The sequence below is a fragment of the Planotetraspora phitsanulokensis genome (genome assembly GCF_016863295.1).
GTDB lineage: Bacteria > Actinomycetota > Actinomycetes > Streptosporangiales > Streptosporangiaceae > Planotetraspora > Planotetraspora phitsanulokensis.
Map to the genome: position 1 here is coordinate 56,432 of NZ_BOOP01000009.1, position 55,760 is coordinate 112,191.

The 55,760-nt window shown below is 71.0% G+C and carries 56 protein-coding genes (2 of these 56 running past the window's edge); 36 read left to right on the forward strand and 20 right to left on the reverse strand.

Annotated elements, in window-relative coordinates:
• Both Pph01_RS12170 and Pph01_RS12175 read right to left on the reverse strand, forming a co-directional pair.
• Positions 1 to 313: the start of an FAD-binding protein gene (locus Pph01_RS12170; protein WP_204073157.1), read on the reverse strand. It extends 1,337 nt beyond the left edge of the window; the window shows 313 of its 1,650 coding nt (coding positions 1-313); it begins with the start codon at positions 311 to 313; its stop codon lies beyond the left edge, outside the window.
• The gene (locus Pph01_RS12175; protein ID WP_204073158.1) at positions 310 to 1,179 is read right to left on the reverse strand and encodes an alpha/beta fold hydrolase; all 870 of its coding nucleotides are present in this window, start codon (positions 1,177 to 1,179) and stop codon (positions 310 to 312) included. Before Pph01_RS12175 ends, Pph01_RS12170 begins: the two co-directional genes overlap by 4 nt.
• Before the next feature lie 212 nt (positions 1,180 to 1,391).
• Here Pph01_RS12175 and Pph01_RS12180 point away from each other — a divergent pair, with 212 nt between their 5' ends.
• Complete coding sequence (locus tag Pph01_RS12180; RefSeq protein ID WP_204073159.1) at positions 1,392 to 1,967, forward strand: flavin reductase family protein; 576 nt, start codon at positions 1,392 to 1,394, stop codon at positions 1,965 to 1,967.
• A gap of 10 nt (positions 1,968 to 1,977) precedes the next feature.
• Here the strand turns inward: Pph01_RS12180 and Pph01_RS12185 are convergent, their stop codons facing one another.
• Together Pph01_RS12185 and Pph01_RS12190 are read right to left on the reverse strand one after the other, a co-directional pair.
• Positions 1,978 to 2,865 (reverse strand): IclR family transcriptional regulator, encoded by an 888-nt coding sequence (locus Pph01_RS12185; RefSeq protein ID WP_204073160.1) that lies wholly within the window; start codon positions 2,863 to 2,865, stop codon positions 1,978 to 1,980.
• Positions 2,866 to 2,938: 73 nt separating this feature from the next.
• Complete coding sequence (locus Pph01_RS12190) at positions 2,939 to 4,102, reverse strand: acyl-CoA dehydrogenase family protein (RefSeq protein ID WP_204073161.1); 1,164 nt, start codon at positions 4,100 to 4,102, stop codon at positions 2,939 to 2,941.
• A gap of 50 nt (positions 4,103 to 4,152) precedes the next feature.
• Between Pph01_RS12190 and Pph01_RS12195 the strand changes: the two genes are divergently transcribed.
• On the forward strand, positions 4,153 to 5,226 hold the full coding sequence (locus Pph01_RS12195) for an acyl-CoA dehydrogenase family protein (protein WP_204073162.1): 1,074 nt from the start codon (positions 4,153 to 4,155) through the stop codon (positions 5,224 to 5,226).
• 161 nt (positions 5,227 to 5,387) lie between these two features.
• Positions 5,388 to 5,615: a hypothetical protein gene (locus tag Pph01_RS12200; protein ID WP_204073163.1), complete on the forward strand. Its 228-nt coding sequence runs from the start codon at positions 5,388 to 5,390 to the stop codon at positions 5,613 to 5,615.
• Positions 5,616 to 5,910: 295 nt separating this feature from the next.
• On the opposite strand, the gene Pph01_RS12205 is transcribed toward Pph01_RS12200, so the two are convergent.
• Positions 5,911 to 6,888, reverse strand: a complete 978-nt coding sequence (locus Pph01_RS12205) for a hypothetical protein (RefSeq protein WP_204073164.1) — start codon at positions 6,886 to 6,888, stop codon at positions 5,911 to 5,913.
• A 40-nt stretch (positions 6,889 to 6,928) separates the two neighbouring features.
• Here Pph01_RS12205 and Pph01_RS12210 point away from each other — a divergent pair, with 40 nt between their 5' ends.
• A complete protein-coding gene (locus tag Pph01_RS12210; RefSeq protein WP_204073165.1) occupies positions 6,929 to 7,087 on the forward strand; it encodes a hypothetical protein in 159 nt (52 codons plus the stop codon).
• 296 nt (positions 7,088 to 7,383) lie between these two features.
• Here Pph01_RS12210 and Pph01_RS12215 read toward each other — a convergent pair whose 3' ends face one another.
• Entirely contained in the window at positions 7,384 to 9,504 is a 2,121-nt protein-coding gene (locus Pph01_RS12215; RefSeq protein WP_204073166.1) for an HNH endonuclease signature motif containing protein, read from the reverse strand.
• Between the two features lie 721 nt (positions 9,505 to 10,225).
• On the opposite strand from Pph01_RS12215, the gene Pph01_RS12220 reads away from it, so the two are divergent.
• Positions 10,226 to 11,029, forward strand: coding sequence for a sugar phosphate isomerase/epimerase family protein (locus Pph01_RS12220; RefSeq protein ID WP_204073167.1), 804 nt, complete (start codon positions 10,226 to 10,228; stop codon positions 11,027 to 11,029).
• Positions 11,026 to 12,129 (forward strand): Gfo/Idh/MocA family protein, encoded by a 1,104-nt coding sequence (locus Pph01_RS12225; RefSeq protein WP_204073168.1) that lies wholly within the window; start codon positions 11,026 to 11,028, stop codon positions 12,127 to 12,129. The genes Pph01_RS12220 and Pph01_RS12225 overlap by 4 nt, the downstream gene beginning before the upstream one ends.
• A gap of 20 nt (positions 12,130 to 12,149) precedes the next feature.
• On the opposite strand, the gene Pph01_RS12230 is transcribed toward Pph01_RS12225, so the two are convergent.
• Entirely contained in the window at positions 12,150 to 13,268 is a 1,119-nt protein-coding gene (locus tag Pph01_RS12230) for an ROK family transcriptional regulator (protein WP_204073169.1), read from the reverse strand.
• 128 nt (positions 13,269 to 13,396) lie between these two features.
• Here Pph01_RS12230 and Pph01_RS12235 point away from each other — a divergent pair, with 128 nt between their 5' ends.
• The 6 genes from Pph01_RS12235 to Pph01_RS12260 are packed head-to-tail and all read left to right on the forward strand — an operon-like array spanning position 13,397 to position 18,215.
• Positions 13,397 to 14,125: an amino acid ABC transporter ATP-binding protein gene (locus Pph01_RS12235; RefSeq protein ID WP_204073170.1), complete on the forward strand. Its 729-nt coding sequence runs from the start codon at positions 13,397 to 13,399 to the stop codon at positions 14,123 to 14,125.
• Between the two features lie 21 nt (positions 14,126 to 14,146).
• Positions 14,147 to 15,067, forward strand: a complete 921-nt coding sequence (locus Pph01_RS12240) for a glutamate ABC transporter substrate-binding protein (protein WP_204073171.1) — start codon at positions 14,147 to 14,149, stop codon at positions 15,065 to 15,067.
• Positions 15,067 to 15,711 (forward strand): amino acid ABC transporter permease, encoded by a 645-nt coding sequence (locus Pph01_RS12245; protein ID WP_204073172.1) that lies wholly within the window; start codon positions 15,067 to 15,069, stop codon positions 15,709 to 15,711. Before Pph01_RS12240 ends, Pph01_RS12245 begins: the two co-directional genes overlap by 1 nt.
• The gene (locus tag Pph01_RS12250) at positions 15,708 to 16,517 is read left to right on the forward strand and encodes an amino acid ABC transporter permease (protein ID WP_204073173.1); all 810 of its coding nucleotides are present in this window, start codon (positions 15,708 to 15,710) and stop codon (positions 16,515 to 16,517) included. Before Pph01_RS12245 ends, Pph01_RS12250 begins: the two co-directional genes overlap by 4 nt.
• On the forward strand, positions 16,510 to 17,472 hold the full coding sequence (locus Pph01_RS12255) for an asparaginase (protein ID WP_204073174.1): 963 nt from the start codon (positions 16,510 to 16,512) through the stop codon (positions 17,470 to 17,472). The genes Pph01_RS12250 and Pph01_RS12255 overlap by 8 nt, the downstream gene beginning before the upstream one ends.
• Positions 17,469 to 18,215 (forward strand): copper homeostasis protein CutC, encoded by a 747-nt coding sequence (locus Pph01_RS12260; protein WP_204073175.1) that lies wholly within the window; start codon positions 17,469 to 17,471, stop codon positions 18,213 to 18,215. The genes Pph01_RS12255 and Pph01_RS12260 overlap by 4 nt, the downstream gene beginning before the upstream one ends.
• 14 nt (positions 18,216 to 18,229) lie before the next feature.
• Here the strand turns inward: Pph01_RS12260 and Pph01_RS12265 are convergent, their stop codons facing one another.
• The gene (locus Pph01_RS12265; protein ID WP_204073176.1) at positions 18,230 to 18,724 is read right to left on the reverse strand and encodes a hypothetical protein; all 495 of its coding nucleotides are present in this window, start codon (positions 18,722 to 18,724) and stop codon (positions 18,230 to 18,232) included.
• Positions 18,725 to 18,864: 140 nt separating this feature from the next.
• On the opposite strand from Pph01_RS12265, the gene Pph01_RS12270 reads away from it, so the two are divergent.
• Positions 18,865 to 19,215 (forward strand): YciI family protein, encoded by a 351-nt coding sequence (locus Pph01_RS12270; protein ID WP_204073177.1) that lies wholly within the window; start codon positions 18,865 to 18,867, stop codon positions 19,213 to 19,215.
• Positions 19,216 to 19,274: 59 nt separating this feature from the next.
• Here Pph01_RS12270 and Pph01_RS12275 read toward each other — a convergent pair whose 3' ends face one another.
• Positions 19,275 to 19,841, reverse strand: coding sequence for a TetR/AcrR family transcriptional regulator (locus tag Pph01_RS12275; RefSeq protein ID WP_204073178.1), 567 nt, complete (start codon positions 19,839 to 19,841; stop codon positions 19,275 to 19,277).
• A gap of 83 nt (positions 19,842 to 19,924) precedes the next feature.
• Between Pph01_RS12275 and Pph01_RS12280 the strand changes: the two genes are divergently transcribed.
• From Pph01_RS12280 to Pph01_RS12290, 3 genes are all read left to right on the forward strand, one after another.
• Entirely contained in the window at positions 19,925 to 20,701 is a 777-nt protein-coding gene (locus Pph01_RS12280; protein ID WP_239116635.1) for an alpha/beta fold hydrolase, read from the forward strand.
• Positions 20,702 to 20,761: 60 nt separating this feature from the next.
• Positions 20,762 to 21,634, forward strand: coding sequence for a D-alanyl-D-alanine carboxypeptidase family protein (locus Pph01_RS12285; protein ID WP_239116636.1), 873 nt, complete (start codon positions 20,762 to 20,764; stop codon positions 21,632 to 21,634).
• 96 nt (positions 21,635 to 21,730) lie between these two features.
• Entirely contained in the window at positions 21,731 to 23,122 is a 1,392-nt protein-coding gene (locus Pph01_RS12290; RefSeq protein WP_204073180.1) for a pyridoxal phosphate-dependent decarboxylase family protein, read from the forward strand.
• Positions 23,123 to 23,182: 60 nt separating this feature from the next.
• Here Pph01_RS12290 and Pph01_RS12295 read toward each other — a convergent pair whose 3' ends face one another.
• Both Pph01_RS12295 and Pph01_RS12300 read right to left on the reverse strand, forming a co-directional pair.
• Complete coding sequence (locus tag Pph01_RS12295; protein ID WP_204073181.1) at positions 23,183 to 23,560, reverse strand: chitobiase/beta-hexosaminidase C-terminal domain-containing protein; 378 nt, start codon at positions 23,558 to 23,560, stop codon at positions 23,183 to 23,185.
• A 27-nt stretch (positions 23,561 to 23,587) separates the two neighbouring features.
• The gene (locus Pph01_RS12300) at positions 23,588 to 25,606 is read right to left on the reverse strand and encodes a M14 family zinc carboxypeptidase (RefSeq protein WP_204073182.1); all 2,019 of its coding nucleotides are present in this window, start codon (positions 25,604 to 25,606) and stop codon (positions 23,588 to 23,590) included.
• 233 nt (positions 25,607 to 25,839) lie between these two features.
• Between Pph01_RS12300 and Pph01_RS12305 the strand changes: the two genes are divergently transcribed.
• The 4 genes from Pph01_RS12305 to Pph01_RS12320 all read left to right on the forward strand — a co-directional run bounded on the left by Pph01_RS12305 (position 25,840) and on the right by Pph01_RS12320 (position 29,359).
• Complete coding sequence (locus tag Pph01_RS12305) at positions 25,840 to 26,382, forward strand: DUF4240 domain-containing protein (protein ID WP_204073183.1); 543 nt, start codon at positions 25,840 to 25,842, stop codon at positions 26,380 to 26,382.
• Positions 26,379 to 26,753, forward strand: coding sequence for a hypothetical protein (locus Pph01_RS12310; protein ID WP_239116637.1), 375 nt, complete (start codon positions 26,379 to 26,381; stop codon positions 26,751 to 26,753). The genes Pph01_RS12305 and Pph01_RS12310 overlap by 4 nt, the downstream gene beginning before the upstream one ends.
• A gap of 135 nt (positions 26,754 to 26,888) precedes the next feature.
• Positions 26,889 to 28,058: an alkaline phosphatase PhoX gene (locus Pph01_RS12315; protein ID WP_204073184.1), complete on the forward strand. Its 1,170-nt coding sequence runs from the start codon at positions 26,889 to 26,891 to the stop codon at positions 28,056 to 28,058.
• 236 nt (positions 28,059 to 28,294) lie between these two features.
• Positions 28,295 to 29,359, forward strand: coding sequence for a glycerophosphodiester phosphodiesterase family protein (locus tag Pph01_RS12320; protein ID WP_239116638.1), 1,065 nt, complete (start codon positions 28,295 to 28,297; stop codon positions 29,357 to 29,359).
• Between the two features lie 46 nt (positions 29,360 to 29,405).
• On the opposite strand, the gene Pph01_RS12325 is transcribed toward Pph01_RS12320, so the two are convergent.
• The gene (locus Pph01_RS12325) at positions 29,406 to 30,299 is read right to left on the reverse strand and encodes an aldo/keto reductase (protein ID WP_204073185.1); all 894 of its coding nucleotides are present in this window, start codon (positions 30,297 to 30,299) and stop codon (positions 29,406 to 29,408) included.
• A gap of 86 nt (positions 30,300 to 30,385) precedes the next feature.
• Between Pph01_RS12325 and Pph01_RS12330 the strand changes: the two genes are divergently transcribed.
• Positions 30,386 to 31,051, forward strand: coding sequence for a helix-turn-helix domain-containing protein (locus tag Pph01_RS12330; RefSeq protein ID WP_204073186.1), 666 nt, complete (start codon positions 30,386 to 30,388; stop codon positions 31,049 to 31,051).
• A gap of 12 nt (positions 31,052 to 31,063) precedes the next feature.
• Here Pph01_RS12330 and Pph01_RS12335 read toward each other — a convergent pair whose 3' ends face one another.
• Entirely contained in the window at positions 31,064 to 31,750 is a 687-nt protein-coding gene (locus Pph01_RS12335) for a CDP-alcohol phosphatidyltransferase family protein (RefSeq protein WP_204073187.1), read from the reverse strand.
• Between the two features lie 160 nt (positions 31,751 to 31,910).
• Here Pph01_RS12335 and Pph01_RS12340 point away from each other — a divergent pair, with 160 nt between their 5' ends.
• The 5 genes from Pph01_RS12340 to Pph01_RS12360 are packed head-to-tail and all read left to right on the forward strand — an operon-like array spanning position 31,911 to position 36,232.
• Positions 31,911 to 32,897: a zinc-dependent alcohol dehydrogenase gene (locus Pph01_RS12340; protein WP_204073188.1), complete on the forward strand. Its 987-nt coding sequence runs from the start codon at positions 31,911 to 31,913 to the stop codon at positions 32,895 to 32,897.
• An 11-nt stretch (positions 32,898 to 32,908) separates the two neighbouring features.
• Positions 32,909 to 33,307: a 6-pyruvoyl trahydropterin synthase family protein gene (locus Pph01_RS12345; RefSeq protein WP_204073189.1), complete on the forward strand. Its 399-nt coding sequence runs from the start codon at positions 32,909 to 32,911 to the stop codon at positions 33,305 to 33,307.
• Positions 33,304 to 34,392 carry a glycosyltransferase family 4 protein gene (locus Pph01_RS12350; RefSeq protein WP_204073190.1) on the forward strand — a complete coding sequence of 363 codons (1,089 nt, stop codon included), beginning with the start codon at positions 33,304 to 33,306 and terminating at the stop codon, positions 34,390 to 34,392. Before Pph01_RS12345 ends, Pph01_RS12350 begins: the two co-directional genes overlap by 4 nt.
• The gene (locus Pph01_RS12355; protein ID WP_204073191.1) at positions 34,389 to 35,249 is read left to right on the forward strand and encodes a class I SAM-dependent methyltransferase; all 861 of its coding nucleotides are present in this window, start codon (positions 34,389 to 34,391) and stop codon (positions 35,247 to 35,249) included. Before Pph01_RS12350 ends, Pph01_RS12355 begins: the two co-directional genes overlap by 4 nt.
• 5 nt (positions 35,250 to 35,254) lie before the next feature.
• Positions 35,255 to 36,232 (forward strand): lysylphosphatidylglycerol synthase transmembrane domain-containing protein, encoded by a 978-nt coding sequence (locus tag Pph01_RS12360; RefSeq protein WP_204073192.1) that lies wholly within the window; start codon positions 35,255 to 35,257, stop codon positions 36,230 to 36,232.
• 40 nt (positions 36,233 to 36,272) lie between these two features.
• Here Pph01_RS12360 and Pph01_RS12365 read toward each other — a convergent pair whose 3' ends face one another.
• From Pph01_RS12365 to Pph01_RS12380, 4 genes are all read right to left on the reverse strand, one after another.
• Positions 36,273 to 37,760, reverse strand: a complete 1,488-nt coding sequence (locus tag Pph01_RS12365) for an FAD-dependent monooxygenase (RefSeq protein WP_204073193.1) — start codon at positions 37,758 to 37,760, stop codon at positions 36,273 to 36,275.
• 82 nt (positions 37,761 to 37,842) lie between these two features.
• Positions 37,843 to 38,991, reverse strand: a complete 1,149-nt coding sequence (locus Pph01_RS12370) for a glycosyltransferase family 4 protein (RefSeq protein ID WP_204073194.1) — start codon at positions 38,989 to 38,991, stop codon at positions 37,843 to 37,845.
• Positions 38,992 to 39,010: 19 nt separating this feature from the next.
• Positions 39,011 to 39,889 carry a sulfotransferase family protein gene (locus tag Pph01_RS12375; protein WP_204073195.1) on the reverse strand — a complete coding sequence of 293 codons (879 nt, stop codon included), beginning with the start codon at positions 39,887 to 39,889 and terminating at the stop codon, positions 39,011 to 39,013.
• A gap of 267 nt (positions 39,890 to 40,156) precedes the next feature.
• Complete coding sequence (locus Pph01_RS12380) at positions 40,157 to 42,451, reverse strand: FdhF/YdeP family oxidoreductase (protein WP_204073196.1); 2,295 nt, start codon at positions 42,449 to 42,451, stop codon at positions 40,157 to 40,159.
• A gap of 310 nt (positions 42,452 to 42,761) precedes the next feature.
• Between Pph01_RS12380 and Pph01_RS12385 the strand changes: the two genes are divergently transcribed.
• The 6 genes from Pph01_RS12385 (at position 42,762) to Pph01_RS12405 (ending at position 47,418) form a co-directional block, all read left to right on the forward strand.
• Complete coding sequence (locus Pph01_RS12385) at positions 42,762 to 44,057, forward strand: OFA family MFS transporter (protein ID WP_425570090.1); 1,296 nt, start codon at positions 42,762 to 42,764, stop codon at positions 44,055 to 44,057.
• Complete coding sequence (locus tag Pph01_RS43305) at positions 44,057 to 44,185, forward strand: MFS transporter small subunit (RefSeq protein ID WP_275412826.1); 129 nt, start codon at positions 44,057 to 44,059, stop codon at positions 44,183 to 44,185. Before Pph01_RS12385 ends, Pph01_RS43305 begins: the two co-directional genes overlap by 1 nt.
• Before the next feature lie 140 nt (positions 44,186 to 44,325).
• Positions 44,326 to 45,063, forward strand: coding sequence for an SDR family NAD(P)-dependent oxidoreductase (locus tag Pph01_RS12390; RefSeq protein ID WP_204073198.1), 738 nt, complete (start codon positions 44,326 to 44,328; stop codon positions 45,061 to 45,063).
• 126 nt (positions 45,064 to 45,189) lie between these two features.
• Positions 45,190 to 45,387: a hypothetical protein gene (locus Pph01_RS12395; protein ID WP_204073199.1), complete on the forward strand. Its 198-nt coding sequence runs from the start codon at positions 45,190 to 45,192 to the stop codon at positions 45,385 to 45,387.
• Between the two features lie 46 nt (positions 45,388 to 45,433).
• Positions 45,434 to 46,516, forward strand: a complete 1,083-nt coding sequence (locus Pph01_RS12400; RefSeq protein WP_204073200.1) for a GNAT family N-acetyltransferase — start codon at positions 45,434 to 45,436, stop codon at positions 46,514 to 46,516.
• A 44-nt stretch (positions 46,517 to 46,560) separates the two neighbouring features.
• Positions 46,561 to 47,418, forward strand: coding sequence for an SDR family oxidoreductase (locus Pph01_RS12405; RefSeq protein ID WP_204073201.1), 858 nt, complete (start codon positions 46,561 to 46,563; stop codon positions 47,416 to 47,418).
• Positions 47,419 to 47,455: 37 nt separating this feature from the next.
• Here Pph01_RS12405 and Pph01_RS12410 read toward each other — a convergent pair whose 3' ends face one another.
• Positions 47,456 to 48,406, reverse strand: a complete 951-nt coding sequence (locus Pph01_RS12410; RefSeq protein WP_204073202.1) for a helix-turn-helix transcriptional regulator — start codon at positions 48,404 to 48,406, stop codon at positions 47,456 to 47,458.
• A 235-nt stretch (positions 48,407 to 48,641) separates the two neighbouring features.
• On the opposite strand from Pph01_RS12410, the gene Pph01_RS12415 reads away from it, so the two are divergent.
• A complete protein-coding gene (locus Pph01_RS12415) occupies positions 48,642 to 51,569 on the forward strand; it encodes an AfsR/SARP family transcriptional regulator (protein ID WP_204073203.1) in 2,928 nt (975 codons plus the stop codon).
• A gap of 22 nt (positions 51,570 to 51,591) precedes the next feature.
• Here the strand turns inward: Pph01_RS12415 and Pph01_RS12420 are convergent, their stop codons facing one another.
• Positions 51,592 to 51,747, reverse strand: coding sequence for a hypothetical protein (locus Pph01_RS12420; protein ID WP_204073204.1), 156 nt, complete (start codon positions 51,745 to 51,747; stop codon positions 51,592 to 51,594).
• A gap of 288 nt (positions 51,748 to 52,035) precedes the next feature.
• On the opposite strand from Pph01_RS12420, the gene Pph01_RS12425 reads away from it, so the two are divergent.
• Both Pph01_RS12425 and Pph01_RS12430 read left to right on the forward strand, forming a co-directional pair.
• Positions 52,036 to 52,986: a DNA polymerase domain-containing protein gene (locus Pph01_RS12425; protein ID WP_204073205.1), complete on the forward strand. Its 951-nt coding sequence runs from the start codon at positions 52,036 to 52,038 to the stop codon at positions 52,984 to 52,986.
• 65 nt (positions 52,987 to 53,051) lie between these two features.
• On the forward strand, positions 53,052 to 54,221 hold the full coding sequence (locus Pph01_RS12430; RefSeq protein ID WP_204073206.1) for a M24 family metallopeptidase: 1,170 nt from the start codon (positions 53,052 to 53,054) through the stop codon (positions 54,219 to 54,221).
• Between the two features lie 17 nt (positions 54,222 to 54,238).
• Here the strand turns inward: Pph01_RS12430 and Pph01_RS12435 are convergent, their stop codons facing one another.
• Positions 54,239 to 54,631 (reverse strand): MmcQ/YjbR family DNA-binding protein, encoded by a 393-nt coding sequence (locus Pph01_RS12435; protein WP_204073207.1) that lies wholly within the window; start codon positions 54,629 to 54,631, stop codon positions 54,239 to 54,241.
• Between the two features lie 164 nt (positions 54,632 to 54,795).
• Between Pph01_RS12435 and Pph01_RS12440 the strand changes: the two genes are divergently transcribed.
• A protein-coding gene (locus tag Pph01_RS12440) for an alkaline phosphatase D family protein (protein WP_204073208.1) crosses the window boundary here: on the forward strand, positions 54,796 to 55,760 show its 5' portion. It continues 718 nt past the right edge of the window; the window shows 965 of its 1,683 coding nt (coding positions 1-965); its start codon is at positions 54,796 to 54,798; the stop codon falls past the right edge of the window.

The window sequence follows — 55,760 nt, forward strand, 5'->3', positions numbered from 1 at the left end:
AGAGCAGCTCCATCGCCGCTGGGCCCTCGTCGACGAACGCGTCCAGCCGCGCGGCCGGGACCCGTCCCTCGGTCAGCAGGTCGAGGTAACGGCGGATCGACTCACGGCTGTCGTCGTGGCCCTTCGCCCGCAGGGCGGGATTGTTCGGGATCCAGATCCCGCCGCCGGAGATCCCGGTGCTGCCGCCGTACTTCCCGCCCTTCTCGACCACGACGGCGGACAGCCCGCTGTCCCGCGCGGTCAGTGCGGCGGCCATGCCGCCGGCGCCGCTGCCGACGATGACGAGATCGAACTCGTGGTCCCACTCGCTCACTGGGCGTCCTTCCTCGTCAGGAAGCCGAGCACGACGCTCTCCCAGGCGGCCTTCTGTTCGATCATGACCCAGTGCCCGCAGTCGGGGAAGACGTGCAACTCGGCGTCGGGGATCGTGCGCATCGGCAGGATCGCCATGTCGACCGGGCTCACCCGGTCGTCGCGCCCCCACGTGATCAGTGTTCTGGCCTTCAGCCGGTGCAGCATCGCCCAGTACGGCGGGGCGTCCGAGCGGGCCATGGCGGCCGCGCGGGCGGCGGACGCGGCCCTGCCGTACATGCGGCGGGCGCTTGCCAGCGTGTCCGGGTCGGTGGCCTGGGTCCAGCGCTCCTCGATCAGCTCCTCGGTGACCAGCGCCGGATCGTGGACCATCGAGTAGAGCCACCGGACGAGCGCCTCCCTGGTGGGGTTCTCGGTGAACTCCATGAGGAGGTTGATGCCTTCGCCCGGGCCCGGGCTGAACAGGTTCCTGCCGATGCCGCCGATGGTGACGAGCCCGCGCACCCGATCGGGGTGGGCGATCGCCACCTGGGCGGCCACGACGCCGCCCATCGAATTGCCGATCACGTCGACCTGCTGGAGCCCGAGCCCGTCGAGGAAGCGGATCACCGCGCCGTTCGCCGCCGCCATGGGGTGCTCGCCGGTCGGGTCGCTGACCCCGAACCCGGGGAACTCGAGGACCAGGCAGCGGAAGTGGTCGGCGAACACGGGCAGGTTGCCGCGGAAGTTCCGCCAGCCGGTGACCCCCGGACCCGAGCCGTGCAGGAGCAGCAGGGGCGGGCCCTCACCCGCCTCGTGGTACCGCAGCACTCCGTGGTCGGTCGTGAGCTCGCGCGCCGTCGACTCATAGGTCAGCTCTGTGGTCATGTCGCCCCAGTCATCGCAATGTCGGCTCCGGGGGAAGGTAATCGACGGCACCGGCCCGTCGTGATGATCATCCCGATGAGCGAGACCCTCGGGGCCCGCCGCCGCGTCCACTCAACGGGATCCGCCGTCGGCCGCGAACGGGCCGGGGCTTAACGTCGTGTCTCAGACGCCGCGAACACGGCGCGACGAGAGGCCGAACTCGAGGTGACCGCATGACAGCTGAGCCCGCACTGACGACAGACCCTGTCGGCGTGGCTCCCCCCACGCCCGCGGAGTTCCGCCGCGCGATGGGGATGTTCGCGAGCGGTGTGACGATCGTCACCGGTGTGGACGACGGCGAGCCCGTCGGTTTCGCGTGCCAGGCGTTCGCCTCGGTCTCCCTCGAGCCGCCGCTGATCCTCTTCTGCGCCGATCACAACGGCCGCACCTGGCCGAGGATCAGGAGATCGGGTCGCTTCTGCGTCAACGTCCTCGGCGAGGAGCAGGTCGACCTGTGCGGCCGGTTCGGCTCCAGCAGGGGAAGGAAGTTCGACGGGCTCGGCTGGGAGACGTCGCGGTGGGGCACCCCCGCGCTGCCCGACGTGCTCCTCCGGATCCACGCCGAGGTGCACGACGTGCACGTCGCGGGCGACCACGACGTGGTGATCGGCCGGGTCCTCCAGTTGGAGCAGATCATCGAGCAGCGCCCGATGCTCTTCTTCCGCGGCCGCTTCGGAGTCGACGGCCACGAGCCCGCCGAGCAGCCCGCGCTCGCGAACCTCTGGGGCTGGGGCGACCACTGGGGGTAGCCCCGGAGGGTCAGAGCCAGTCGCCGTCCTGGCCGACGGTGAGGAAGCGGTTCATGCTCTCGGAGGACCACGTCCGGTCCGGCGCCCGCCTGGCCCGGCGGGCCCGCCGCGGCGACTCGAGGTCGGGGAAGTAGGCCAGCGAGGCCTGCCGTGCGGCGTCGGCCACGAGGGGCGCGACCTTCTCCAGCGGCATGCGGGCGTCGCCCACCAGGGAGATGCTCGCCACCGGCCCTTCGGGACCGCGGATCGCCGCCGCGACGCAGGCGATGTTCGGGAAGCACTCTCCCCGTTCGAAGGCCAGCCCCCGGCGCTGCCGGATCCGGTTGAGCTCCTGGTGCAGGGTGCCGATGTCCCCGATCGTGCGGCTGGTCAGCCTGCTGATGGATCGGCCGACCAGCGCCTCGACCTGCTCGGGCTCCAGCCACGCGAGGATCGCCTTGCCCAGCGCCGTCGAGTGCGCGGGGGCCCGGCCGCCCACGCGGGAGGGCACCGACAGGGCGAACCGCCCGCCGACCTTGTCCAGGTAGAAGACGTCGGACCCGTCGAGCACCGCCAGGTGGACGACCATCCCGGTCTTGATCTGGAGGTCGTGCAGGAGCGGCGCGGCCGCCTCGCGGACCTCTCCGTGGCTTCCGTTCCTGCCGCCCAGCCCGAGCGCGCGCCGTCCCAGGCTGTATCCGAAGGACGTGTGGTCGAGCCAGTCCAGCCGTACGAGCTGGTCGAGGATCCGATGCGCGGTCGAGCGCGGCAGGTGGGTGGAGCGGGCCACGTCCTCCAGGGTGAGGCGGGTGGAGCGGCCGGCGAAGGCATCCATGATCAGTGTCATCCGCTCGACCATCGAGAGCGGCAGCTCCGGTCGTGCGGGCGTCGGTTCGGGCTCGGCGCTGAGGGCGGTCATCGAACCTCCCGAAACTGAAATGAATTCTTGCCGTGGAATCTAGCAACGGCATGCGCCCGAGGGAAGGGCCGGTTCACCGGGCCTCCCGGGGCAGGCCGAGCACACGCTCGGCGATGACGTCGCGCTGGATCTCGTTGGTGCCGGCGTAGATGGTGTCGGCCCGGGAAAACAGGTAGAGCCGCTGCACGTCGCTCAGGTCGTACGGCCGGCCGTCGGCGATCATTCCGGCCACACCGAGCACGTCCATGGCCAGTTCCCCCAGCTCCCGGTGCCAGGTGCCCCACACGAGCTTGGAGATGGACGACTCGGGACCCGGCGCACCCGCCGCGACGCCCGCCATCGTGCGGACCGCGTTGAGCCGCATGACCTCCAGGCCGATCCAGGAGCGGACGAGCCGGTCGCGCAGCAACGGGTCGTCGGCGGCCCCGGTCCTGCGGGCCAGCGCGATGACGGCCTCCAGCTCCGCGCGGAAGCCCACCTGCTGCCCGAGGGTGGCCACCCCGCGCTCGAAGCCGAGCGTGGCCATGGCGATCCGCCAGCCGTCGCCGGGCGCGCCCACGATGTTCGCGGCGTCGGTCACGGCCCCGTCGAAGAAGACCTCGCTGAACTCGCTCGTCCCGGTCATCTGGACGATCGGCCTGACCTCGACCCCGTCCTGCCGCATCGGCACCAGCAGGTAGGACAGTCCGTGGTGGCGGGCCGATCCGGGCTCCGTGCGGCAGACGGCGAAACACCAGTCGGCCTGCGCGGCCAGGGAGGTCCACACCTTCTGGCCGTCGATCCGCCACCGCCCGCCGTCGAGCTCCGCGCGGGTCCGCACGTTGGCCAGGTCGGAGCCCGCGCCGGGTTCGGAGTAGCCCTGGCACCACAGCTCCTCGACCGCCACGATCGGCGGCAGGAAACGGTGGCGCTGCTCATCCGTGCCGAACGCGATGATCGTCGGGCCGAGCAGATTCTCGCCGATGTGGTTCACCCGGGCCGGCGCCCGCGCGAGCGCGTACTCCTCGTGGAAGACGACCTGTTCCTCGACGCTCGCGCCGCGCCCGCCGTACCGCTCGGGCCAGCCGAGGCACGTCCAGCCGGCCGCGGCCATGTGCCGCTCCCAGGCGAGCCGGACGTCGAACGCCTCGTGCTCGCGGCCCGGCCCTCCGAGCCCGCGCGCCTGTGCGAACGCGCCCGTCAGGCTGTCCTCGAGCCAGGCCCGCACGTCGCGCCGGAACGACTCGCCGCGCTTCACGCTGCTAATCTACCAAACAGTTGTTAGGCACATAAGGTCTTGGGGTCGCCGTGATCACGACCGACGAGCAGGAGGAGCTGCGCCGCACCGTGCGCGCCCTCCTCGAGCGCAACCCCCAGTCCCGGCCCGGGCCGGACGCCGAACCCGGCTACGACGAGACCGCGTGGCGGCTGCTCGCTGAGCAGGTCGGCGCCTTCGGACTCGCCGTTCCCGAGGCGTACGGCGGGGCGGGCTGCACGGCGGTGGAGACCCACGTGGTGTGCGAGGAACTGGGCCGCGCGCTCAACCCGGTGCCGTACCTCGGCTCGGCGGTCCTCGCCACCGAGGCCCTGCTCGCGTGCGGCGCGACGGAGCCGCTGCCCGGCCTGGCCGACGGCAGCCGTGTCGCGGCCCTGGCCTGGGCGGAGAACGGCACCTGGGATCCGGCCGCGATCCAGGCCCGCGTGGAGGACGGCAGGCTGACGGGAGTGAAGGATCACGTGCTCGACGGCGCACGCGCGGACCTGTTCGTCGTGCCCGCCCGAACGCGGGAGGGCGGCCTCGCGGTCTGCCTCGCCGAGCCGTCCCCTCCGGCCGTGCGGGTCGAGCCGCTGGCCACGCTCGATCAGACGAGGCTTCAGGCACGCGTGACCTTCGACTCGGCCCCCGTACGGCTGATCTGCGCCGACGGGCGTCGGGTCCTCGAACGGCTCATCGCCGTGGCCGCGACCGCGCTCAGCGCCGAGCAACTCGGCGGCGCCGGACGTTGCCTGGAGATGACGCTGGCCCACGTGAAGACCAGAGAGCAGTTCGGGCGGCCCATCGGGTCCTTCCAGGCGGTCAGGCACCGGCTGGCCGACCTCTACGTCCTGGTCGAATCCGCCCGCTCGGTGAGCTACGACGCCGCCCACGCCCTCACCGGCGACGCCCCGGACCTGGCGGTGCGGGCCGCGACCGCCCAGGCCTACTGCGCCGAAGCGTTCTCTGCGGTGGCCGCCGAGACCATCCAGTTGCACGGCGGCATCGGCTTCACCTGGGAGCACGAGGCGCATCTGTACTTCAAGCGGGCACACTCCGCCGCCAAGTTGTTCGGCGACGCCGCCTGGCACCGGTCCCGGCTCGCCCCGATCGTGCTCGGACGCTGACGGTCTGACACACCCCCACGTCCGCCGGGCTTCCGGCCGCCGATTCGCCTCGCCGAGGCCATGCGGATCACCCGTCGCGCGATGAATTTGTAACGTTGCTGTTCCCCTAACCTGCGGCAATACGTCGCGAGCGGTCTCCGGGACAGGACATACTCAGGAGAATGAAGTCAGCAAGCGGGGCGCCCCGGCGCCATCTGCCCACGAGTCCCTTCAAGCCCCCGCCCCCCGCGCCACCGCTCGAGGAGTACAGCGTGGACGACCGGGTGAGTCACGATCGTTACGGCCTCGGCGTGGTCGTCGGTGTCGAAGAGGGAGCCGCCGTCCTCGTCGACTTCGGGTCACGGCAGGAGCGGATCACCGCGCCGTACGCCAAGCTCGTCAAGCTCTGATACCTCCGCGCACGGCAGTGCGCGGAACACATGATCGGCGTCCGGGAGACGCGGACAGCCGATCATCGAGTACGGAGGCGATCGCCTCAGAGAACGCCCCGCCCTGTGGCTGTCGTTCTCGTTAGACCAGCGTGTCTTCGGCGCCTCCGGTGGACCCCCCGGCGTTCCTGCTCGCTTTCCTTCGCATGGGTCCTGGCCACGGTGTTCGCGTCCGCGGACGACCATGATCACCATGCGGATCAGGCCGCCAGGCTCCCAAAGGTCCCTCCGGGTCGCATGCCGCGGTCCGGGCGGGTCACCTGCCTGCTTTCCTGTTGTTCCTCCTCCTGCGCTTGCGCGTCTCGCCGTTCCGTTTTTCCTCCGGCGGCACGGGTTGAGGAGACAGGGGTTGAGGAGACGCGGGTTGAGCCGGTGCGGATTCCGGGGGCGCGTCCTTGTCCGCGGCGCGCCCCCATGGCAGGAGGCCGCCGAGCCGGGCCGTCAGCCTCTCCTTGTAGATGCCGACGACGATCAGCAGCATGGCCAGGACGACGGTCAGCACCCACACCAGGGGGCCTGCCGTCACGACGGCGGCGAGTTGTTGCTGCCGGAACTTGCGCGCCAGGACATCCACCACGACGCCACCGTCTTCGAGCAGGTCCGGATCGCCGAGACCGATGACACGTTCTCCCCTCCCCTGCGCGATGGCATGACCGTCGGACGACGGCGTCGTCGCCGTGACGGCGAAGACCGGATACCGGAGAACGAGAGACGAGGCCGGGTCAAGGCCGAGGTACACCTCGAGCGAGCCCTTGCGGGTCAGCCATTCTCGCTGCTCGTTCGACAACCAGCCCAGGCTCTCCTTCGCGAGGTCGGCCTCGCGGAGACTGAAGTAGCCCTGGGGTTGCACGAGCGGCGTGACGGTGATCCGGTGCGAGACCGTGGGCGGCCACACGCTGGGCAGGGGTATCTCGGCGGTCGTCGTCTGCCGGGTGAACTGCAACTCGACACGATCGAGGGCGTCCGGACGAACGAACGACCGCTCCAGCCCCCAGTTGCTCCGGCCGAGCTCCGACGTGAGGGCGTCGGCCAGGACTTCGGCGTCCGACGCGAGCGCGAAGGTGAGGCGCTCTGTCCCGCTCCAGGTGACGCAGTCCAGTTCGCACGAGAAGACCCCTGAATATCGGGCGTCCAGTGCGATCGCCGGCGACGGCGCGGCGTGGATACCCTGATCGCCGTAAGAGGCCCAGATCAGGGCCGCCACTCCTCCCAGCAAGCCGATCAGGGGCGCCAAGCGCGCAGCCCACCTGCCCAGACGGCGCGAGCGTGTGCCCGTGCGCGAACGCGTGCCCGTGCCCGAGCCCGAGCCCGAACGCGTGCCCGAGCCCGAGCCCGAACGCGTGCCCGTGCCCGAGCCCGAACGCGTGCCCGTGGGTGTGTCTTCGGAGCTTTCCTCGCGCACGCCGGGGCCCCTCTCCTTCATGGTGCGATGACCCTCGATCCCTGATCGCTCCCGGTTCCCGCGCCGCCGCACACCGATCCGCGTCCTCGCCGCCCATCGCCGAGCCGCGCCTCGCTTCGCCTCGCCTCGCCTCGCCTCGCCTCGCGACAAGAGTGCGCGGCCGCTCCCATCACGTACAGACTCTCGATCGCCGACTCATGCGCACGCAACATACGGCTGTGTCCGGCATACGTCGACACCTCGCCTTGACCGCCGGGCTTCCCCACCTCGCGCCCGCCCGCTCGCCGGACTCTCCGATGTCAAACTTCCTCGGACGTTTCTCGGACGTCAGAAAGGCGGATCATCGGCTGTGGGATCGGGAGGCGGTCTGCCGGGCGGCTCGTGAGGCCGCCGCCCCGGCCCAGCCGCCGAATCGATTGGCCCCTCTGCTGCCCGTTCGACGTACGCCGGTTCCAACCAGATGGGGCTGCCCTCCCAACGTGAGAGCAGATACACCGACGCATCAAGGGCGATCTCATCGGTGACGGTGAAATCGTCGATGCCCGTCTGGACGTTCGAGGTGTCCTGCCAGGTCGAGACCTGCGGCGGGAAGGGTTCGATGATCGGTGGAGTGCGTGCCGGATAACGATGCCCGGTCCGGCTGACCCAGATCACCTGACCCGGCTCCGGCTGGACGACCCGCCAGCCGTGATCACGTAGATCGTGATCATGGGAGCAGGCCGCTTCGAGATTGCGCGCGGTGGTGAGCCCGCCATGGCTGTATTGATCGATGTGATCGAGTTCCGACCTGCTCGCGGGCGCGCGGCAACCGGGAGCCGTGCACACTCGGTCGCGGATCTGCACCCACCGCCGTAGTCCAGCAGTGGCGAAACGCCGCCGCGCCTCAGCACCACCGCCGACGTCGGCATCACGACCGACATCGGCACCGGCAGAGCCCGGCGCCTCTACTACCGGTACGCGTGCGGCGTCCAACTGCCGGACGACATCGGTGACGACAGCCGCCCAGCCTTCGAGCCCGGGCAGGTCGGCCTGCCATTCGCGCAACTGGGCCAGCGGGATCTGCAACTCCACGATCCCGTTGCGACTCGACGGTCCGCCCCCACTGCCTGACCTGCCTGGTTCACCAGGCCGACCCGGTGGACGGGGCCAACCTGCGGGGCGGCGCCGGGTTATCCCGGCGTACAGAAGCCCGCCGTCGTCGTCACATACGGCGAAACGCCACTCCCCGCAGATCTGCCGTTTCACCAAGCGGCGAGCCAGGTGAGCGGGGATCGGTCCCCATCCGGCCAGCTCACCAGGGAAGTCGTCCAAGTGGAAGAGCGTAGAGACCCGGACCCGCACCTCCCCCACCGCACCGACCCGGGACGTGCCGACTAGGGACGTGACGCCCGCCCCATCGCAAGGTCCACCGCCATCGGGACCCGGGGCGTCGCCCACGGGACCAGAGTCGCCGTCGGTATCAGGGTCACCGTCGGTATCGGGGTCACCGTCGGTATCGGGGTCGACATCGCCATCAGAACTGGGGTCGGGACTGGGATCGACGTCGGCGTCGGCGCTTTCGGCATCAGCATGGGCGTGGGCGGAGGTCCCGGCGGAAAGCTGGTCGTCGTAGTCGTCCTCATCGCCTTGGGCGGCCTCCTTGGCGGCATGAAGCAGCGCCGCGATGATCTCATCGTCGTCCAGGCCGGACAGCTCCCCATCGAGCAGACCGAGGAACACGTCGGCCCGGATGTGGTCGATCGGGCTGCCCAGGCCCGCCCGCTTGGCCTTCTGCGCGATCGCGTTCACCCGGCAGATCGCCGCAGCCGCCTGATCCACCGGCAACTGCTGCCCGGTGATGGTCACCGTCCCGTCGTCGTGACGCGTGCCCTCCACCCGGCGCCGCTGCACGGCACGCTCATACCTGCGTCGCGCCCACTCCGGATCGGCGGCCAGCAACAGTCGTTTGATCTTGTCCTTCAATTGGCTGGTCGTCCACCCGCCGGCCTTCGGCAACAGTGCAGCGACCACCGCGTCCGCCACCTGATCGGGCGCATCCTCCAGCCAGTCGCAGAAGACTCTGGCCCGCGCCTTGTCGATCCGTCCGGACGAAAGCGCATCACGCACCGGGCGAAATCGGGTCGCCAGGAAATATGAAAACCAATATTCGTACTCTGCCGCACGACGCGTCAGAGTAAGTGCTGCGCGGACCTCGTCAGCCGAATACTTATCCGGCGTGGCCATTTTCTCCATATCACCCGGCGACGGCTGGTACAGCCCCACCTCGGCCATCACCTCGGCCTTCCGGGCCTGAACGTAGCTCTCCAGCTGCGCATACGCCTGCAACACGAGCACGGCGTCATAGCCGCTCAACCGGCCCAGGTCCAGCCCATGCAAAACGGCAGCCGACTCCGGTCCGGGCACCGTTTCAGCCAGACCGGAGGGAATCAACTGCCGCTCAACAAACACCCCACGAAATTATCAACCGCCACCGACAAAAACTCCCCGCCCGACAGCGCCCTTCGAAAGAATGACCATTAGAAATATCGCCGAATATGCCAGAAAATCGGGCTACCAGACACGAGGCGCGCAAGCCAGCACCCCAGGTAGCCATGGATTCGGACGCCAGGGGCTGACATGGAGCCTGGCTCGAGGCTCTGCACGCCATAGGGCCTGGGCATGAGGCTCTGCACACCCGGGCCGGGGAGTGGACCTGCACGGCATGGGGGCTGGGCCGTGGAATGCATGCCGTGGGACGGGGTGTGCTCGCCTTCGGGCTCAGGGCGTGCGCGTGCCTGTCTGGCCGGATGCTCAGTGAGCACACTGAGATGCCGGGCACGTGGTCGCCAGTCAAGCGAGCGACAAGGCACACCGCACCGCAGCCGCACCCCAGCGCGTCACAGCCACAACCCAGCGCGACACACCGCAGCCGCGACGCACCGCGGCCTCTGCAGCCACAGCCGCAGCGGACCCGCACCTCGATCCCCGAGAGCCACGCACCGCCGGGAGAAATCTGACCAAACCACCAATATCGCCCCGTCCTGGAACTCCATTTCGGACGATCTTTGGGGTTGAATCGAAGGCGGCAGAGCTGATCGACGACGACGTCCCCCACCTCGTCGAGGACCTCTCTCCCCGACCGGTGTGACAGACGACGAGCGGCTCGACACGGAACAGGAGCGATGAAGCGATGAGCAGACCACTGGGCGTCCAGCTCTACACCGTCAGGGAACGGCTCGCGGCCGACCGCGGCGGCGTGCTGAGCCGGATCGCCGAGATCGGCTACGACGCGGTCGAACCGTTCGACCCGACCGAGGACCCGAAGGGCTTCCGGCAGATCACTGACGACCTGGGGCTGGCCGTGCCGTGCACGCACGCCTACGCTCTGCTCGCGCAGGAGTCGGCGGCCGTGCTCGACGCGATCGCCACCATCGGCGCCGAGATGGTCGTCATCCCGGGCGGCATCGCGCACGAGGAGTTCACCACCCGGGACGGCCTGGCCCGCACCGCCGACCTGCTGAGCGGCCTGGCCGAGCATGCGAAGCCGTACGGCATGCGGCTCGGGTACCACAACCACTGGTGGGAGATCGAGCCGCGCGTCGACGGCCGGCACGCCCTGGAGGTGCTGGCCGAGATGCTCCCCCCGGAGGTCTTCCTGGAGGTCGACACGTACTGGGCCGCCGTGGGCGGCGCCGACGTGCCCGGCCTGCTCGGCCGTCTCGGCGACCGGGTCGCGGCGCTGCACGTCAAGGACGGCCCCGGCGTCAAGGACGAGCCGCACACCGCCGTGGGCGCCGGCGTGATGCCGGTGCCCGAGATCCTCGCCGCCCGGCCGGACGCCTGGCGGATCGTCGAGCTCGACAGCTGCGCGACCGACATCGTCGACGCCCTGGCCGCGAGCCACACCTACCTGAGCGCGCTGGAGGCGGACCCCACCTACCTGACCGCGCTGGAGGCGGACCCCTCCTACCTGACCACGCTGGAGGCGGAGTGAAGAGCGGGCCGGTGGGCGTCGCCGTCGTCGGCGCCGGAGTGATCAGCAGCCACTACCTCCGCCATCTCACAGATTTCCCCGACACCCGCGTGCTGGGCGTCGCCGACCTCGACACGGGCCGGGCCGCCGCCGCGGCCCGCGAGTACGACGTGCCGGTGTCCGGCGACGTGGACACCGTCCTCGCGCTCCCCGAGGTGGAGATCGTCGTCAACCTCACCGTCCCCGCCGCCCACGCCTCCGTCGCGATGGCGGCCCTGCGAGCGGGCAAGCACGTGTACGGCGAGAAGCCGCTGACGCTCGACCTCGCCGAGGGCGAGAAGCTGCTGGCCGAGGCGAACGCCCGGGGGCTCCGCGTCGGCAACGCGCCCGACACCTTCCTGGGTGCGGGCATCCAGTCGGCCGTCCGCGCGCTGCGCGCCGGCGTCATCGGCACGCCGATCGCCGCGACCACGATGATGCAGAACCTGGGTCCCGAGTCGTGGCATCCGAGCCCCGAGTTCCTCTACCAGCGCGGCGCGGGGCCGCTGTTCGACATCGGGCCCTACTACCTGACCGCGCTGGTCGCGCTGCTCGGCCCCGCCTCCCAGGTCGCGGCCACCACCCGGCGGACCGGGACGCATCGCGTGATCGGCTCGGGGCCCAAGGCGGGCACGAGCTTCGAGGTGGAGGTGCCGACCCACGTCACCGCGCTGATCGACTTCGCCGAAGGTCCCACGGCCTCGTCGACCTTCAGTTTCGACTCCCCCTTACGCCGGACGATGATCGAGATCACCGGCACCGAGGGCACCTTGTCGGTGCCCGACCCCAACACCTTCGTGGGCCCGCTGCTCGTTCGAGGCGCCCGCGACGACGAATGGCGTGAGCTGCCGGTCGAGGGAACCACCGCCGGCCGGGGGCTGGGCGTGCTCGACATGGCGCGCGCCCTCCGTGCCGGCACGCCGCACCGGGCTTCGGGGGCGCTCGCGCTCCACGTCCTGGAGACGATGACGGCGATCATCGAATCCGCGGAGCGTGGCGAGTTCCGGCCCGTCCGCACCGAGGTCCTTCCGACGGACTCGCTGCCGGAAACGTGGGATCCGTACGCGCCGACACTCGGCTGATCGGCCGGAACACCGGACGGTCAGCTCAGTACGGCGTCCAGGAGCAGGGTGCCGGCGCCGAGCAGCGCGGCGTCGGGACCCGAGCGCGTCACGGCGATCTCAAGGTCACGGGTGGCGAGGGGCAGGCATCGCTCGTACACCGCGGCACGGATGGCCGAGATGAGCGGCTCCGCCTTCGACAGGCTGCCCCCGACCACGATCGCGTCGGGGTTGATGAAGTTCACCAGGACGGTGAGCACCTCGCCGATGAGGCGGCCGGCGTTCATCACCAGGGCGGTCGCCTCCGGTATGCCGTCGTCGACCATGGCGACGATGTCGGAGGGCCGCTCCACGGCGATCCCCTGCTCGGCGAGAACGCTCATCAGCGCGGCGCCGCTCGCGTACGCCTCGAGGCAGTCGAGGTGGCCGCACGAGCACGTGACCGACGAATCCGTCCTGACGCGGACGTGGCTGATGTCGCCGGCCGCGCCTCGCCCCCGGTGCAGAACCCCGTTGACGATCACGCCGCAGCCGATGCCGCTGCCGGCCTTCAGCACCATCACGGTCTCGCAGCCCGGCCAGGCGCGGGCCTCTCCGACGGCCAGCAGGTTGGCGTCGTTCTCGACGAGCACCGGCAGGTCGAAGTGCGCGCCGAGGTGCTCGGCCACGGGGAAGTTGTTCCACCCGGGCATGCGTGAGGGTGACACGACGCGGCCGCTGGCGGGGTCGACGGGCCCGGGGAGTCCGGCGGCGATCCCGCGCAGGGGGACGCCGGCCGGTCCGTGGGCCGCCAGCAGGGCGTCGAACGAGGCCGCTATCCAGTTCAGCGTCGCCTCGGGCCCCAGGGCTATGTCGCAGGGAAGCTCCTCGACGACCAGTGGAGTGCCGCTGAGGTCGAGCAGCCCGAGCCTCGCGTGGCGTCCTCCGAGGTCGGCCACCGCCAGCAGACCGGCGGTGGGGCTGACGCGCAGCCGTCTCGGCCGCCGCCCGCCGCGTGAACTGGCCGATCCCTCTTCGACGAGGAGACCGCTCCCGATGAGCTCCTCGACGCGCAGGGAGACGCTCGACGCCGCCAGGCCGGAGAGACGGGCCAACTCGGCTCGTGACTCGGCATGACCGCCGGCGATGAGCCGCAGGAGATCGCCTTGCGCACCTCGCACCAGCAATCTCTCTTTGCCTGACATGGACAGAGGAATACCACGGGTTAACTTTGTACGGCAACACGTTGACCTACGCCGGAATCATCCATTACGGTCCGCTTTATCTTCGATTTCGAAAGAAGATGGCGATGATTCGAGTTCAAGGGCTCAACAAGTGGTTCGGTGATCACCACGTGTTGCGCGACATCGATCTCCACGTGGCCCAAGGTGAGGTCGTCGTGGTGATCGGCCCGTCGGGGTCCGGCAAGTCCACACTGTGCCGCTGCCTCAACCGGTTGGAGTCGGCCGGTTCGGGCGAGATCCTGATCGACGGCGTGCCCGCCCCTGTGGAAGGCCGCGACCTGGCCCGCCTCAGGGCCGACGTCGGCATGGTCTTCCAGTCGTTCAACCTCTTCCAGCACAAGACCGTGCTGGACAACATCATGCTCGCGCCCATGAAGGTGCGCGGCGCCAGCCGTGCCGAAGCGGAGAAGACCGCCCGGGACCTGCTGGCCCGCGTCGGGATCGCCGAGCAGGCCGGCAAGATGCCCGCGCAGCTTTCCGGCGGGCAGCAGCAGCGGGCGGCCATCGCCAGGGCACTCGCCATGAGGCCCAAGGTGATGCTCTTCGACGAGCCGACCTCGGCCCTCGACCCCGAGATGGTCGGCGAGGTCCTCGACGTCATGGTCCAGCTCGCGGCCGACGGCATGACGATGGTCGTCGTCACCCACGAGATGGGCTTCGCCCGCAGAGCCGCCGACCGGGTCGTGTTCATGGACGACGGCCAGATCGTGGAGACGGCGGAGCCCAACGCGTTCTTCGAATCTCCCACGACGGACCGGGCCAGGAACTTCCTGGCCAAGGTACTCACTCACTGATCGCAAAGGATGGTGGGCCCGATGGTGTCCATTAGGCGGGTGGCCGCTGTCGCCGCCGTGTCGATGGTCGGCCTTTCGGCGGCCTGTTCCGGAACGGATTCCACGAGCTCGGCCGTGCCGGGCCAGCCCAAGGACAACAGCGTGATCGCGCAGGCTCCGGTGGCCGCGGCCGCCGACATCCTGCCCGGCTCGACGATGGAGAAGATCAAGCAGCGCGGCGAGCTGATCGTCGGCGGTTCGCTCGACGCGCCGCTGCTGTCCCAGCAGAACCCGACGACCGGCGAGGTCGAGGGCTTCGACGCGGACATGGGCAAGGCCCTGGCGAAGTACATCATCGGCCAGCCCAAGGTGAAGATCGTCAACGCGGCGTCCGAGACGCGTGAGGCGCTGCTCAGCAACGGCACCGTCGACGTCGTCTTCCAGACGTACACGATCACTCCGGAGCGGGCCGAGCAGGTCGCCTTCGCCGGGCCGTACTACTCCTCGGGCCTCACCATCGCGGTGAAGAAGGGCACGACGGGGATCGCCAAGCCCGAGGACCTGAACGGCAAGACCGTCATCGCCGGTGCGAACACCCCCGCCATCCCGGCCATCAAGCAGATCGCGCCGCAGGCGAACATCGTGACGTTCGGCAGCGACCCCGAGTGCGTCCAGGCGCTCAAGCAGGACCGCGGCGTCGCCTACGTCCAGGACGAGACCCTCCTCGTCGCCGACGCGCAGAAGGACCCGTCGATCCAGGTCGTCGGCTCGCCGTTCACGACCGACCCGTACGGCATCGGCCTGAAGCACGGCGACGACCAGTTCAAGAAGTTCGTCAACGACTGGCTCACGAAGATCCAGGGCCAGGGCGTCTGGCAGCAGATCTGGAAGGGCTCCCTCGGCACGGTCGTGCAGGGTGAGGCCCCGACCCCGCCGCAGATCGGATCGGTCCCGGGTTCCTGATGTCCCCGTTACTCGATCACCTGCCCGAGTTCTGGCAGGGGCTGATCGTGACCCTCCAGCTGACCGCGGCGTCGTTCGCCGGCGCCGCGGTCATGGGTCTGGTGATCGCCGCCATGCGGGTCAGCCCGGTCCCCGTTCTGCGCGGGATCGGGACGGCCTACGTGGAGACCCTGCAGAACCTGCCCCTCCTCGTCCTGCTGGTGCTCGCGGTCTTCGGTCTGCCGGAGATCGGCCTGCAGGCCGGCCTGCAGGCCACGGCCACCATCGTCATCGCGCTCTATGAGGGCGCCTACATCGCCGAGGCCCTGCGCTCCGGCGTCAACGCGGTCTCCTCAGGTCAGGGCGAGGCGGCGCGTGCGCTCGGCCTGAACTTCTCCCAGTCCCTGCGCCACGTGGTGCTGCCCCAGGCGTTGCGGACGGTCATCCAGCCGATCGGGAACATCTTCATCGCCCTGACGATGAACACCTCGCTCGCGGCCGCGGTCGGCGTCGTCGAACTGACGGCGGCCGCCAACCGGGTCAATCTCCTGGAGGCCCAGCCCATTCCGATCTTCGTGGGCGCCGGCCTGGCCTACGCCCTCATCGCGGCCTGCGCCGGCTTCGTGACCGGGCGGCTCGAACGTCGACTGGCGGTGGTCCGGTGAGCAACCTGCTGTTCGACGAGCCCGGCCCGCGGGCTCGCCGCAGGATCAGGATCGCGACCATCGCGGGAGCGGTCGTCGTGCTCGGCCTGGTGGCCCTTGCCGTACGGCAGTTCGCCGACAACGGCCAGCTCACGGCCGACCGCTGGCAGCCGTACGCGACCTGGCCGATGTGGCGCTACCTGCTCGGCGGGCTGTGGTCCACCGTGCTCGCGGCGGTCGTGTCGGCCGCGCTCTCGATGGCGGGGGGCCTGGCGCTCGCACTCGGACGGCTGTCGCGGCGGCGGTGGGTCCGGATGCCGTCGGCGGCCTACGTGGAGGCCGTGCGGACGATCCCCGTGCTGGTGCTGGTCTACGTCGTGCTGTTCGCGCTGCCCCGGTACGGCCTCGACCTGCCGCTGTTCTGGAAGCTCGTGGTGCCGCTGACCGTCTCGAACGCCTCGTTGTTCGCGGAGGTCTTCCGGGCGGGAATCCTGTCCATCGAGCGAGGCCAGAGCGAGGCCGGGCTCGCGGTCGGGCTGACGCACGGGCAGACCATGCGCCTGATCGTGCTGCCGCAGGCGGCCCGGCGCGTACTGCCCTCGATCGTCAGCCAGTCGGTCGGGCTGCTGAAGGACACCTCGCTCGGCTTCGTCGTCAGCTACGCCGAGCTGCTCTACAGCGGCAAGGTGCTGGCGAACTACAACGGCCTGCTCATCCAGACCTACATCGTCGTCGCGCTGGTCTACCTGGTGGTCAACGCGTCGCTGTCCAAACTGGCCCGCACTCTCGAGGCGCGCCAGCCGCGAAGGAGGACCGCCAGTGCCTGAGCCCGTGTCTGAATACGTTCCACTCGCCGAGGTCGTGCGTTCGGGGTTCGTGGAGAGCGTGCACTTCGGCAGCGCCGTCGCGCTCACGCCCGACGGCCGCACCGCCGTCGCGCGCGGCCGGGTCGCCGCGCCGGTGTTGCCCCGCTCGTCCGCAAAGCCGTTCCAGGCGCTCGCCTGCCTCCTGTCCGGCGCCGACCTGCACGGCCCGCGCCTGGCGATCGCGGCCGGAAGCCACACGGGTGAGGACTCGCACGTACGGCTGGTCGCCGAGATGCTGGCCGAGGCCGGGCTCGGATTCGACGCCCTGGGCTGCCCCGCCGACTGGCCGGAGGACGAGGCCACCCGGCACGCGCTGATCCGGGACGGCCTGGGGGCCTCCCGCGAGCGGATGAACTGCTCGGGCAAGCACGCGGCGATGCTGGCCGCGGCGGCGGTGAACGGCTGGGCCGTCGACTCCTATCTCGACGCCGGCCATCCCGTGCAGCGGCGGGTCCGCGACGTCGTCGAGGAGTTGTCGGGAGAGAAGGCGGCCCACGTCGCCGTCGACGGCTGCGGCGCGCCGCTGTTCGGCATCTCGCTGGAGGGGCTGGCGCGAGCCGTACAGGGCCTGGTGCTCGCCGCGCCGGGCACGGCGCCGCGCGCGGTCGCCGACGCGATGCGCGAGCACCCCGAGTACGTCGGCGGGACCGGCCATGTGAACACCACGCTGATGCAGGCCCTTCCGGGCGCGGTGGCGAAGGGCGGGGCCGAAGGGGTGCTCGTCGTCGCCCTCGCCTCAGGGCACGCGGCGGCGGTCAAGGTCATCGACGGGAGCCCGCGGGCCACGACCGCCATCGCTCTGGCGACGCTGCGGGCGGCGGGCGGCGACGTCGCGCCGGCCGCGGAGTTCGCCACTGTTCCTGTGCTGGGCGGGGGATCCCCGGTCGGCGAGATCCACGCTTTGGGGGAATCATGAGTCTCACGTACGAGATCTGCATCGACAGCACGGCGGGCGCGCTCGCGGCCGAACGCGCCGGCGCGCACCGGGTCGAGCTCTGCTCGGCGCTCTTCGACGGTGGTCTGACCCCGACCCTCGGCGCGGTGGAGGCGACCCTCGCGGCGGTCTCGTCGATCCGGGTCCACGTCATCATCCGGCCCCGGGGCGGCGACTTCGTCTTCGACGAGTACGAGATCGCCGCCATGGAGCGCGACGTGGCCACAGTGCGGGAGGCCGGAGCGCACGGCGTGGTTATCGGCGCGCTCACTCCGTCCGGCGAGGTGGACACCGACGTCGCCAAGCGGCTCATCGCGGCGGCCGAAGGGCTCTCCGTCACCTTCCACCGCGCCTTCGACATGGCCGCCGACCCGTTCGCCGCGCTGGAGACGCTGGCGGAGCTGGGCGTCGACCGGGTGCTCACCTCGGGGCAGGACAGCTCGGCCCTCGAAGGAGCGCCGCTGATCGCGTCACTGGTCGAGCGGGCCGGCGACCGCCTGATCATCATGCCCGGGGGCGGCATCACGCCCCGCAACGTGGGCCGCGTGGTCGAGTCCACCGGGGCGAAGGAGATCCACTTCGCCGCCCTGGTCGACGAGGAGAGCCCCGCCGTCCACCGCAACCCGTACCCGTTCATGGGCGGGGAGCTGCGCAGGCCCGAGTACGTCCGCCAGGTCACCTCGCCCGGGCTGGTGTCCCAGGTGATCGCCGCGTCAGCGCGCTAGCCGTCCGCACCGGGTCACGTCGCAGGCTCCGCTTCGCGGACGCCGGCCTTGCGATCCGCGCGCCAGGCGTACAGGACGTGGATGAGCCCGCCCGCACCTGGGAGCGCGGTCGCGAGGAGCACTCCAAGGGCGGCGTAGTCGAGGAAACCGGTCGGGGGGTCGTCGCCGGGAATCGTGAGAGCCACCGTCACCGCCGTCACCGCCGCGATGCCGAGCAGGGTGAGGCAGTAAGCCAGGTATTGCCGCAGCGGCCGGGTCCTCCGGAGTTCCCTCAAGAGGAACAGGACGATCGGAGCGGTCAGCAGCCGAATCCCACTGGCGGCGTACCCGAGGGCGGCAAGCGGGTGGGCGACCGCGTAACCCCCGACCGCCGCGATCCCGGCGTTCCAGACGTGCGCGGGAGGGTCGGAGACGTCCCTGAGCCAGATTCCCCCGCCGAACATCACAGCGAGGCCGGCGACCGTGAGGGCGTACCGACTCCACGGCCGCGCTCCCGACATTTCGTTCACGACGCCAATCATCGCGGCTGTACGTCCCTGCGATAGCGGGACAGACTCACCGGGTGGTGTCGATCCCGCCGGAGGCCGTTCGTCTAGAGGGTGGGAGGCCGGACGACCCCACGTTCGGCCACGAACGAAAGGAACACCCGATGCCGCAGTACCTTCTCAGTGTGATCGAGCCCGACGGAGACGTGCCCGGGCCCGAGGTCCTGGAGCCGATCGCGCGGAACCTCGACGCTCTGCACCAGGAGATGAGGGCCGCCGGCGTGTGGGTCTTCACCGGCGGTCTGCACTCGCCGAGCACCGCGACCGTGCTGCGGGTCAAGGACGGCTCCGTGCTCATGACCGACGGCCCGTACGCCGAGGGCAAGGAACACCTCGGAGGGTTCACGATCATCTCGGCACCCGACCTCGACGCGGCGCTCGAGTGGGGCGGCAGGCTCGCTCAGGCGATCGGCCTCCTCCCGATCGAGGTGCGGCCGTTCCGGGACGAGGCCTGAGGCGCGAAAACCGGAGTTCACGCGGCGCCGGTCAGGCGAAACCCCATGAGGGGGCGGGCCTATGCGACATTCCCCGCCGGCCGTACGCCATGAAGGACCAGGGCCACCGTCCGGTCGGCGAAGTCCCGGTCCAGAGGCAGCTGCCGGAACACGACCCGCAGCCATACGGCGCCCGCGAGCAGGTCGACGATCATCATGGGATCGGCCGAAGCGTCGATCTCCCCCCGCGCGCGGGCCCGCTCGAAGATCGGCAGCTCCCGGGCGAAGCGGTCGGCGAAGAAGCCCTTCGCCGCCTCGGCCAGGGCGGGATCATGCACGGCGGCGCCCAGCGCGGCGACGGCGATGTCGGACGCCGGAGGGACCGTGAGCAGCCGGGCGACGCCCTCGACCAGGCGGCGGAGATCCCCGTCGAGGCTGCCGGTGTCCGGCGCGTCGAAGTCGAGCACCTCGGCCTCGACGAGCGCCGCACCAAGTAGGGCGGCCTTGGACGGCCACCAGCGGTAGATCGTGGTCTTGTTCACCTCGGATCGCCCGGCCACGCCCTCGATCGTGAGGCCCTCGTACCCCTTCTCCGCGAGCAGTTCGAGCGTCGCGTCCAAGATCTGCCGCTTCTTGCGAGGAGCCATGCCGGAAGCGTAGTACAACGCAACGTTGCGTCGTACTCTAAGGAAAACACCACGCACCGTTGCGTTGCATTCGAGGAGGAGCCGTGGCACTGCCGATCGTCTTCATCCACGGGATCCGGGTCAGCGGCACCATGTGGGGCCCGGTCAGGTCCCATCTCGCCGGCCCGTCCGCCGCACCGGACCTGCCGGGGCACGGTTCCCTGCGCGGCCTGCCGTACGACATGGAGGCCGCCTGCGCGGTGGTCGCGGACCGCATCGCGGAGCTCGGGGGACGGGCGCTCGTCGCGGGGTTCTCCCTCGGCGGTTACGTCGGCATCGCCACCGCCGCGCGGCATCCCGACCTCGTCGCCGGTCTGGTGGCGATGGGCTGCACGGCGAAGCCCACGGGGAGATGCGCCATGATCTACCGCCTGGCCGGCCGGCTCGCCGCACGCGGCCCTTCACTGGCCGGGCGCCTGAGTGCGTACGGCTTCCGCAGAACGCTTCCGGGACCGACGGCGGAGGCGTTCACCGCCGGCGGCCTCGCCTGTGAAGTGGTGCCGTCGGTCGTGGAGGCCGTCGCCGCCGAGGATCCTGTGGCCTCGCTCGCGGCCTACCCCGGGCGGGTCTGGCTGGTGAACGGCTCCCGCGATCCGTTCCGCATCGACGAACAGGAGTTCCTCCGGGCGTGCGCGCACGGCAGTCTCACTCATCTGCCGGGCCGGAGTCACCTGAGCGCGCTCGCCGACCCCGCCGGGATCGCCCACCTCGTGGAAAACGCCGCTCAGACCGTCGCTCCCATCCCGCCAGTCACTTCCTTCGCGGAGGCTCCACCCGTTCGTCAAAACGCCATATTTTTACCCGAATATGGTCAGAAGTGACGTTAATGTCATGGCAGCCTCAAATGCATGCATACAAGGAAACTAATCCCGGTCGTGTGCATGGCCGTTCTTGGCCTGTCCACCGGGTTCTCCGTCCCGGCGCTGGCCCAGTCCGCACAGGCGCCGGCCGCTGCCGCCCACGTCCGCACGGTCGACGCTCCCCCGGTCTACGGGCGGGCCACCTATCTGCTCGACGCCTCCACAGGGGCGGTACGGCTGGACGACGCCGGCGCCCGGCGCATGCCGATCGCCAGCCTCACCAAGGTGATGACGGCCTACGTCGTCCTCAAGCAGGCCAAGCTGACGGACACCGTCACGATCACCGCCGCCGACGTGCGGTATGCCAACGACAACGGCGGCACGAGCGCCGACCTCGAGCCCGGCGACCGCGTCCAGATCAAGGACCTGCTCTACGGCCTGCTGCTGCCGTCCGGCGCGGACGCCGCGCACGCGATGGCCCGCACCTACGGCCCCGGCGTCGACGGGTTCGTCGCCAAGATGAACGACACCGCCCGCCAGCTCGGGCTGAAGGACACCCACTACGTCAACCCCGACGGGCTCCCGATGCCGGGCGGCGACGGCTACTCCACCGCGCAGGACCAGGCCCGGCTGGCCGCGGCGGCGCTGCGCGACAAGACGTTCGCGAAGGTGACCTCCACCCAGCGGTACAGCATCGGCGCGACCGCGACGCACGGCGCGCACACGTGGACCAACACCAACGAGATGCTCGACCTGCCGGGCGCCCTGGGTGTCAAGACCGGCTTCACCCAGGCCGCGGGCTTCTGCCTGACGTTCGCGGCCGACCGCCAGGGACATCGGCTGATCGGCGTCATCCTCGGCGAGGACGTCTCCAGCAGGCGCTTCAGCACCGCCGAGTCCCTCCTGGACTGGGCGGCGGACAATCCGGCGCCCCAGCGCAACCCCGCCGCGTAGGGCCGTACACCGGCTGCCAGACTGGCGAGCCGTCGGGCATGTGCGTCATCGTGCGCACCTTGAGATCGGCGCCCGGCGGCTAGCGAGGAGGACGTGGTGGAGAAGCCGGACTGGGCCGCACCCCTGACCGAGGCGTACGAAAGGTCATTGGGCTATCTGACGGCCCTGCCCGACCGGCCGGTGGGCAGCACGGCGAACCGGGCCGATCTGCTGGCGGCGCTCGGCGGGCCGTTACCCGAGGGGCCGCAGGACGCTCGCGGCGTGGTCGCGGACCTGGCCCTGGCGGCCGAACCCGGTCTGGTGAACACGCCGAGCGGCCGCTTCTTCGGATTCGTCGTCGGCGGCGCGCACCCCGCGGCGCTGGCCGCGGACTGGCTCGCCACCACATGGGACCAGAACGCCTGCATGGCCGCGCTCGCCCCGGCCGCCTCCGCGGTGGAGGAGGTGGCCGGGGAGTGGCTGGTTCGGCTGTTCGGGCTGCCCGATCAGACCTCGGTGGGGTTCGTCACCGGCGGCCAGATGGCCAATTTCACCGCGCTGGCCGCCGCCCGGCACGAGATGTTGCGCCGGGCGGGCTGGGACGTCGAGGCCGACGGGCTGGCCGGGGCGCCTCGCCTGCGTGTGCTCGCGGGCCGGCATCGGCACAGCACCATCGACCGCGCCCTGCGATTCCTCGGGCTGGGCCGCAACGCGCTCGTCCCGGTCGAGACGGACGCCCAGGGGCGGATGCTTCCCGGCGCGCTCGCCGAGGCGCTCGCCGGCGGCGAAGGCCCGGCGATCGTCTGCGCCCAGGCCGGCGGCGTCAACACGGGCGCGTTCGACCCCATCGGGGACGTCTGCGCCGTCGCCCACGAAGCGGGGGCCTGGGTGCACGTCGACGGCGCGTTCGGGCTGTGGGCCGCGGCCGCCCCGCGGCTGCGCCACCTCACGGCGGGCGTCGAGCAGGCCGACTCGTGGGCCACCGACGCGCACAAGTGGCTCAACGTGCCCTATGACTCCGGCCTGGTCTTCTGCGCGCATCCGGAGGCGCACCAGGCCGCGATGGGCGTACGGGCCGGCTATCTCATCCACGGCGCCGACGGGGAACGCGACGCGCTCGACTACACGCCCGACTTCTCCCGCCGCGCCCGCGGGTTCGCCGTGTACGCCGCCCTTCGGTCGCTCGGGCGCACCGGCGTCGCCGACCTGGTGGAGCGGTGCTGCGCGCTGGCCGGCCGGTTCGCCGAGCGGCTGGCAGCCGACGACGGCGTGGAGGTGCTCAACGACGTGTCCCTCAACCAGGTGCTGGTGCGCTTCCTGTCCGCCGACGGCGACCACGACGGTCACACGCGCGCGGTGGTGGAACGCGTCCAGCGGGACGGAACCTGCTGGATGAGCGGGACGACCTGGGAGGGCCGGGCCGCCATGCGGATATCGGTCTCGAACTGGTCGACCGACGAGGACGACGTGGACCGCTCGGTCGAGGCCATCCTCCGCTGCGCCCGGTGAACCGAGACGGCCGCCGGTCGGAGGACCGGCGGCCGTGCGGAACATCAGAACGGAGTGGGGTCAGCGGACGTCGCGGACCTTGACCGTCTCCTTGCGGTTGCCCTCGGTGTTGCCCGCGATGTCCACGGCGAACCAGCGGACCTCGGTGGTCTTGTCGACGGTGATCTGCTGCGCGCCCTCACGCATTCCCGCCGCGGCGAGCCTGGGCGAGTTCAGCGTCGGCCGGCTGCCGTCCAGCGTGTAGTACACGTTGGCCGGCTCGTCCAGCGTGAAGGTGAACGTGGCCGAGGAGTCGGTGCGGCCGGTCACCTCGAGCTTGGACTTCGGCCGGTCGTTGTCGTCGGAGAAGGACCGGGCGACCTCGAGGATGGCGATCTGGCCGTTGGCGAACTCCATCGCCTCCTCGTGGCCTTCGGCGAAGTCCGGCTGGAAGCCCACCGGCTCGAACTGCTTGGTGGTGGCGTTTTAGACGTCCGCGCCCACCTCGAAGTCCCAGCCGATGATGCCGCGGTTGAACCAGTGCTCGTCGGCGCTGTTGCCCGCCGCCGAGTACAGAACGTCCGGGACCGGACCGGTCTGGCCGGGCCAGATGCCCGTGCCGCGCCACGCCTGCACCGCCGACAGGATGTGAGTGGAGGCGTCCCAGAAGTAGTTCTCCGTGCCGAAGTCGACCCGCGGCAGCAGCTCACGGCCGGCCGTCTTGTAGGCGCCCGGAGGCCACATGAAGTAGCCGCCGTAGGAGTGCGTGTTCATCGCGAACTTGATGTTCGGGTACTGGTGGGTCAACCACACCTCGTTGCGCGCCTCCGGCTCCGACAGCTCGGACGGACCGGCGAACGTGCCGCTGGTGCAGCTTGACGAGGCGCCGCTGTACCCGTCGAAGAACGAGCCGACGGTGAAGTTGCGGTTCAGGTCGACGCCCCACGAGTTGCGGGACGCCGGGTCCCCGGAGTTGGTGCCCGCGCAGTAGTTGGTCATGTTCTTGCGCTGCATGTTGTAGTCGTAGAAGCTGTACGTCCCGCCGTCGGGGTTGACCGTCGGCATGATGAAGATGTCGAGGTTGTCGACCAGCTTCCTCGTCGCCGGGTCGCGGTCGTAGTTGCGCAGCAGGCGCTCGGCGGTCTCCACACAGGTCAGCGGCGTCACCCATTCACGGGCGTGCTCCTGGCAGTAGAGGAACACTCCGACCTTCGAGCCGTCGCGCTTCTTGCCGATGCGCAACACCTTCATCTGGAACGGATCCCGCGAGATGCTCGCCGGCGCCTTGAGGTTGTCGGTCAGCTTCGTCGCCGGAGCGGCGGCCACCAGGCCCGCGCCTACGTTGCCGCGGTAGGTCGACGCCGTCAGCAGCGCCGCGGCGGCCGTGTCGGCGTTGAGCGCGTCCACCACCTGACGGGCGGTGCTGCTGATCGCACCGGAGGCGTCGGTGGCCAGGTTGACCGTGACGTTCTTGCCGGCGACCGCGACGGACAGCGGGGCGGAGGCGGTGGCCGGCTGCGTCAGCGTCACGCCGATGTCGTTGCCGCCCTCACTTCCGTACGCCTTGGAGGTCACGTATAGGGTGCTCGCGGCGGCAGTCCCGAACTGCGCCTGAGCGGCGCGGCGGTAGCCGTTCGTCTTGTTCGGCAGGTCGATGATCTCCGAGATCTTCGGGAACTGCCGGGCCAGCGAGCTGATGCGACCTGTGACCTCGGTGGGATCCATGTAGTGGTCGACGAAGTCCTCGACGTAGTGCTTGCTCGGCGGTTTGCGCTTCTCACCGAGCCACTTGTTCACCGGCACGGTGACCGAGCCCCCGCGACTGCTGGTGATGGTCACCTTGGTGGGCGCGGCGGTGATCGCCAGCGGTGCGCTGAACCGGTGGTACATGTACTGACCGGCGTCGGTGAAGCGCGACATCGTCGCCGTGCCGCCGGAGTCGGGGGCGGTCTTCGGGCCGCTGTCCCAGGTCGCCGTGAGCACCGTCTCGGCGTCCGTGGCGCTCGACTTGACCTCCACCGAGAGGAAGCGCTGGTCGTCGAGGCTGGTGAACCATTCGGCGCGCAGCGGGGTCAGGGTGTCGGTCTCAACGGCCGCCGCCGCGGCCGACTTCATCGCGGACTTCCGCTCGGCCTGGTTCTGCGCGTAGTCCGACTGGTCGGAGATCGCGCCCCGGACGTCGAAGCCCTGGTCGCGAAGGTCCTGTGCCTCCTGCGGGCTGAGCACCGCGTGGACCTCGATGCCGTTGTCCAGCGGCTTCTTGTATTCGGCCAGGTCCACGCCCATGGAGTTGAGCCGGTCGACCGCGTCCTGGTCGGGGACGACGATGCGGAGCAGCGCCACACCGTTCTGGTCGGTGCTGGGCTGCCGATCCGGCACGACCTGGCCGGCCTGCGGAGAGGGATCGGCGAGAACCGGGTTCGGACTGAGAGTGAGGGTGAGGGCAATGGGCAGGGCGAGTACGACCGCTACGCGGCCAACCCTGCCATTGATGGAACGCCCCATGACAGATTCCTCCAGTTGGCACACGGTTTCCCGGGGAGGGGGTTATCCCGGCAGAATGTGCACAATTGTCATGATCTTCGCTAAGCGGAGAATAATCGTCAAGGGTCCCAATATCCATATTTGGTGCGTCCGGTAATGTAACAGAATCTTTATCTAGAACTTATGGACCATGGTCAAATTTCGCGATAAAGGAATGCTTTCCGGGTAATTCACGACCGCTACGCTCAGCGAGCATGAATACCGAAGACGTGTGGCGTCTCGTCGACGAGGCGCGATCGGGGCTCGACGAGGAGGCGCGCGGCGATGCCGACGCGGTGGCCGGGCGGATGGTCGGCCTACTGTCCCGGCGAACACCCGCCGAGATCGTCGCCTTCGCGCAGCCCCTGTGGGACCTGCTCACCGCCTCCTATCGGGCCGACCTGTGGGCGGCGGCATACGTGATCAACGGCGGGGCCTCCGACGACGGCTTCGACTACTTCCGCGGCTGGCTCGTCGCCCAGGGCGAGGAGGTGTACGGCCAGGCGGTCGCGGACCCCGATTCCCTCGCCGGCCTGCCCGCCGTCGAGCGCGCCCACGCACGGGAGGAGGACATCGAGGGTGCCGACGTCCTCGGCGTGGCGTGGAACGCCCATCTGGCCGTCACCGGCGAGGAACTGCCCGACGGGGCGTTCACGATCCGTCATCCCCGGCTCGATCCGGACTGGGACTTCGACTTCGACGACGAGGACGAGATGCGGCGCCGCCTCCCCCGTCTGACGGCCCTCTACTACGGGTGACCGGGCCCGCGCCGGCCCGCGATGTGCTGACGACGCTTCGCCGGGAGTTCGACGCCGACGACGACACGTTCCTGCTGAAGCTGCGGGGCAGTCAGCTCGAATGGGACAAGGACGCCTTCAGCCGACTGGAACAGGCGATGCGCGCGACCTGCGAGCTGTTCCAGGGGCGTGACCGGCTGGACCGCTGGATCGCCGAGGGCTTCTACGAGGTTTCACACTTCGTAAGAGGCTGGACCTCCCATCCGCACTTCCCGCGGCCGAAGCCCGACGAGTACTACGACGCGTGCCTGGAACGGCTCGACGACCTCGCCGACTGGTTCTTCCGCGGAGTTCACAATTACATCGAGCCGCACACCTGGCCAGACCTCTGACCGCCGCCCCCGGGACAGGGCATTCGGGTGGCGCCGCCGACACGACATCGCATGTTCACGCTGTTGCGTGACACAGGTCGTTTGACCGATCTACGTTCCGGCTGATGACTCTTGATCGTCAACCCGGAGGTGGACGTGGACCGAAGGACCGTGCTTCGAGCTGCCGTCGTCGGAGTGGGAGGAGCGGCGTTCTCCGGAGCGTTGTGGGGTGAGGCCTTCGGCGCCGTCGCCCAGCCCGGGCCGAGCCCGTACGGAGACCTGCTGGCCGCCGACGGCGACGGCATCCAGCTCCCGTCGGGGTTCACCAGCCGGGTGATCGCCCGTTCTGGGCGGCAGGTGGCCGGCTACACCTGGCACTGGGCGCCGGACGGCGGGGCCTGCTTCCCCGACGGCAACGGATGGATCTACGTGTCCAACTCCGAGATCCCGCTGGTCGGCGGCGCGTCGGCGGTCCGCTTCTCGGCCGACGGCACCATCCAGTCGGCCTACCGGATCCTGTCGGAGACGAACCTCAACTGCGCGGGCGGAGCCACCCCGTGGGGCACCTGGCTGTCCTGCGAGGAGATCGCCCTCGGCCGGGTCTTCGAGACCTGGCCCGGCGGCGGCCGGAGCGGCGAGGAGCGCACCCGGATGGGCCGCTTCAAGCATGAGGCGGCGGCCTGCGACCCGGTGCGCCAGGTGGTGTACCTCACCGAGGACGAGGAGGACGGCTGCTTCTACCGGTTCATCCCCGACACGTGGGGTGACCTCCGCACCGGGCGACTCCAGGTGCTCTGCGCGCCCTCCGGCCAGATCACGGGCCCGGTCACCTGGCAGGACATTCCCGACCGCGACGGCTTCCCCGTCGCCACGCGACGTCAGGTCGGCGCCGCCAAGCACTTCGACGGCGGCGAGGGCTGCTGGTACGAGAACGGCGTCTGCTACTTCACCACGAAGGGCGACAACCGGGTGTGGAGCTACGACGCGGTCGGCTCCGTGCTCGACCTGGCCTACGACGACTCGCTGGTGACCGGCGGGTCCGCACCTCTCACCGGGGTGGACAACATCACCGGCGCCCCCACCAGCCGCGACCTGTTCGTCGCCGAGGACGGCGGGAACATGGAGATCAACGTCATCACCCCCGAGGGGGTCGTGGCGCCGTTCCTGCGGATCCTGGGCCAGTCCTCCTCGGAGATCACCGGCCCCGCGTTCTCCCCGGACGGCAGGCGGCTCTACTTCTCCTCCCAGCGCGGCACCTCGGGCTCCTCCACCGGCAGTGGCGGCATCACCTACGAGGTGACCGGCCCCTTCCGCTCCCAGGCCTGACCACGTCCGTGAGCCGACGCGGGCGGGAGCCGTCCCGGACGTGAACAAGAAGGTGGTCGCGCCTTCCCCGGACGTTTCCCCAGGTGTCACGGATCATCGGCAGGTTGGGAACGTGGCCGCGCCGGCCCGGGTCTCGCGAAGAACCGGGCCGCCGCGCCGCACCAGCAGTCTGAATCGACTCCCGCGCCACACCGTCCGGGGCAGGCCCCCTTCCGCACACGGACCAGGAGACGCACGTGAACAGGCTCCGCATCACCGCCGCGGCCTTATTGGCCGGAGCGACCGTAGTGGCCCTCGCAGGCCCGGCGCTCGCGACCTCGCCGGGAAAGCACCACCGCGAGGATTTCGACCTGCAGGCCCACCGCGGCGGCCTCGGCCTCGTCGTGGAGAGCACCCTCGACTCCTTCGCCAACGGGCTGCGCGTCGGCGTCAGCACGCTGGAACTGGACATCCAGATCACCGAGGACGGCAAGGCCGTCGTCACCCATGACCGCAGGATCGACGGCCGCAAGTGCCAGGACACCGGCCCTGCGTTCCCCGGCGACGCCGAGTATCCCTACGTCGGCAAGTACGTGAACACGCTCACCCTCGCCCAGGTCAGAACCCTGGACTGCGGGTCGAAGACGCTGCCCGACTTCCCCGGGCAGCGGCCCGCTCCCGGTGCCCGGATGCCGCTGCTGAGCGAGGTGTTCGACCTGGTCAAGCGGTTCCACGCGCACGACGTGACGCTGAACGTCGAGACCAAGGTCGAGGCGGGCGCGCCGTCGGAGACCGCGCCGCGTGAGCAGTTCGTCCAGGTCGCCGTGCGGGAGATCCGCCGCGCCCACATGCTCAAGCAGGTCACGATCCAGAGCTTCGACTGGGGCTCGCTCATGCGCATGCGGAAGGTCGAACCGCGGCTTCCGCTGGTGGCTCTCACCAACTACGACTTCCTCCAGACCGGCCAGCCGGGCGCGTCACCGTGGCTGGGCAGCATCGACATCGACGCCTTCGGCGGCGACCCGCTGAAGGCGGTCAAGTCGTTCGGCGCCGAGGCCTTCTCCCCCGTCCACGGGTTCCCGCAGAACGGGAAGGTGACCGACCCCGGCTACCGCCCCTACGTGACGAAGGCCATGGTCGACGAGGCCCACCGGCTCGGCCTGAAGGTGATCCCCTGGACCGTCGACGACGAGCCCACCATGAACAAGCTCATCGACGACGGCGTCGACGGCCTCATCACCGACTACCCCGACCGTCTGCGCGCGGTGATCGCCGACAGGGGCTTCTCGCTGCCCCGGCAGTACCGGGGCCCTCGAGGCTGACCCCCGGCGCGCCCACGCAGGCCTCCGCCTGCGTGGGCACCCGGCGTCACGCGTCGAGCGCGGCCAGGTCGTCGGGTGTCAGGCGGATCCGCCCGGCGGCCATGTTCTCCTCGAGGTGGTCGAGGGAGCCGGTGCCGGGGATCGCGAGCATCACGGGTGAGCTCGCCAGCAGCCATGCGAGCGCGACCTGCGGCATCGTGGCCCGGTGGCGGTCCATGACGCCGGCGAGACGGGCCGCGTCGATCGGCCGCCGACCGCCTCCGAGCGGGAAGAAGGGCACGAAGGCGATCCCGGCCTCCTCACATCGGTCCAGGACCTCGGCGTCGCCCCGGTCCTGCACATGGAAGCTGTTCTGCACGGCCGCCACCGGCGCGATCCGCTGCGCCTCGGCCAGCTGGGCGGAGTCGACGTTGCTCACGCCGAGGTGCCTGATCAGCCCTTCCTCGCGCAACTCGGCCAGGGCCGCGAACCGGTCGGAGATCGGCACTCCACCGGGGGCGTTCAGGCCCCCCACACGCAGGTAGACCAGGTCGAGCCGGTCCACGCCGAGGCTGCGCAGGTTGTCCTCCACGAGCTCGCGCAGTTGCGCAGGGCCGGCCTCACCGCTCGGCACTCCCTCCGGGCCGAGCAGCGGCCCCACCTTCGTCGCGATCACAAGCCCGTCCCCGTACGGCGCGAGCGCCGTACGGATCAGGTCGTTGGCCGCCACGCCGCCCCGGCGGTAGAACCAGGCCGTGTCGATGTGGTTCACGCCCAGTTCGACCGCGCGGCGCAGGACCGCGACACCGGTCTCCGGGTCGCGGGCGGGGCCCGCGAAGGTGCCGGTCGGCAGTCGCATCGCGCCGAAACCGAGCCGGTGAACCGGCAGGTCTCCGCCGAGGCGGAAGTCCCCCGTGAGCGCGGCGGGGGAAATCGGGTCTGAATATCCGTTCGTCGTCATGCAGGCAAGATTCCCCCTCCGGTGGGAGGCGGGGCCACGCGATGGCAACAAGCTGCCACCTCAGCCGGTCCGCTCATAATGGACGAATGACTCCCGACCAGGTCATCACCGTACGCGGCGACGCGGAACTCGTCGCTCGCGCGGGTCACCTCTTCACCGGCGCCCGGCACGAGTTCGTGTGCGCGGCGCGCGACCTGAACACGTGGTCGCAGCCCGAGGCGCGGCAGGCGATCAGCGGCCGGATGCACGCGAACGGCACGGCCGGCTTCGTGGTGCGCAAGCTGCTCACCCCGGCCGCCCTCGCCGACGAGGCGTCACGGCGGCACCTGGACCAGGTCACGGCCGCGGGCGGCCGGGTGCGGATCAGCTCGGCGCCGCTCCCCCACGAGACGATCATCATCGACGGGCGGGTGATGATCCTCGCGGGCCCCGACGCTCCGGGCCCGCGCGAGTTCACCGTCACCACCTCGCCCGCGCTCGTCGGCGGTGTGCACGCCCTCTTCCGCGCCGCGTGGGACAGCGCCGCCGACCTGGCCGCCTATCTCTCCGGCGACCGGCCCCACCTCGACGACGACGACCGGGCGGTCCTGCGCGCTCTGGGCGCCGGATACACCGACGAGACGGCGGCCCGGCGCCTCGGCCTGTCCCTGCGCACCTACCGCAGACGGGTCGCCGAGCTCATGGCCACGCTGGAGGCCGACTCCCGGTTCCAGGCCGGGTTCCGCGCGGGCGAACTCGGTCTCACCGGTTAGCGACCTCACCGGCTAGCTCATCGACGCGACCTGCGTCCGCGCGGGGCGGTTGCGCCACAGCCAGACGACGTCGCGGCCAAAGGACCACACCAGGGACGCCAGCGCCGCTCCCACCGCGACCGCCACGACCGGGTACGGCAACACGCCCGAGGCGGCCACGACGAGCACGATCCCCTGCGTCGCCGCCACGACCTTCCGGGCGAAGCTCGGCGGCAACGCCCCCCGCAGCCACGGCATCGTCCAGCCGGCCACGACGAAGGCGTACCGCATGGCGCCGATGACCAGGACCCACGCACCCAGGGAGCCCGCGACGTGGACGCTGAGCACCAGGATCAGGAAGGCGTCGACCTCCATGTCGAAGCGCGCGCCCAGTTTGGAGACCGTGCCGGTGCGCCTGGCGACCTGACCGTCGACCGCGTCCAGGATCAGGGCCACCGTCGCGAGTGTGACGAGAATCACCAGCGGCAGGCCCCGGGCCGGGTGGTCCGTCATCACCAGGACCGCCACGAGCGCCGTCACACCCCCGACGAGCAGGGCGCGAGCCAGCGTGACATGATCGGCCGGGCCCAGTGAGCGGGTTCCCGACCGCCGAGCGGCGACGGCGAGGAACGCCCACAGGCCGGCCGTGTAGACGACCCCGGCCGCCACACTCGCCGAGCTCAGGCCCACGAGGGCGTTCAGCAGGCACAGCAGGCCCATCTGGACGCCCGCTCCAGCGGCCTGTTCCCAGTGGATTGAACCCGCGCCGAACTGTGCACGTGTTGTTTGAGTAGTTCGTGCGGACGGTGCCGTCATTCGGAACCCCTGTACCAATTAGTACCCATATGCACCATCTATCCACCTGTTGAGGAGATGCTCGGTGATACGTACGGCACGTGCCTTCTGGTTCACGTCTCCCGGGGAGGGCGAGATCAGACCGGTCGCCCTGCCGGAGCCCGGCCCAGGCGAGGTGCAGGTCCGTACGCTCTGCTCGGGGGTGAGCCGCGGCACCGAGACCCTGGTCTGGCGCGGCGGGGTGCCGGAGAACCAGTACGACGTGATGAGGGCGCCGTTCCAGGAGGGCGACTTCCCCTGGCCCGTGAAGTACGGGTACCTCAACGTCGGGGTCGTGGAGCACGGGCCGCCTGATCTGCTCGGCCGCCCGGTCTTCTGCCTCTACCCCCACCAGACCCGCTACGTGGTCCCCGCCGGCGCGGTCGTCCCCGTGCCGGACGGCGTGCCCCCGGAGCGGGCCGTGCTCGCCGGGACCGTCGAGACCGCGGTGAACGCCCTGTGGGACGCGGCGCCGCTGGTCGGCGACCGGATCGCCGTCGTCGGGGCCGGAATGGTCGGCTGCGCCGTGGCGGGTGTGCTCGCCGGCTTCCCCGGTGTCAGGGTCCAACTGGTCGACGTGAACCCTGCGCGGGCAGGCGTCGCCGAGGCGCTCGGCGTCGGCTTCGCGTCGCCCGGGGAGGCCGAGGAGGGTTGCGACCTCGTGATCCACGCCAGCGCCACCGAGGCGGGGCTGGCGCGTTCACTCGAGTTGCTCGCGCCCGAGGGAACGGTCATCGAGCTCAGCTGGTACGGCGACCGGAGGGTCGGCCTGCCCCTGGGCGAGTTCTTCCACTCCCGCCGTCTGACCGTCCGCAGCAGCCAGGTGGGCATGGTGTCCCCGGCCCGGCGCGCTCGCCGGAGCTTTTCCGACCGGCTGTCGCTGGCGCTGACGCTGCTCGCCGATCCCGTGTTCGACGCGCTGATCACCGGTGAGAGCGGGTTCGAGGACCTGCCCAAGGCGATGGCCCGTCTCGCCGGCGACGATCTTTCCGCTCTGTGTCACCGAATCGTCTACGACCCCGCCGAGTCCTGAAAGGCTCCACCTTGTTCAGCATCACCGTTCGCGACCACGTCATGATCGCCCACAGTTTCCGCGGCGAGGTCTTCGGCCCCGCGCAGCGCCTGCACGGGGCGACGTTCGTGGTCGACGCGACGTTCCGCCGCGCGGAGCTCGACGCCGACAACATCGTCGTCGACATCGGGCTGGCCACGCAGGAGCTCGGCGGCGTGCTCGCCGAGCTCAACTATCGCAACCTCGACGACGAGCCCGCCTTCGCCGGGATCAACACCTCGACCGAGTACCTGGCCAAGGTCATCGCCGACCGGCTCGCCGACCGGGTCCACGCGGGCGCGCTCGGCGAGGGGGCCCGCGGGCTCTCCGGGATCGCGGTCGCCCTGCACGAGTCGCACGTCGCGTGGGCGAGTTACGAGCGCACCCTGTGAGCACGGCCGGCGTGTTCGCCGTCCTGCCCGGTGACGTCGACGACGCGGCCGCGCCGAGCGGCGGCAACGTCTACGACCGCCGCGTGTGCGGGGGACTCGTGGCCGCCGGCCTACCGGTCCACGAGATCGCCGTGCCGGGCGCCTGGCCGAGGCCGGACGGCGACGCCCGGGCCGCGCTCGCCCGATCACTCGCCGAGGTGCCCGACGACGCGGTCGTCCTCCTCGACGGGCTCGTCGCGTGCGGGGTGCCCGATGTCGTCGTCCCCCAGGCCCGGCGGCTGCGCCTGGCGGTCCTGGTCCACCTGCCACTGGGCGACGAGATCGGGCCGGAGCCCGGGGTGGCGGCCGACCTGGACGCGCGCGAGCGGGCGACCCTTCAGGCCGCGGGAGCCGTCGTGGCGACCAGTCCGTGGACGGCGAACCGGCTGGTCGGCCACCACGGGCTGGCGGGGGAGCGGGTCCACGTGGTCTCCCCCGGCGCCGACCGCGCGCCGGCGGCGTCCGGCACCGACGGCGCCTCCCGGCTGCTCTGCGTCGGCGCGGTGACCCCGACCAAGGGCCACGACCTGCTCGTGGAGGCCCTCGTGGCCGTCCCGGAACCGCCGTGGCACTGCGAGATCGTCGGGCCGCTGGGCCGGGATCCCGCGCATGCGGAGCGGCTGCGGCGGCTGATCGAGCGGCTCGGCCTCGGCGACCGGGTGCGGCTGGCCGGCCCCCTGCCGCCGGAGCGGCTGGCCGTGGAGTACGCCCGCGCCGACCTGGTGGTGCTCCCGTCCCGCTCCGAGACGTACGGCATGGTCGTGACCGAGGCGCTGGCGCGCGGGATTCCGGTGCTGGCCACGGCCGTGGGCGGCGTCCCGGAGACCCTCGGGCAGGCTTCCGATGGCGGCGTGCCGGGAATCCTTGTATCTCCGGAGGACCCCGCGGCCATCGCGGCGGGGCTTCGCCGCTGGTTCGGCGATCCCGGCCTGCGGCGTCGGCTCCGGCTCTCGGCACTCGATCGCCGTGACCGGCTGGAACCGTGGCAGGAGACGGCACGGGGCATGGGCGCCGTGCTGGAACGACTACGAGGAGAGACGCGATGAGCACGCCGCCGACCGGCGACGAGCCGGTCCGAGTCACCCCGGGCTGGCTGGCCCTGCGCGAGAGCGCGGACGCCGCCGCCAGGGCGCCGGAGCTGCTCGATCCGCTGCGGGACTACCTGGCGGAGACCGCACCGGAGCGGCTGGTCATCCAGGACCTCGGCTGCGGCACCGGGTCGCAGGCCCGATGGCTCGCCGGACGGCTGCGCGGGCCGCAGCACTGGATCCTCCGTGATCGCGACCCCGATCTGCTCGTCCACGCCGGTGAGAGCCTGCCCCCCTCGGCCTCCGACGGGGGCCCGGTCACGGCCGAGACGCGACAGGGCGACCTCACCGCCCTCCGCGCGGCGGATTTCAGCGGAACGTCGCTGGTGACCGCGTCCGCGCTGCTCGACCTGCTCACCTTCGACGAGGTCGACGATCTGGCCGCGGCCTGTGTGGAGGCGGGGTGTCCGGCCCTGCTCACCCTGTCCGTCGCGGGGAGGGCCGACCTGACCCCCGCGGAGCCGCTCGACGCCGAGGTGACCGGGGCCTTCAACGCCCACCAGCGGCGCACGACCGGCAGCCGCCGCCTGCTCGGCCCCGACGCCCCCGACGCCGCCACCAAGGCCTTCGAGCATCGCGGGGCGGTGGTGCGCAGCCGTCCCAGCCCCTGGCGGCTCGGCGCGGACTCCGCCGCGCTGACCGAGGAGTGGCTGCGCGGCTGGGTCGCCGCCGCCTGCGAGCAGCGGCCCGACCTCACCCCGCAGGCGGAGCCCTACCTGCGGCGACGGCTCCAGGCGTGTGAGGCGGGCGAACTGGAGGTCGTCCTCCATCACACCGACCTGCTCGTGCTCCCCCCGCGGAAGGCCGCCGCGTGACAGTGATGCGCAGGCTCTGGCCCTGGCTGCGGACGCTCATCGGAGCGGGCATCCTGGGGATCCTCGTGTGGCGGCTCGGCACGGGTGCCTTCGTTGACGGCTTCCGCGTGATCGACGGCTGGTCGGCGGTCGCGGCCCTCGTGATCGGCCTGGCGACCACCGTGGTCAGCGCCTGGCGCTGGTGCCTCGTGGCGCGCCGTCTCGACCTGCGGCTGTCGCTGCCGACGGCCGTCGCGGACTGTTACCGCGCGCTGTTCCTCAACGTGCTGCTGCCCGCGGGCGTGCTCGGCGACGTCCACCGGGCGGTCAGCCACGGCCGCACGTCCGGGAACGTCGGCCGGGGCGTCCGCGCCGTCGTGTTCGAACGCCTCGCCGGCCAGGTGGTCCTCGTCGTCGTCGGGGTGACGGTGCTGCTGACCCAGCCCGCGCTGATCACGGCCGTGGCCCACGGCCTCGCTCCGGGCGACGCACTGGTGGCCGGGACGCTGGTCCTGCTGGCCGTCCTCCTCGCCGTCGGCGTGTGGACCGTCGCCCGGCGCGGCGGTGCCTGGCACCGCGCCCTGGCGGCGGGATGGGCGGAGGGGCGCGCCGCCCTGCTCGCCCGCGACGTCTGGCCGCGGGTGGCGCTGCTGTCGGCCGGGGCGGTGGCGGGACACCTCCTCCTCTTCCTGGTCGCCGCCCGCGCCGCGGGATCGCACGCGACGGTCCTGCAGTTGCTGCCGCCGCTGGTCCTGACGCTCCTCGCGATGGGCCTCCCTGTGAACATCGGGGGGTGGGGCCCGAGGGAGGCCGTCTCCACTCTTGCGTTCGGCGTCACGGGTCTTGGAGCCGCTCAGGGGCTCACCGCGGCGGTGGTGTACGGCGTGCTCACGTTCGTCTCGACCCTTCCCGGCGCCGTGGTGCTGTTCCTGCGCCGAGGCGGCCGGGCCCGCGGCCCCGGCGAGCCGTGGCCTTCCGGTACGGTCCGCCACGCCGTCCGGTGAACGCGCGGCGGGCCGGGCATTCGGCTCCCCGAGAAACCGGTCAGCGGGCGATCGGGGTGGGCGGCGGGCCGCACCACTCCGCCAGTGCCGTGCGGATCAGGTCGGCGGACGACTCGGAGCCCGCGGCGGCCGCCCAGGCGATGTAGCCGTCAGGCCGGACGAGCACGAGCGTGCGGGTGGCGTCGCCCGCTGTGACGACCCGCACGCGGCCCTCCCACCCTGCCGCCGCCTGCGCGGGGACCCGCGAGCCCGGGGGCACGACCAGCAGCCAGCACCTGCAGCGCAACGCCTGGTACACGCTCTTCGGCCCGGGACCGGCCAGTGGAAGGTCCGGCGCCCGCCGGCCCACGAGCGGATGGGCGCCCGCGGCGGCCGGGTAGGCGAGGCCGATCCCCGAGATCGTCTCCGCCATGCGGCGGGCGAAGGCCGGGACGCCCGTCGCCGTCCGGAGGAGCACCCGCCAGACCGCACGCAGCGTCCGGGGACGGGCCATCGCACTGCGCAGGAGCCTGCCGCTGGTGCGCAGGGCGATCTCGCCGGCCAGGTGCCGCTCGCTGCTGTAGGTGTCGAGCAACCACGCCGGCGCTCCGTCCCTGACCACGGCGGCGAGCTTCCAGCCGAGGTTGGCCGCGTCCTGCAGGCCCGTGTTCATCCCGAGACCGCCCGCCGGGGAGTGCACGTGCGCGGCGTCGCCGGCGAGGAAGACCCGTCCGACGCGGTAGGCGGGCACCTGCCGCTCGTCACAGCTGAACCGCGATATCCAGCGGGGATCGTGCATGCCGAAGTCGCTGCCGAGGACGCGCCGCGTGATGTCGCGGATCTCACCGAGCTCGACCGGCGCCGTGTCCGCCCGACGCCGGCGTCTGCTCCACACGATCACGCGGTACCAGCCGTCGCCGAAGGGCAGCACGAAGGCGAACCCGTCCTTGACCGCGTCCGCCGTCAGCACGTTCGGGGGCGGGTCGGTCATCTGCACGTCGCACAGCAGGAGCGAGCGCGCCACGGACAGGCCGGGGAAGGGCAGGCCGAGCGAGTGCCGCACCGCGCTCCGCGCGCCGTCGGCGCCGACCACGTAGCGTGCCCGCCACGTGCAGTCCCGGCCGTCGTGTGTACGAACGTCGAGATCCACTCCGTCGGCGTCCTGGCGGAGCCCGGTCACCTCCGCGCCCGGGACGAACTCGACACCCATCGTCCGTGCCCGCTTCGTGAGCAGCCGCTCGGTCATGAACTGCGGGACGGCCAGCAGATACGGAAAGCGGGTGGCCAGGCAGGACAGGTCCAGCACCCCCTGCCCGAACACCCTCAGCGTGTCGATCGGAAGGCCCACCGCCACGAAGTCGTCCGCGAGGTCGCGGGCGTCCAGTTGCTCGAGGGTCCGCGCGTGGACGCCGGCGGCGCGGCTGAGGTTCGACTCGCCGTGTCGGCGTTCGAGGACGACGCAGGACAGACCGGCGGCCGCGAGATCACCCGCGACGAGCAGCCCCGTGGGACCCGCCCCGACGACCACCACGTCCGTTACGGCATCCATGTCGTCCCTTTCCGGTGGATCTCGCTGAGAGACCCACTACCGGGGGACGAAATACCCTAAACCCGACAAACGACACGTGCCGTCAGCGTGCTGCGGCGAGGTCGGCGAACATGCGCTCCCACAACGGCATGACCTTCTGCGGCGAGTATTCAAGGGCCGTCGCGGCGGCCGCTGCGCCCATCCGGACCCGGAGCTCCCGGTCGGCGATGAGCCGGTTCACCCCGGCCGCCAGGGCGTCGACGTCCCGGGCGGGGACGAGCAGGCCGTCGTGATCGTGCGTGAGAACGTCGCCGGGGCCGGTCGGGCAGTCGAAGGCGACGATCGGCAACGCGTGGGCCATCGACTCGATCATCACCATGGGCAGCCCCTCGAACCGGGAGCTGAGCACGTAGATCGAGGCCTTGGCCAGCTCCTGGTCGAGCCGGTCGCTGCGGCCCATGAGCGTGACGTTGCCGGCCAGGCCGTGCTCGGCGATCAGCTTGGCGAGGTCGGCCTTCTTCGGGCCGGTGCCGAAGATCCGCAGATTCCACTCCGGATTGCGTGCCACGACCTGCTTGAACGCCGGGATGAGCAGGTCGAAGCCCTTCTGCCCGACGAGCCTGCCCGCGGCGACCACGAGCGGGTTCTCCTGCCGGGTGGGCGCACGGCCGACAGTGGCGACGGCGTTCGGCACCCATTCGACCCGGGTGCCGGGCAGCAGCTTGCGGTAGTCCTCGCGGTCGCTCGCCGTCAGCGTCACGACCGCGTCGAGCCGGCCGTAGTAGCGGGCGATGTCGCTGCGCACGGTCTCCGGGTAGGTGTCCAGGTTCATGTGATCCTGGGCGACGCGGACGACGCTCTCGGGGGTGCGGCGGGCCGAGATGAGGTTCAGGGCCGGCCGGGTGGTCACCAGGATCCCGTCCGTCAGCGACGACACGTAGTCGATGACCGCCCGCTCCACCCGCTCGGTGAACCAGTCGGCCTTGAACTCCCCGACCGGGACGATCCTGCCGCGCATCATGCGCCAGGCCCGGCGCCCCACCGAGTCGGGCCGCACCCCGCCCCGCTGGTCGGCCAGGGCGGTGACGCGGACGCGGGAATCGATCTCGAACTGCGGCTCGTCGCGCCGCCGTACCGTGCTGATCACCTCGACGTCGTGCCCGGCGGCGGCCATGGCGTTGGCCTGGTTGAGGACCGTGCGGATGGTGCCCCCCATGCCGTAGGCGTGGAGGAGCATGTAACGGATCTTCATCGCACCGTCCCGGGAAGGCTCATGTCCGCTCCGCCGTACGAGGGAGGTAGTCCCAGCTCACGCTCATCGCCCGCAGCGATTCCGGGATCTCGTCCTCCGAGGGGAGGTCACGGCCCGGCTGCACGGTTCCGGTGCTGATCTTGTCCTTCCAGTCGCCGAGTCCCTTCTCCTTGACGGAGAGCTCGCCGTAGGTGAGCATGCCGTCTTCCCACGGGACGTCGAGGAATTCGCAGATCCGGCGGGTCTCCTTCTCCGGTTCCGCGGTCAGGTCCTCGTATCTGACGACCAGGCCGGGAAGCGCCTTGCGCGCCCGCTCGACCGCCTTCATGTAACGCAGGGCGTCCAGCGCGGCCTCCTCGGGAGTGCGCTTGACCGGGTCGGCTTCGTGCCACGAGGTCGCGATGGACGCCGGATGACGCAGGAGGAAGATGAACCGGGCGTCGGGCCAGCAGGCCCTGATCCGCTTGTAGGCGAACGCGTTGGCCGGAGTCTTGTCCACCATGAACCGCTTGCCGCTCTTGACCAACTCGCGGTGCAGCACCCGATCCCAGAGAAGATGCTCCAGATCGGCCCTGTTGTGGCCGAGCGCTTCCATCGCCGATTCCGCCAGCGGGGTCCCGAAGTTCACGAAGAGCCGCCGCACGTGAAGCTCATGGGGAGCGTGCAACATCGAGTGGGCGTTCATCATCGCCCTCAGCAGGGTGGAACCCGAGCGAACCGGCGAGAGGATGAAGATCGGCGCGGTCAGGAGCCGGTCGATCCGCGGGTCCTCCGGCGGCCGCACCAGGTCCTCCGCTGCGGCCTCCTCCGCTGGAGTGGAACCCGTTTTCCCTACTCGATTTAGCTGGAATCCCGCGTACTTGATGAAGGCGTTATTGACCTTCCGCTGCCAGGTCATAGCCGGAAAGACTACTCGATTTTTCTAATAATTCACTGAACGTTCCTTGTGAATATCCACATATAAACCACTTAACTCCCCGTAAACCTACCGTTTATGCATTGAATATGCGGGTAGCCGGTTCTGATCATGTCCGGGGGGCTTCCGTGTTCACCGCACAGCCACCTCTGCGACGGCGTCCGGTCATCGGGTCGGCCCGGAGGGCGTGCTGTTCGTCCCGGCGGGGATACCGAACCCGGCAGGCGAGCGCCTGCCGGGTTCGGCCGGTCAGCCGGCTGCCGCGGCGTGCCGCTCGAGCCGTACGACGACGCTCTTGGACGTGGGGGTGTTGGAGGTGTCCGCGGTGGAGTCGAGCGGCACCAGCACGTTGGTCTCGGGGAAGTAGGCCGCGCAGCACCCGCGCGCGGTGGAATAGGCGATCACGCGGAACCCCTCCGCCGTGCGTTCCCCGTCGGGCCACTCGCTGACCAGGTCGACGAGCTCGCCGTCGGCGATGCCGCGTTCGGCCAGGTCGTCGGGATTGACGAACACGACCCGGCGGCCGTTGTGCACGCCGCGGTAGCGGTCGTCCATGCCGTAGATCGTGGTGTTGTACTGGTCGTGGCTGCGCACCGTCTGGAGCAGGAGGCGCCCGGGGGCGAGCCGCAGGACGTCGAGGGCGTTGGCGGTGAAGTTGGCCTTCCCCGTGTCGGTCGGGAAGCGCCGTTCGTCACGGGGGGCGTTGGGCAGGGCGAAGCCGCCGGGCCTGCGCACTCTTTCGTTGAAGTCGTCGAACCCCGGCACCACGCGCTCGATGCGGTCGCGGATGGCGTCGTGGTCGGCCTCGAACCGCTCCCAGGGGATGCCGGACGCGCCGTCCTGTTCGAAGAGCCTTCCGGCCAGCCTGCTGACGATGGCCACCTCGGAGAGCAGGTCGGGCGAGGCGGGAGCCAGCCGTCCCCGTGAGGCGTGCACCATGCCCATCGAGTCCTCGACCGTCACGAACCGGTCGCCGTCCCTCTCCGTACGGCCCAGCGTGGGGAGGATGAGCGCCTGCTCGCCGCACACCGCGTGCGACCGGTTCAGCTTGGTCGACACCTGGACGGTGAGCCTGGCCCGGCGCATCGCCGCCTCGGTCACCGCCGTGTCCGGCGTCGCGGAGACGAAGTTGCCGCCCATCGCGACGAAGACCTTGGCCTGCCCGTCGCGCAGCGCCCTGATCGACTCCACCGCGTCGGCCCCGTGGCGGCGGGGCGGCTCGAAGCCGAACTCGTCACGCAGCGCGTCGAGGAACGCCGCCGACGGCTTCTCGTAGATGCCCATCGTGCGGTCGCCCTGGACGTTGGAGTGCCCGCGCACGGGGCAGACCCCGGCTCCCGGCCGTCCCACGTTGCCGCGCAGCAGCAGGAAGTTGACGACCTCCCGGATGGTGGCGACGGAGTTCTTGTGCTGGGTCAGTCCCATGGCCCAGCACACGATCACCGACTTCGCCGCGAGGACGTCCTGGACCGTCTCCTCGACGGCCGTCCGGGGCAGGCCCGTCGCCTCCTCGACGTCCTCCCATTCGAGCTCGCGGACGTTCTTCTCGAAGTCGTGGAACCCGTGCGTGTGGGTCTCGACGAACTCGTGGTCGATCACCGACCCCGGGTTCGCATCGTCGGCCTCGAGCATCAGCTTCGACAGGGCCTGGAAGAGCGCCATGTCGCCGTTGAGCCGGATCTGGAGGAACCGGTCGGCGAGCTTCGTGCCGCGCCCTGCGACCCCGCTCGCCTTCTGGGGGTTCTTGAACCGCAGCAGCCCGGCCTCGGGCAGCGGATTGACCGCGACGATGCGGGCGCCGTTCCTCTTGGCCTTCTCCAGCGCCGACAACATGCGCGGATGGTTGGTGCCGGGGTTCTGCCCCACCACGAAGATGAGGTCGGCCTTGTGGAGGTCGTCCAGCGAGACCGTCCCCTTGCCGATGCCCAGCGTCTGGGTGAGCGCCGAGCCGCTGGACTCGTGGCACATGTTGGAACAGTCGGGCAGGTTGTTGGTGCCGAAACGACGGACCAGAAGCTGGTAGAGGAACGCGGCCTCGTTCGACGTGCGCCCGGACGTGTAGAACAGCGCCTCATCCGGCGACTCGAGCGCCCTGAGCTCCCTGGCGATGATCGAGAACGCCTCGTCCCAGGCCACCGGCTCGTAGTGGTCGGACCCGGCCGGCTTGTACATCGGCTCGGTGAGCCTGCCCTGCTGCCCCAGCCAGTAGTCGCTGCGCCCGGCCAGTTCCGACACGGCGTGCTCGGCGAAGAAATCGCGGGTCACCCGGCGAAGGGTCGCCTCCTCCGCGACCGCCTTGGCGCCGTTCTCGCAGAATTCCGCGGGACTGCGGTGCTCGCCTTCCGGCCATGCACAACCGGGGCAGTCGAAACCCTGCTTCTGGTTCACACGCACCAGGGTCAGCAGCGAACGCTTGACGCCCATCTGGGAGTAGGACATCGCCAGCGAATGGGCCACCGCGGGAACTCCCGCCGCCCATTCCTTCGGAGATCCCACCTGCAGACGCTCATCCCCGACGTCGCGCCTGGGAGCTTTTTTTGCCACCCGATACCCTCACTTTCGGCCACCTGCCGTGTCCAAAATACGCCGTGTTGACACGCGGGCATGGACGAGGGTCAGGGGAGCGAGGGCGAGGCCGGCAGAGGGGGCCCGTTGTGCGCCACCCACAAAGCTGGCGGGTTTGACTTTGCATTGTTAGCGTAGACAAGAACATTCGACTGAGACATACTGCCTGTTCATGCCCGAAGATGGCCAAAAGCTGATATCTCCCACTTCAGGTGGGTTTCTCAGTCGCTCACGCACGATCGCACCGCCCACGTGGAGCCGGTGGCTCGTACCCCCCGCAGCCCTTTCCGTGCACCTGTCCATCGGTCAGGCCTACTCGTGGAGCGTCTTCAAGCCGCCGCTCGAGAAGGCGCTCGACCTGTCAGGCACGCAGAGCGCGCTGCCCTTCCAACTCGGCATCGTCATGCTCGGCCTGTCCGCCGCCTTCGGCGGGCCGCTGGTCGAGCGCAACGGCCCCCGTTGGGCGATGTTCGTCTCGATGGTCTGCTTCGCGTCCGGCTTCCTGATCTCCGCGCTCGGCGTGGCGACCAGTCAGTACTGGCTGGTCGTCCTCGGGTACGGCTTCGTGGGCGGGATCGGACTCGGCATCGGCTACATCTCACCGGTGTCCACGCTGATGAAGTGGTTCCCCGACCGGCCGGGAATGGCCACGGGCATCGCCATCATGGGCTTCGGCGGAGGCGCGCTCATCGCCTCGCCGTGGTCCACGCAGATGCTCGGCTCCTTCGGCGCCACCACGGGCGGGATCGCCGAGGCCTTCCTCATTCACGGGGTGGTCTACGCGGTCTTCATGACCCTCGGCGTGCTCCTGGTGCGGGTCCCGGCGGACGGCTGGCTGCCCAAGGGCTTCAACCCGGCGAAGGCCGCCACGAAGGCCCTGGTCACCACCGCGAACGTCTCGGCGCGCAACGCGATCCGCACGCCGCAGTTCTGGTTCCTGTGGGTCGTCCTGTGCTTCAACGTGACCGCGGGCATCGGCATCCTGGAGAAGGCCGCGCCGATGATCCAGGACTTCTTCGCCCACACGGCCACGCCCATCTCGGTGAGCGCCGCCGCTGGCTTCGTCGCGCTGCTCTCGCTCGCGAACATGACCGGCCGGATCGTGTGGTCCTCGACCTCGGACCTCATCGGCCGCAAGAACATGTACCGCGTCTACCTCGGCGTGGGCGCCGTGCTGTACCTGATCATCTCGCTGTGGGGCGACTCGCACACCGTCGTGTTCATCCTGTGCGCGCTCGGCATCCTGTCGTTCTACGGAGGCGGCTTCGCCACCGTGCCGGCGTACCTCAAGGACCTGTTCGGCACCTTCCAGGTCGGGGCCATCCACGGCCGCCTGCTGACCGCCTGGTCGGTCGCCGGCGTCCTCGGCCCGCTGATCGTCAACGCCATCGCCGACTCCCAGGAGGCGGCCGGCAAGACGGGACCCGATCTCTACACGACGTCGCTGTACATCATGATCGGCCTGCTGGTGATCGGCTTCCTGTCCAACGAGCTGATCCGTCCCGTGAAGGACAAGTTCCACGAACCGGCGCTCGCGACGGTCGGGGGAACGGATGCGGTGGCCACTCCGCAGGGAGGTTCATGATGACAGAGCAGACAGAGACAAGCTCGCGCACCCCATTGATGATCTTGGCCTGGCTGTGGGTGGGCCTGCCCTTCGCCTACGGCGTCTACGAGCTGCTGCTCAAGCTCAGCCAGCTCTTCTCCGGTTGATCCCGGCGGCGGGCGCACCGCCCGCCCGTCCCGGGTACGAACACGGCAATCGCCCCTTCGCCGGGGGCCGGCCCTCCTGGTGGGCCGGCCCCCGGCGAAGGCCTTATATAAGGCCATGGCCGTACGCGGAAGGAGCCCCGATGACCGGAACGGACCTCGCGGGCCGGGTGGCCCTGCTCACCGGGGCCTCCGGCGGCATCGGCGGCGCGCTGGGCCGGTGTCTGATCGCCGCCGGTGTGCGGACGGCGTTCGCCTACGGCACCCGCGCGCACGAGGCCGAGCTGCTCGTGTCCGAAGCCGGGAGGGCCGGGCTGGACGCGATCGCCCTCTCCGGCGACCTCGCCGATCCCGAGGTGCCGGCGCGCCTGGTCGCCGCGACCGTCGAGGCCCTCGGTCCCGTCGACCTGCTGATCCCCAACGCCGGTTACGCCGTACGGCAGGCGTACACCGACGTCGACCTGGAGACCTGGGACCGCACCATGGCCGTCAACCTGCGCGCGCCGTTCCTGCTGGCCCAGCAGGTGGTGCCCGCGATGGTGGAGCGCGGGTTCGGCCGGGTCCTGTTCATCTCGTCGATCGCCGCCTTCACCGGCGGCGTCGTGGGCCCGCACTACGCCGCGTCCAAGGCCGGCCTGCACGGGACCCTGCATTTCCTCGCGGCCCGGGTCGCGAGCCGCGGCGTGACGGTGAACGCCCTCGCGCCCGCGTTGATCGAGGACACCGCGATGTTGCCGGCGCTCGGTGAGGGCCCCCACGCGATCCCCGTCGGCCGGTTCGGCCGGCCCGAGGAGGTCGCCGACCTCGCCATGGCCGTGCTCCGCAACGGCTACCTCACCAACCAGGTCGTGAGTCTCGACGGCGGCATCCATCCACGCTGACCGCCGATCGGGCCGGTTCCATCCCGGTAAGCACCTCGTAAGGATTGCGATCCCTCCGGCGGGCCGGCGGGACGTACTGTTTGGTGGCGCGGGACGCCACCGGCCGACCGCAGATCGGAGCGGGACATGTGGGTTCGCGGTGTCGTCGGGGTGCTGTTCTGCCTCATCGGAGGCGTCTGGATCGCCCAGGGCACGGGCGCGCTCGGCGGTTCCATGATGTCCGGCCACGGCCAGTACGCCGTGCTGGGCGCGATCGTGGTGCTGGTCGGGCTGGCCATGTTGTGGTGGGCGTGGCGGATCCGGGGCCGCCGGCGCGACGGCTGACCCGGCGGTTCGTCCCGCCGGCGCGGACTCGGATAGGTTTTCGGCCGTGGCAGTGACGATCGTGTACGAAACGCACTCGATCACGACCGACAACGAGGCGGGGATCGCGACCGGGTGGTTGCCCGGCGAGTTGTCGGCGCGCGGCCGGATGCTGGCCGCCGAACTCGGCGCCCGCCGCCGTGACGACGGGATCGCCGCGGTGTTCACCTCCGACCTGCGCCGTGCCGTGCAGACCACGGAGATCGCCTTCGCCGGCTCCGGGACCCCGGTCTTCCAGGACGAACGGCTCCGCGAGTGCGACTACGGCGACCTCAACGGCGCGCCGGTGGCACGGCTCGCGGCCGAGCGGTCCCGGCACATCGAGGTGCCCTGGCCGGGCGGGCAGAGTTACCGCCAGGTCGTCGGCCGGACCCGCGACTTCCTCCGGGACCTCGTCTCCGCGTGGGACGGCGCCCGGGTGCTGGTGGTCGCGCACTCGGCCAACCGGTGGGCGCTGGACCTGCTGATCGGCGGGGTGGCGCTGGGGGACTCCATCGCCGCGCCGTTCGAGTGGCGGGAGGGCTGGGAGTACACCGTCTCGGCCGCCGACGTCCGCCGCGCGGAGGGCCTGATCACGACGGGCAGGCTCGAGTTGTCGCCGCTCACCGTGGGGGACGCCGACGAGATGGCCGGGGTGCTCGCCGATCCGGCGTTGTACGCCTTCATCGGCGGCGAGCCGCCGAGCCTGGACGCGCTCCGTGCCCGCTACGCCCGGCTCGCCGTCGGCCACTCCCCCACCGGCGACCAGGAATGGCTGAACTGGATCGTCCGCGACCGCGGCGGACACGCAGTCGGCACCGTCCAGGCCACCGTCGAGGACGGCGGGCGGCGGGCCGAGATCGCCTGGGTGATCGGCACGGCGTGGCAGGGCCGCGGCTACGCGTCGGAGGCCGCTGAGGCGCTCGTCGGATGGCTCGGCGCCCGCGGCGTCCGCCGTTTCGAGGCCCATGTGCATCCCGGCCACCACGCGTCGATCGCGGTGGCGGTCAGGGCCGGCCTGCGCCCGACCGACCGGTTCGACGACGGAGAGCGTCTGTACGTCCGGGAGGACCAGAACGGCCACGACCGGCCCGATCCCGGCTCCGCATAGGCTGAACCCACCCGGCAACAAATGATCGAGCGGGGCTGAATCTCATGTCATCTGAACGGCGATCGGTCATGGTCACCGGCGCCTCGACCGGCATCGGCCGCGCCTGCGTCGCCGACCTGGTACGCGCGGGTTTCCACGTCTGGGCGGCGGTGCGCAGGGTCGAGGATGAGGAGTCACTGCTGCGCGAGCATCCGGACGGGGTGAGCGTGGTGCGGATGGACCTCACCGACGAGGCGTCCGTGCGCGCGGCGGGCGAGGTCGTGTGCGCGGCCGGGCCGCTGCACGGGCTGGTGAACAACGCGGGCGTGGCGCTGGCGGGTCCGCTGGAGTATCTGCCGATCGAGGTGTTCCGGCGCCAGATCGAGATCAACCTGACCGGCCAGCTGATCGTCACGCAGTCAGTGCTGCCCGCGCTCCGGCAGGCGGCCGAGTCCGGCGGCACCCCCCGCATCGTGATGGTGGGATCGATGGCCGGCCGGATCGCCGGCCCGATGCTCGGGCCGTACCACGCGGCGAAGTTCGGACTGGTCGGGCTCAGCGACAGCCTGCGGGCGGAACTCGCCCCGTTCGGCATCGGCGTGATCCTGGTCGAGCCCGGCGTGATCGCCACACCCATCTGGGAGAGGGGGACGGCCGCCGCCGACGAGTTGCTGGGACGGCTGCCCGCCGCGGCCGACCGGTACGCCGGCCAGATCAGCAGGGTCCGGGCGAGCGCGGCCAGGAACGCGGAGACCGGCATCCCCGCCGATCGCGCGGCAGGGGTCATCGTCGACGCGCTGACCGCCGCCAGGCCGCGGCCGCGTCAGCTCGTGGGCCGCGACGCCAAGATCGCCGCCGTCCTGGCCCGCTTCCTCCCGTACACGCTGCTTTACCGTGTGACGGCCGCGAGAAGAGCCGGCTGACAGCCGGCTCGGCCGACGGCCGCGGCACCCCGGAGGGTCACCGGGGCCGACCGCGGCGCCGCGGCCCCGCCGCGGCCGCCTCCTCGGTGTCCGTGGGGCCGGGGTGGTCGCCCCTCGGATCCTCGCGCTGCTCCGGCCGTCCGGGCGGCGGCGCGCCGGTGCCGCTCTCCGCCCGCATCCGACGGGAGAGCGTGATCAGCGCGGCCTCGGACGGGGAGCCGGGCTCGGCCTGGAAGACGATCAGCTTCAGCCCCGGCGAGCCGTCGATGCTGAGCACCTCCATCGTCGTGATCACATCTCCGACGTCGTCGCGATGGAAGCGGACGGGAGCGCGCGTCCTGCCCCGAACCTCGTGCAGGGCCCACATCCGGCGGAAGTCCTCGCTGTCCGACAGCTCATCCAGAAGGTCGAGCATGTCGGGATCGTCGCTGTCCAGGCCCGCCGTGGCGCGCAGATGGGCCACCTTGGAACCGGTGTCCAGCTCCCAGTCGAGATAGAACCCGCGGGACGCGGGGTTGAGCAGCGCCAGCCGGAGCAGGTTGTCGCTGTGCTCGAGCCCCTCGTAGAGCGCTTCGGCCACGGGGTTTCTGACCAGCACGTCCAGCCGGCTGTTCACCACGTAGGCGGGCACGTGGTCCCAGCCGTCGATCAGCCGGATCAGGCTCGGCTCGACCCGATCGGCCGGCCCTTCGGGCGTACGCCGGTGCGGCCGCCCGCGCGCGAGCTCATGCAGATGTTCGGTGGCCTCCCGGTCGAGCTGGAGGACTCGCGCGATGGCGTCGATGACCTGCGCGGAGGGGCGGCGTTCTCGTCCCTGTTCGAGGCGGCTGTAGTAGTCGATGCTGATGCCCGCGAGCAGGGCCACCTCCTCCCGGCGCAGCCCAGGCGTCCTGCGGCGGGGTCCGACCCCTGCCAGTCCCACCTGTTCGGCTGTGGTGACCTGGCGTCGTGCGCGCAGGAACTCGCCAAGAGGGCTCGCGCCTTCCATCCCTTCAGGCTATGCGCGGGTCTCGGACCGGAAGGTGGCAGTACTACACCCCCCTTTTTCGCGGCCGCGGCGACGCCCCGTCCGGGCCGGATCGGCGGATGTCCGGGATCGCTATCGCGCACGGGATCATCCGGGCTATTCTCGCCGAATCCGTTCACCATGGAACGGATCACACCGGTTCTGTAGGACGCCGTCGTTCGGGGAAGCACGGATGAGGTTCCGAGTACTTGGCGATGTGACACTGATCATCGGCGGGAGTCCGGCTCATCTGTCATCCCGGAGGCAGGAGCAGTTGCTGGCGCTGCTCGTCTGCGCACAGGGCCGGGTGGTCTCCGCCGAGACCTTGATCGACGCGATGTGGGGCGAGCGGCTCGAACCGCGCGGCGGCAAGAACCTCCAGGTGCTGGTCCACCGCCTCCGGAAGAATCTCGACGATCCGGGGCGGATCCGGTACGACCGTTCCGGCTACGCCCTGGCCGCCGGCCCCGAGGAGGTGGACGCGTGGCAGTTCGCCGATCTCGCCGAGCGGGCCAGGAACGCGCTGGACTCCGCGGACCTGGAGACGGCGGTGGCGCTCCAGCGTGAGGCGCTCGCGTTGTGGCACGGCCGCGCCTTCGCGGGCCTGGACGACGTGGCCGCCCTCGCCGAGGCCGCGGAACGGCTTGAGCAGGAGCGCAGGCGGGTGCTGACCGAGCGCATCGACGCGGACCTCGCCCTGGGCGGGCACGCCGAGATCATCCCCGAGCTGATCTCCCTGGTGGCGGAGGATCCGCTGGCGGAGTCGATGGGCGCGCGGCTGATGCTGGCCCTGCACCGGGCGGGACGCCGTACCGAGGCCCTGGACGCCTACCGGCGCATCCGCACCGCTCTGGCGGAGGAACTGGGGCTGGAGCCGGGACCGCAACTGCGTTCGCTGGAACAGGCCGTTCTGCGCGGAGACGCCCACCCCGCTCTGGACTCGAGGACCCGCGCCAGGCCCGCGGAGGACAAGCCCGCCACCGCCCCGCCCGACCCGCCCTGCATGCTCCCGCCGCGAGTGGGCGACCTCACCGGACGCGACGGCGAGATCGGCAGGATCGTCGAGGTCCTGCGGAGCAGGCCTCCCGGGACCCCGGTGATCTGCGCCGTGTCCGGCATGCCCGGAGTGGGCAAGACGGCACTGGCCGTACAGGCGGCGCACGACGTGCGGGACGACTTCCCCGACGGCCAGCTCTACGTGAACCTCCGCGGCGCGGGATCGGAGCCGGTCGGCGCGTCGCAGGCGCTCGGCCGGTTCCTGCGCGCGCTGGGGACGCCGGGCACCGCGGTCCCCGACGGCCTCGACGAGCGCGCCGAGGCGTTCCGCGCGCGCCTGTCCGGTCGCCGCGTCCTGGTGCTGCTGGACGACGCCGCGGACGAGGCCCAGGTCGAGCCGCTGCTTCCGCCGGGAGACGGCTGCGCCGTGCTGATCACGAGTCGCGCCGCGCTCACCGCGCTGCCCGGCGCCCGCCGGCTCGTCCTTCAGGTCCTGGGCCCCTCCGCGTCCGTCGAACTGCTGGACGCGATCACCGGCCGGGCCGAGCTGACCACCGACGCCGCGACCGCGGCCCGGCTGGCCGAGCTCTGCGGGTGGCTGCCGCTCGCTCTCCGGATCGCCGGCGCGCGCCTCGCCGCACGGCCGCACTGGACCGTCGACCGGCTCATCTCGCGGCTCGAGGCCGAACGCGACCGGCTCGACGAGCTCACCCACGGAACCCTCTCCGTACGGGCCAGCCTCGCCCTCGGCTACTCCGGTCTCGCCGAGCGCAGCCAGGTCCTCTTCCGCCGCCTCGGCCTGCTCGAGATCCCGGACTTCCCCGGATGGGTGGCGGCGGCGCTTCTCGACGACGAACCCCGTGACGCCGAGGAGGTGCTCGAGGGCCTGGTGGAGGCGCGGCTCGTCGAGTACGCGGGCATGGACGACCTCGGGGAGCCCCGCTATCGGACCCACGACCTCGTCCGGCTCCACGCCAGAGAGCGTGGGGAGTCCGACGACCCGCCTGCGGCGACGGCGGCGGCCCTCGCCCGGCTGACCGGGGCGTACCTCTCGCTCGCCGAGCAGGCGCACCGGCGGCAGTACGGCGGCGACTACACGGTGCTCCACGGGGGCGCTCCCCGGTGGGACCGCGGCGAGTCGACCGCCGCCAGGCTCCTGACGGATCCGGGAGGCTGGCTGCGCAGCGAACGCCTCGGCCTGGTCGCGGCCGTCGAACAGGCGGCCCGGCTCGGCCTGAGCGAGACCTGCTGGGACCTGGCGATGACGGCGATCACCCTGTTCGAGGCGCAGGGCCTGTTCGACGACTGGCGGCACACCTCGCAGGTCGCCCTCGACACGGCACGCCGGGCCGGCGACGCCCGCGGTGAGGCGGCGATGCGCTACTCGCTCGGCACGCTCGAGCTGTTCCGGCAGCACTACACCGCCGCGCGCCCGCATCTCGACGCCGCGCTCACGCTCTTCGAGGCCGTGAACGATCATCATGGGCAGGCCCTGACCCTGCGCAACGCCGCCCTGATCGAGCGGGTCGAGGGGCGGGCGGGAACGGCCCTGCGGGGCTACCGCCAGGCGCTCCGGATGCTCCGCGAGGCCGGCGACCGGCATGCCGAGGCCCATGTGCTGGGGAGCATCGCCCAGATCCACATCGAGCAGAGCCGTCCCGACGCCGCGGCCCGCCTGCTGGAGACGGCCCTGGACGTCTACCGCGACCTCAGCAACACGCGGGGAGGCGCGCAGATCCTCAACCGCCTGGGCGCGCTTCACCTGAGTCAGGGCGCCCCCGGGCAGGCGGAGAACGCCTTCCAGCAGGTGCTGACCGCCTCCCAGGCCGTCGGGGACCTGATCGGCGAGACCTACGGCCTGCTGGGGATCGGCGAGGCGCTCCTCCTCGCGCGCGACCTCGACGGCGCGGCCGAACGCCTGGAGCGCGCCCTCGCCACGGCCACCGAACTGGGCGAGCCGTTCCTCACGGCCCGTGCCCAGCTGGCCGGCGGCCGCCTCGCCGCCGCGCGAGGAGACCCCGATCTGGCCAGGACGCTGCTGGACACGGCCGCAGGGGCGTTCGCCGAGATCGGCCTGCCCGTCTGGCACGAACGCGCACGTGCGGAACTGCGCGCCGTCGAGGGGGCCAGGCCGTTCCTTCCGTCCTGACCCGGTCACCTGATTTGAACCGTCACTGGCCGTTGGCGGGACCGGGGTCCATCCAGGTGCTGTCGCAGGTGAGACCCTTTTCACCGCACGGCGAGACCGCCGCGGCCGGCGACGCGCTCCCTCCGAGGATGGCCGCGATGACGAGCGCGACGATCGCCGCTGCCGTCTTCTTCTTCATCGGTGTTCTCCCAGGTCCTCGTCGAGCACGTCGTCGACCGCTCTCCCGGCGGCGCCGCCACCGCCAGGAGAGCGGTATCTCCCCCGTGACATCACCAGAGCCCCCGTATCCGGTGACTTCCAGCGCGGCGCCGGCCATGGGCCCCCGTGGCCCCATCGGACGGACGTCGTGCTGGTCGGGGCAAAGGTATCCGCCGCCGGTTTCACGAGGGTTTCATCTCGGCCGTCGCCCGGTATCACGTGTGACCGCGTGGTTGACCTCTCGGCGCGGCATCGGCATGGTGGGCTGGTGACCAGCGATGAGGCGCGGGACGGTGTGTCGCTCACGAATCTCGACCAGCCGCTGTTCGACGGGGCCGGGGCGAGCAAGCGTGATCTGGTGGACTACCTGGACGCGGTGAGCGATCGTGCGGTGGCCGCCCTGCGGGACCGGCCGCTGTCGGTGATGCGGGTGCGCGCGGGCCAGGACCCCTTCATGCAGAAGAACGTCCCGAAGTACGCCCCGTCGTTCGTGCGGACGGTCTCGGTCTGGGCCGAGACCTCCAAGCGGGAGGTGTCCTACGCCCTCTGCGACGACCGCCGCACCCTGCTGTGGTTCGCCAACCAGCGGGCCGTCGAGTATCACCCCGCCCTGATGCGCGCCGCCGAACCGGACCGGCAGACCCATCTCGTGCTCGACCTCGACCCCCCGGAGGGGGACGCGTTCGGCATGGCCGTACGGGCCGCCCATCTGGTGCGGCAGGCACTGTCCGACGCCGGGCTGGCGGGCGCGGTCAAGACCAGCGGCGCCAAGGGCGTCCACGTGTTCGTCCCCCTCGCGGCGGGAGCGGCCATGTGGGACGTGGCCGCGGCCACCCGCGCGGTGGCCGCGCGCGCCGAGCGCCTCGACCCGGCCCTGGCGACGACGGCGTTCATCCGGGAGGACCGGGGCGGCAAGGTGTTCCTCGACTCCACCCGCGCGGGCGGGGCCACGGTGGTGGCGGCCTACAGCCCGCGCGTACGGCCGGGTGTGCCGGTGTCGTTCCCCGTCGCCTGGGAGGACCTGGACAGCGTCGCGCCGGCCGACTTCACCGTGCACACCGCGGCCGGACTCCTCGGCGAACGGGACCCGTGGACGGAGCTCATGCCCGAGCCGCAGGAGTTGCCGTCCGACCTGGTGGAGGAGGGCCACACGATCCCCGTCGCCCGTGTCCAGGCCATGCACGAAGGCAAACGCCGAGCCCGCGCCCGCCGCACCTGAGCGGTCCCGCACTTCGGACGGATTCACCTAGTGCAAACGAGTGCATAGCCGTTACAGTGCACTCCATGTCGACGCGACCGAGTCTTCTCCTCCCCGGCGTTGGTACGCCGCCGCCCGACTTCACCGACGCGGAGATGGCCTGGAGGCGGGCCGCTGTAGACGAGCTCGCGGCCCGGCACGAGCTCGACGCGGTGATCGCCTACGGGGCCAACAAGTTCGGGAACGCGGTGCCCTGGCTGACCGGGTGGCCGGTGACGCGCGAGGCGGTGGCCGTGCTCCGTCCGGGCGCTCCGCCGGCGCTCCTGGTGAGCTTTCCCAACCATGTGCCGAACGCGCGGCGCCTGGCGAGGGGCTGCGAGGTCGCCGCGATCGTCGAGCGGACGCCGGACACGGTGCTGACGACGTTGGGGACGGTCCGACGGGTCGGCACGATCGGCCCGGTGCCGGTGAGCCTCCGGTCCGCCCTCGACGGCGTGGCCGCCGTGGTGGAACTCGACGGAGAGTACGGCAGGCTGCGCGCGCGCAAGAGCGACGAGGAGATGGCCTGGCTGCGGCACGCCGCGGCGCTCACCGACCAGTCGGCCGCCGCGCTGGTGTCGGCGGCGGTCCCGGGCGCCACCGAGCTGGACCTCGTGGCGGCGGTCGAGTCGGCCTACGCGTCGGCGGGCGGCGCGAACCACATCCACTACGTCGCCGCGACGTCGATGGAGTCGCCTGACCGGTGCGCTCCCGGCCAGTGGCCGACCTCCCGCCGCCTGGAGTCCGGCTCGGTCGTGGTCTTCGAGCTGAGCACGACGTGGGGCCCCGACTATCCCGGCCAGTTGCTGCGGACCGTCACCGTCGACGCGGAGCCGACGCCTCTGTATCGCGAACTGCACGACGTCGCCGACGCGGCACTCGCGGCCATGACCGCGCTGCTCCGCCCCGGCGCGTTGCCGCTCGATCTCCGCGCGGCGGCGGACCTCGTGCTCGACGCGGGGTTCACCACGGTCGACGACCTCGTGCACGGGCTCGGCGGCGGCTACCTGCCCCCGGTGCTCAGCCACCGGTCCGAGCCGTCCGGCCGGGACCTGCTCCCGCTGGAGGAGGGCATGACGGTGGTCGTGCAGCCGAACGTCTGCACCCCCGACCTGAGCGCCGGCGTGCAGACGGGCGAGATGTTCGAGATCACGGCCGACGGCGCGCGGTCACTGCACCACTTCCCCACCGGCCTCATCCGCGCCGACACCTTCTGACCGCACCAGGAGAAGACTCAGCGGGAGGCTTCCAGATAGGCGGCGGCGAGGCGCTTGGGCGCACGGTCCAGCCAGGACTCGATGATGAGTTCCCGGAGTTCGGGCACGGCGATCCGCTCCAGCCGGATGAGGATCGCGGCGTACCCGTCGAAGTGCGGCGTGGTGAAGCAGACGTCTCCGTCGTCCGCGACCAGCGCCTCCTTGACGCCGAGGTCGGGGACGCGCACGGCCAGGACGGGCCCGTCGGGGGCCGCGTCGCCGAGCGCCTCAAGGTCCGCGCGCCGCAGCGGCCGCTCCCAGGCGAACAGCTTGTCCTTGACCCGCCACTCCTGCGCGCCCTCGCGCGACGACCGCTCGGACGCCTCGGGCAGGTCCAGTGCGATCCGGCGTACGTCGTCCCATGTCGCCATGCCCACACCCTAAACAGCGCGGGCCGGACGCGGACGGTTTCCCCGTACGGACAGGGCTTCACGCGCGAAGACCGCCTTTTACGTGACGGTTGCAGTTAACCAACGGGTCATGCCGCGCGGTCAGGCTACGGTGGTCCCCCTCCCGGATCGCCCTAGGAGCACTTGTGCCGCACCTCGATCGACGATCCTTCCTTGTCACCGGTCTGGCCGCGGGAGCGGTCACCGCCCTGCCCGCCGTCCCCGCCTTCGCCACTCCCGACCCGGCCGCCGAGACCGCGAAGAGCCTGGCCTCCCGTGGCCTGGTCACCGACCCGTTCACCCTCGGCGTCGCCTCGGGCGACCCCGACCACTCCGGCTTCGTCATCTGGACGCGCCTGGCCCAGACCCCCCTCGCCGAGGACGGCATGGGCGGCATGCCCCTGCGCTCGTTCCCGGTCCTGTGGCAGGTCTACGCCGACGAGCGGTGCCGCCGCTTAGTGCGCGCCGGCATCGCGGAGGCCACGCCCCAGTGGGGGCACAGCGTCCACGTGGAAGTGAACGGCCTGTCGTCCGACCGCGAGTACTGGTACCGCTTCCGTACCGGCCCGTACGTGTCCCCGACCGGCCGGGCCAGGACCGCTCCGAACCCGTCGTCCCTGGGCGGGGCTCTCACCATGGCGTTCGTCTCCTGCGCCCAGTACGAGCACGGGTACTTCACGTCGTACCGGCGGCTGGCCGAGGACCACCCCGACCTCGTCCTGCACCTCGGGGACTACCAGTACGAATACACCAGGAACACCTACACCATCCCCGGCGGCAACGTCCGCGACCACGAGGGCCCGGAGACCGAGACCCTCGCCGGATACCGGCAGCGGCACGCGCAGTACAAGGCCGACCCGGACCTGCAGAACGCCCACGCCGCCGCGCCGTGGCTCGTGGTCTGGGACGACCACGAGCTCGACAACAACTGGGCCGACGAGGTCCCCGAGAACCTGTCGATCCCGCAGCCGAACTTCCTGGCCCGCCGCGAGGCCGCGTTCCGCGCCTACTACGAGAACATGCCGCTGCGCCGCGCCTCGATACCGCGCGGCATCGACATGCAGCTCTACCGGCGGATCCGCTGGGGGCGCCTGGCCAACTTCCACATGCT

Bases quoted from the DNA above. Each gene is read 5' to 3' on its own strand.
- Pph01_RS12185 (WP_204073160.1), bottom strand. From the start codon at position 2,865: ATGACCGCCCTCAGCGCCGAGCCCGAACCGACGCCCGCACGACCGGAG.
- Pph01_RS12395 (WP_204073199.1), top strand. From the start codon at position 45,190: ATGTGGGTTCGCGGTGTCGTCGGGGTGCTGTTCTGCCTCATCGGAGGC.
- Pph01_RS12260 (WP_204073175.1), top strand. From the start codon at position 17,469: ATGAGTCTCACGTACGAGATCTGCATCGACAGCACGGCGGGCGCGCTC.
- Pph01_RS12175 (WP_204073158.1), bottom strand. From the start codon at position 1,179: ATGACCACAGAGCTGACCTATGAGTCGACGGCGCGCGAGCTCACGACC.
- Pph01_RS12390 (WP_204073198.1), top strand. From the start codon at position 44,326: ATGACCGGAACGGACCTCGCGGGCCGGGTGGCCCTGCTCACCGGGGCC.
- Pph01_RS12325 (WP_204073185.1), bottom strand. From the start codon at position 30,299: ATGACGACGAACGGATATTCAGACCCGATTTCCCCCGCCGCGCTCACG.
- Pph01_RS12275 (WP_204073178.1), bottom strand. From the start codon at position 19,841: ATGGCTCCTCGCAAGAAGCGGCAGATCTTGGACGCGACGCTCGAACTG.
- Pph01_RS12180 (WP_204073159.1), top strand. From the start codon at position 1,392: ATGACAGCTGAGCCCGCACTGACGACAGACCCTGTCGGCGTGGCTCCC.
- Pph01_RS12370 (WP_204073194.1), bottom strand. From the start codon at position 38,991: ATGAAGATCCGTTACATGCTCCTCCACGCCTACGGCATGGGGGGCACC.
- Pph01_RS12430 (WP_204073206.1), top strand. From the start codon at position 53,052: ATGTCGACGCGACCGAGTCTTCTCCTCCCCGGCGTTGGTACGCCGCCG.
- Pph01_RS12300 (WP_204073182.1), bottom strand. From the start codon at position 25,606: ATGGGGCGTTCCATCAATGGCAGGGTTGGCCGCGTAGCGGTCGTACTC.
- Pph01_RS12360 (WP_204073192.1), top strand. From the start codon at position 35,255: ATGCGCAGGCTCTGGCCCTGGCTGCGGACGCTCATCGGAGCGGGCATC.
- Pph01_RS12410 (WP_204073202.1), bottom strand. From the start codon at position 48,406: ATGGAAGGCGCGAGCCCTCTTGGCGAGTTCCTGCGCGCACGACGCCAG.
- Pph01_RS12405 (WP_204073201.1), top strand. From the start codon at position 46,561: ATGTCATCTGAACGGCGATCGGTCATGGTCACCGGCGCCTCGACCGGC.
- Pph01_RS12375 (WP_204073195.1), bottom strand. From the start codon at position 39,889: ATGACCTGGCAGCGGAAGGTCAATAACGCCTTCATCAAGTACGCGGGA.
- Pph01_RS12335 (WP_204073187.1), bottom strand. From the start codon at position 31,750: ATGGGCCTGCTGTGCCTGCTGAACGCCCTCGTGGGCCTGAGCTCGGCG.
- Pph01_RS12200 (WP_204073163.1), top strand. From the start codon at position 5,388: ATGAAGTCAGCAAGCGGGGCGCCCCGGCGCCATCTGCCCACGAGTCCC.
- Pph01_RS12435 (WP_204073207.1), bottom strand. From the start codon at position 54,631: ATGGCGACATGGGACGACGTACGCCGGATCGCACTGGACCTGCCCGAG.
- Pph01_RS12240 (WP_204073171.1), top strand. From the start codon at position 14,147: ATGGTGTCCATTAGGCGGGTGGCCGCTGTCGCCGCCGTGTCGATGGTC.
- Pph01_RS12355 (WP_204073191.1), top strand. From the start codon at position 34,389: ATGAGCACGCCGCCGACCGGCGACGAGCCGGTCCGAGTCACCCCGGGC.
- Pph01_RS12305 (WP_204073183.1), top strand. From the start codon at position 25,840: ATGAATACCGAAGACGTGTGGCGTCTCGTCGACGAGGCGCGATCGGGG.
- Pph01_RS12235 (WP_204073170.1), top strand. From the start codon at position 13,397: ATGATTCGAGTTCAAGGGCTCAACAAGTGGTTCGGTGATCACCACGTG.
- Pph01_RS12270 (WP_204073177.1), top strand. From the start codon at position 18,865: ATGCCGCAGTACCTTCTCAGTGTGATCGAGCCCGACGGAGACGTGCCC.
- Pph01_RS12220 (WP_204073167.1), top strand. From the start codon at position 10,226: ATGAGCAGACCACTGGGCGTCCAGCTCTACACCGTCAGGGAACGGCTC.
- Pph01_RS43305 (WP_275412826.1), top strand. From the start codon at position 44,057: ATGACAGAGCAGACAGAGACAAGCTCGCGCACCCCATTGATGATCTTG.
- Pph01_RS12420 (WP_204073204.1), bottom strand. From the start codon at position 51,747: ATGAAGAAGAAGACGGCAGCGGCGATCGTCGCGCTCGTCATCGCGGCC.
- Pph01_RS12330 (WP_204073186.1), top strand. From the start codon at position 30,386: ATGACTCCCGACCAGGTCATCACCGTACGCGGCGACGCGGAACTCGTC.
- Pph01_RS12285 (WP_239116636.1), top strand. From the start codon at position 20,762: ATGGCCGTTCTTGGCCTGTCCACCGGGTTCTCCGTCCCGGCGCTGGCC.
- Pph01_RS12365 (WP_204073193.1), bottom strand. From the start codon at position 37,760: ATGGATGCCGTAACGGACGTGGTGGTCGTCGGGGCGGGTCCCACGGGG.
- Pph01_RS12245 (WP_204073172.1), top strand. From the start codon at position 15,067: ATGTCCCCGTTACTCGATCACCTGCCCGAGTTCTGGCAGGGGCTGATC.